Origin of the sequence: Acinetobacter sp. I-MWF (assembly GCF_025433935.1) — a bacterium.
GTDB lineage: Bacteria > Pseudomonadota > Gammaproteobacteria > Pseudomonadales > Moraxellaceae > Acinetobacter > Acinetobacter guillouiae.
On the sequence record NZ_JAMBAR010000001.1, the window covers coordinates 1950215 to 2007885 of the forward strand.

At 37.6% G+C, this 57671-nt stretch carries 56 protein-coding genes and 1 tRNA gene (1 of these 57 cut by a window edge); 34 read left to right on the top strand and 23 right to left on the bottom strand.

What is annotated here, in order from left to right; genetic code table 11:
* Positions 1 to 315 precede the first annotated feature (315 nt).
* From M2R48_RS08980 to M2R48_RS09005, 6 genes are all read left to right on the top strand, one after another.
* Positions 316 to 1002 (top strand): hydrolase, encoded by a 687-nt coding sequence (locus M2R48_RS08980; protein WP_004821006.1) that lies wholly within the window; start codon positions 316 to 318, stop codon positions 1000 to 1002.
* A gap of 39 nt (positions 1003 to 1041) precedes the next feature.
* Positions 1042 to 2916, top strand: coding sequence for an amidohydrolase (locus M2R48_RS08985; RefSeq protein ID WP_262085838.1), 1875 nt, complete (start codon positions 1042 to 1044; stop codon positions 2914 to 2916).
* Positions 2917 to 2972: 56 nt separating this feature from the next.
* On the top strand, positions 2973 to 3137 hold the full coding sequence (locus M2R48_RS08990; RefSeq protein WP_004721074.1) for a DUF1427 family protein: 165 nt from the start codon (positions 2973 to 2975) through the stop codon (positions 3135 to 3137).
* Between the two features lie 38 nt (positions 3138 to 3175).
* Positions 3176 to 3853 carry a YoaK family protein gene (locus M2R48_RS08995; protein ID WP_227515068.1) on the top strand — a complete coding sequence of 226 codons (678 nt, stop codon included), beginning with the start codon at positions 3176 to 3178 and terminating at the stop codon, positions 3851 to 3853.
* A gap of 48 nt (positions 3854 to 3901) precedes the next feature.
* Positions 3902 to 4609, top strand: coding sequence for a YoaK family protein (locus M2R48_RS09000; protein ID WP_262085839.1), 708 nt, complete (start codon positions 3902 to 3904; stop codon positions 4607 to 4609).
* A gap of 267 nt (positions 4610 to 4876) precedes the next feature.
* Positions 4877 to 6139 (top strand): carbohydrate porin, encoded by a 1263-nt coding sequence (locus M2R48_RS09005; RefSeq protein WP_262085840.1) that lies wholly within the window; start codon positions 4877 to 4879, stop codon positions 6137 to 6139.
* 126 nt (positions 6140 to 6265) lie between these two features.
* Here the strand turns inward: M2R48_RS09005 and trmB are convergent, their stop codons facing one another.
* On the bottom strand, positions 6266 to 6982 hold the full coding sequence (gene trmB, locus M2R48_RS09010; RefSeq protein WP_004821023.1) for a tRNA (guanosine(46)-N7)-methyltransferase TrmB: 717 nt from the start codon (positions 6980 to 6982) through the stop codon (positions 6266 to 6268).
* A 139-nt stretch (positions 6983 to 7121) separates the two neighbouring features.
* Positions 7122 to 8045 (bottom strand): LysR family transcriptional regulator, encoded by a 924-nt coding sequence (locus M2R48_RS09015; protein ID WP_262085841.1) that lies wholly within the window; start codon positions 8043 to 8045, stop codon positions 7122 to 7124.
* Between the two features lie 93 nt (positions 8046 to 8138).
* Here M2R48_RS09015 and M2R48_RS09020 point away from each other — a divergent pair, with 93 nt between their 5' ends.
* The 3 genes from M2R48_RS09020 (at position 8139) to M2R48_RS09030 (ending at position 10801) form a co-directional block, all read left to right on the top strand.
* A complete protein-coding gene (locus tag M2R48_RS09020; protein ID WP_004821026.1) occupies positions 8139 to 8561 on the top strand; it encodes a PACE efflux transporter in 423 nt (140 codons plus the stop codon).
* A gap of 200 nt (positions 8562 to 8761) precedes the next feature.
* Positions 8762 to 10021 (top strand): putative DNA modification/repair radical SAM protein, encoded by a 1260-nt coding sequence (locus tag M2R48_RS09025; protein WP_034612872.1) that lies wholly within the window; start codon positions 8762 to 8764, stop codon positions 10019 to 10021.
* Positions 10022 to 10801 (top strand): TIGR03915 family putative DNA repair protein, encoded by a 780-nt coding sequence (locus M2R48_RS09030; protein WP_262085842.1) that lies wholly within the window; start codon positions 10022 to 10024, stop codon positions 10799 to 10801.
* Between the two features lie 296 nt (positions 10802 to 11097).
* On the opposite strand, the gene M2R48_RS09035 is transcribed toward M2R48_RS09030, so the two are convergent.
* From M2R48_RS09035 to M2R48_RS09045, 3 genes are all read right to left on the bottom strand, one after another.
* Positions 11098 to 11907, bottom strand: coding sequence for a siderophore-interacting protein (locus M2R48_RS09035; protein ID WP_262085843.1), 810 nt, complete (start codon positions 11905 to 11907; stop codon positions 11098 to 11100).
* A gap of 152 nt (positions 11908 to 12059) precedes the next feature.
* Positions 12060 to 12575: a GNAT family N-acetyltransferase gene (locus M2R48_RS09040; protein WP_262085844.1), complete on the bottom strand. Its 516-nt coding sequence runs from the start codon at positions 12573 to 12575 to the stop codon at positions 12060 to 12062.
* Between the two features lie 197 nt (positions 12576 to 12772).
* A complete protein-coding gene (locus M2R48_RS09045; protein WP_262085846.1) occupies positions 12773 to 13366 on the bottom strand; it encodes a TetR/AcrR family transcriptional regulator in 594 nt (197 codons plus the stop codon).
* 134 nt (positions 13367 to 13500) lie between these two features.
* Between M2R48_RS09045 and M2R48_RS09050 the strand changes: the two genes are divergently transcribed.
* A complete protein-coding gene (locus tag M2R48_RS09050; protein WP_262085847.1) occupies positions 13501 to 14712 on the top strand; it encodes an MFS transporter in 1212 nt (403 codons plus the stop codon).
* A gap of 261 nt (positions 14713 to 14973) precedes the next feature.
* Here the strand turns inward: M2R48_RS09050 and dctA are convergent, their stop codons facing one another.
* Entirely contained in the window at positions 14974 to 16257 is a 1284-nt protein-coding gene (gene dctA / locus M2R48_RS09055; RefSeq protein ID WP_262085848.1) for a C4-dicarboxylate transporter DctA, read from the bottom strand.
* A 289-nt stretch (positions 16258 to 16546) separates the two neighbouring features.
* Between dctA and M2R48_RS09060 the strand changes: the two genes are divergently transcribed.
* Positions 16547 to 17086 carry a type 1 glutamine amidotransferase domain-containing protein gene (locus tag M2R48_RS09060; RefSeq protein WP_262085849.1) on the top strand — a complete coding sequence of 180 codons (540 nt, stop codon included), beginning with the start codon at positions 16547 to 16549 and terminating at the stop codon, positions 17084 to 17086.
* Positions 17087 to 17132: 46 nt separating this feature from the next.
* Here the strand turns inward: M2R48_RS09060 and M2R48_RS09065 are convergent, their stop codons facing one another.
* The 3 genes from M2R48_RS09065 to M2R48_RS09075 all read right to left on the bottom strand — a co-directional run bounded on the left by M2R48_RS09065 (position 17133) and on the right by M2R48_RS09075 (position 18516).
* Positions 17133 to 17405 (bottom strand): putative quinol monooxygenase, encoded by a 273-nt coding sequence (locus M2R48_RS09065; protein WP_262085850.1) that lies wholly within the window; start codon positions 17403 to 17405, stop codon positions 17133 to 17135.
* A gap of 298 nt (positions 17406 to 17703) precedes the next feature.
* Positions 17704 to 17780 (bottom strand) — tRNA-Ile (locus M2R48_RS09070).
* A 589-nt stretch (positions 17781 to 18369) separates the two neighbouring features.
* Positions 18370 to 18516 carry a hypothetical protein gene (locus tag M2R48_RS09075; RefSeq protein ID WP_262085851.1) on the bottom strand — a complete coding sequence of 49 codons (147 nt, stop codon included), beginning with the start codon at positions 18514 to 18516 and terminating at the stop codon, positions 18370 to 18372.
* Between the two features lie 311 nt (positions 18517 to 18827).
* On the opposite strand from M2R48_RS09075, the gene M2R48_RS09080 reads away from it, so the two are divergent.
* Positions 18828 to 18998 carry a hypothetical protein gene (locus M2R48_RS09080; protein WP_004821078.1) on the top strand — a complete coding sequence of 57 codons (171 nt, stop codon included), beginning with the start codon at positions 18828 to 18830 and terminating at the stop codon, positions 18996 to 18998.
* A 426-nt stretch (positions 18999 to 19424) separates the two neighbouring features.
* Here M2R48_RS09080 and M2R48_RS09085 read toward each other — a convergent pair whose 3' ends face one another.
* The 3 genes from M2R48_RS09085 to M2R48_RS09095 form a co-directional block, all read right to left on the bottom strand.
* Complete coding sequence (locus M2R48_RS09085) at positions 19425 to 19658, bottom strand: DUF2171 domain-containing protein (RefSeq protein WP_004721027.1); 234 nt, start codon at positions 19656 to 19658, stop codon at positions 19425 to 19427.
* 211 nt (positions 19659 to 19869) lie between these two features.
* The gene (locus tag M2R48_RS09090) at positions 19870 to 20976 is read right to left on the bottom strand and encodes an OmpW/AlkL family protein (protein ID WP_262085853.1); all 1107 of its coding nucleotides are present in this window, start codon (positions 20974 to 20976) and stop codon (positions 19870 to 19872) included.
* Between the two features lie 466 nt (positions 20977 to 21442).
* Complete coding sequence (locus M2R48_RS09095; protein WP_262085854.1) at positions 21443 to 21871, bottom strand: MAPEG family protein; 429 nt, start codon at positions 21869 to 21871, stop codon at positions 21443 to 21445.
* 737 nt (positions 21872 to 22608) lie between these two features.
* On the opposite strand from M2R48_RS09095, the gene M2R48_RS09100 reads away from it, so the two are divergent.
* On the top strand, positions 22609 to 23172 hold the full coding sequence (locus M2R48_RS09100; RefSeq protein ID WP_262085856.1) for a 1-acyl-sn-glycerol-3-phosphate acyltransferase: 564 nt from the start codon (positions 22609 to 22611) through the stop codon (positions 23170 to 23172).
* Positions 23173 to 23278: 106 nt separating this feature from the next.
* Positions 23279 to 24028 carry a YebC/PmpR family DNA-binding transcriptional regulator gene (locus M2R48_RS09105; RefSeq protein ID WP_004821088.1) on the top strand — a complete coding sequence of 250 codons (750 nt, stop codon included), beginning with the start codon at positions 23279 to 23281 and terminating at the stop codon, positions 24026 to 24028.
* A gap of 54 nt (positions 24029 to 24082) precedes the next feature.
* On the opposite strand, the gene M2R48_RS09110 is transcribed toward M2R48_RS09105, so the two are convergent.
* Both M2R48_RS09110 and M2R48_RS09115 read right to left on the bottom strand, forming a co-directional pair.
* Positions 24083 to 24556: a GrpB family protein gene (locus M2R48_RS09110; protein WP_262085858.1), complete on the bottom strand. Its 474-nt coding sequence runs from the start codon at positions 24554 to 24556 to the stop codon at positions 24083 to 24085.
* A 37-nt stretch (positions 24557 to 24593) separates the two neighbouring features.
* Positions 24594 to 25067 carry an Lrp/AsnC family transcriptional regulator gene (locus M2R48_RS09115; protein ID WP_004721004.1) on the bottom strand — a complete coding sequence of 158 codons (474 nt, stop codon included), beginning with the start codon at positions 25065 to 25067 and terminating at the stop codon, positions 24594 to 24596.
* Positions 25068 to 25366: 299 nt separating this feature from the next.
* Here M2R48_RS09115 and M2R48_RS09120 point away from each other — a divergent pair, with 299 nt between their 5' ends.
* The 5 genes from M2R48_RS09120 (at position 25367) to M2R48_RS09140 (ending at position 28914) form a co-directional block, all read left to right on the top strand.
* The gene (locus M2R48_RS09120) at positions 25367 to 26149 is read left to right on the top strand and encodes a HesA/MoeB/ThiF family protein (RefSeq protein WP_262085859.1); all 783 of its coding nucleotides are present in this window, start codon (positions 25367 to 25369) and stop codon (positions 26147 to 26149) included.
* Between the two features lie 39 nt (positions 26150 to 26188).
* The gene (locus M2R48_RS09125) at positions 26189 to 27487 is read left to right on the top strand and encodes an ABC1 kinase family protein (protein ID WP_004721001.1); all 1299 of its coding nucleotides are present in this window, start codon (positions 26189 to 26191) and stop codon (positions 27485 to 27487) included.
* A 107-nt stretch (positions 27488 to 27594) separates the two neighbouring features.
* Entirely contained in the window at positions 27595 to 27975 is a 381-nt protein-coding gene (gene folB / locus M2R48_RS09130; protein WP_004720998.1) for a dihydroneopterin aldolase, read from the top strand.
* Positions 27932 to 28363: a 2-amino-4-hydroxy-6-hydroxymethyldihydropteridine diphosphokinase gene (locus tag M2R48_RS09135; RefSeq protein WP_262085860.1), complete on the top strand. Its 432-nt coding sequence runs from the start codon at positions 27932 to 27934 to the stop codon at positions 28361 to 28363. The genes folB and M2R48_RS09135 overlap by 44 nt, the downstream gene beginning before the upstream one ends.
* Before the next feature lie 26 nt (positions 28364 to 28389).
* Positions 28390 to 28914, top strand: a complete 525-nt coding sequence (locus M2R48_RS09140) for a hypothetical protein (protein WP_262085861.1) — start codon at positions 28390 to 28392, stop codon at positions 28912 to 28914.
* Positions 28915 to 29025: 111 nt separating this feature from the next.
* On the opposite strand, the gene coq7 is transcribed toward M2R48_RS09140, so the two are convergent.
* Together coq7 and M2R48_RS09150 are read right to left on the bottom strand one after the other, a co-directional pair.
* Entirely contained in the window at positions 29026 to 29661 is a 636-nt protein-coding gene (gene coq7 / locus M2R48_RS09145; protein WP_004720993.1) for a 2-polyprenyl-3-methyl-6-methoxy-1,4-benzoquinone monooxygenase, read from the bottom strand.
* A 1-nt stretch (position 29662) separates the two neighbouring features.
* Positions 29663 to 30982 (bottom strand): MFS transporter, encoded by a 1320-nt coding sequence (locus tag M2R48_RS09150; protein ID WP_262085863.1) that lies wholly within the window; start codon positions 30980 to 30982, stop codon positions 29663 to 29665.
* A 175-nt stretch (positions 30983 to 31157) separates the two neighbouring features.
* On the opposite strand from M2R48_RS09150, the gene M2R48_RS09155 reads away from it, so the two are divergent.
* Both M2R48_RS09155 and M2R48_RS09160 read left to right on the top strand, forming a co-directional pair.
* Entirely contained in the window at positions 31158 to 33902 is a 2745-nt protein-coding gene (locus M2R48_RS09155; RefSeq protein WP_262085864.1) for an autotransporter assembly complex protein TamA, read from the top strand.
* Between the two features lie 35 nt (positions 33903 to 33937).
* The gene (locus M2R48_RS09160; protein WP_262085865.1) at positions 33938 to 38479 is read left to right on the top strand and encodes a translocation/assembly module TamB domain-containing protein; all 4542 of its coding nucleotides are present in this window, start codon (positions 33938 to 33940) and stop codon (positions 38477 to 38479) included.
* A 366-nt stretch (positions 38480 to 38845) separates the two neighbouring features.
* Here M2R48_RS09160 and M2R48_RS09165 read toward each other — a convergent pair whose 3' ends face one another.
* The gene (locus M2R48_RS09165) at positions 38846 to 40474 is read right to left on the bottom strand and encodes a long-chain-fatty-acid--CoA ligase (RefSeq protein WP_262085866.1); all 1629 of its coding nucleotides are present in this window, start codon (positions 40472 to 40474) and stop codon (positions 38846 to 38848) included.
* 736 nt (positions 40475 to 41210) lie between these two features.
* Between M2R48_RS09165 and M2R48_RS09170 the strand changes: the two genes are divergently transcribed.
* From M2R48_RS09170 to M2R48_RS09195, 6 genes are all read left to right on the top strand, one after another.
* Positions 41211 to 41423, top strand: a complete 213-nt coding sequence (locus M2R48_RS09170; protein ID WP_262085867.1) for a hypothetical protein — start codon at positions 41211 to 41213, stop codon at positions 41421 to 41423.
* 152 nt (positions 41424 to 41575) lie between these two features.
* Positions 41576 to 42283, top strand: coding sequence for a hypothetical protein (locus M2R48_RS09175; RefSeq protein ID WP_262085868.1), 708 nt, complete (start codon positions 41576 to 41578; stop codon positions 42281 to 42283).
* Positions 42284 to 42317: 34 nt separating this feature from the next.
* Entirely contained in the window at positions 42318 to 43283 is a 966-nt protein-coding gene (locus tag M2R48_RS09180) for a 2-hydroxyacid dehydrogenase (RefSeq protein ID WP_262085870.1), read from the top strand.
* A 127-nt stretch (positions 43284 to 43410) separates the two neighbouring features.
* Positions 43411 to 44853, top strand: a complete 1443-nt coding sequence (locus M2R48_RS09185) for a M48 family metalloprotease (protein WP_410004159.1) — start codon at positions 43411 to 43413, stop codon at positions 44851 to 44853.
* A 149-nt stretch (positions 44854 to 45002) separates the two neighbouring features.
* Entirely contained in the window at positions 45003 to 45362 is a 360-nt protein-coding gene (locus M2R48_RS09190; protein ID WP_056510711.1) for a hypothetical protein, read from the top strand.
* 38 nt (positions 45363 to 45400) lie between these two features.
* Positions 45401 to 45961 (top strand): GNAT family N-acetyltransferase, encoded by a 561-nt coding sequence (locus tag M2R48_RS09195; RefSeq protein ID WP_262085872.1) that lies wholly within the window; start codon positions 45401 to 45403, stop codon positions 45959 to 45961.
* Between the two features lie 124 nt (positions 45962 to 46085).
* Here M2R48_RS09195 and M2R48_RS09200 read toward each other — a convergent pair whose 3' ends face one another.
* On the bottom strand, positions 46086 to 46532 hold the full coding sequence (locus tag M2R48_RS09200; protein WP_004720970.1) for a GatB/YqeY domain-containing protein: 447 nt from the start codon (positions 46530 to 46532) through the stop codon (positions 46086 to 46088).
* Positions 46533 to 46570: 38 nt separating this feature from the next.
* Positions 46571 to 46786: a 30S ribosomal protein S21 gene (gene rpsU / locus M2R48_RS09205; protein WP_001136722.1), complete on the bottom strand. Its 216-nt coding sequence runs from the start codon at positions 46784 to 46786 to the stop codon at positions 46571 to 46573.
* 145 nt (positions 46787 to 46931) lie between these two features.
* On the opposite strand from rpsU, the gene tsaD reads away from it, so the two are divergent.
* A complete protein-coding gene (tsaD, locus tag M2R48_RS09210) occupies positions 46932 to 47948 on the top strand; it encodes a tRNA (adenosine(37)-N6)-threonylcarbamoyltransferase complex transferase subunit TsaD (protein ID WP_239045761.1) in 1017 nt (338 codons plus the stop codon).
* Positions 47949 to 48017: 69 nt separating this feature from the next.
* On the opposite strand, the gene M2R48_RS09215 is transcribed toward tsaD, so the two are convergent.
* Entirely contained in the window at positions 48018 to 48557 is a 540-nt protein-coding gene (locus M2R48_RS09215; RefSeq protein ID WP_262085873.1) for a hypothetical protein, read from the bottom strand.
* A gap of 110 nt (positions 48558 to 48667) precedes the next feature.
* Here M2R48_RS09215 and M2R48_RS09220 point away from each other — a divergent pair, with 110 nt between their 5' ends.
* Complete coding sequence (locus M2R48_RS09220) at positions 48668 to 50014, top strand: esterase-like activity of phytase family protein (RefSeq protein WP_262085874.1); 1347 nt, start codon at positions 48668 to 48670, stop codon at positions 50012 to 50014.
* A gap of 126 nt (positions 50015 to 50140) precedes the next feature.
* Here the strand turns inward: M2R48_RS09220 and M2R48_RS09225 are convergent, their stop codons facing one another.
* The gene (locus tag M2R48_RS09225) at positions 50141 to 51199 is read right to left on the bottom strand and encodes a type II asparaginase (RefSeq protein WP_004720964.1); all 1059 of its coding nucleotides are present in this window, start codon (positions 51197 to 51199) and stop codon (positions 50141 to 50143) included.
* Between the two features lie 308 nt (positions 51200 to 51507).
* Complete coding sequence (locus M2R48_RS09230) at positions 51508 to 52743, bottom strand: pyridoxal phosphate-dependent aminotransferase (RefSeq protein ID WP_262085882.1); 1236 nt, start codon at positions 52741 to 52743, stop codon at positions 51508 to 51510.
* Positions 52744 to 52894: 151 nt separating this feature from the next.
* Here M2R48_RS09230 and msrB point away from each other — a divergent pair, with 151 nt between their 5' ends.
* The 5 genes from msrB to M2R48_RS09255 all read left to right on the top strand — a co-directional run bounded on the left by msrB (position 52895) and on the right by M2R48_RS09255 (position 55749).
* Positions 52895 to 53314, top strand: coding sequence for a peptide-methionine (R)-S-oxide reductase MsrB (gene msrB / locus M2R48_RS09235; RefSeq protein ID WP_004720961.1), 420 nt, complete (start codon positions 52895 to 52897; stop codon positions 53312 to 53314).
* Positions 53311 to 53793, top strand: a complete 483-nt coding sequence (locus M2R48_RS09240; protein WP_096733977.1) for a glutathione peroxidase — start codon at positions 53311 to 53313, stop codon at positions 53791 to 53793. The genes msrB and M2R48_RS09240 overlap by 4 nt, the downstream gene beginning before the upstream one ends.
* Before the next feature lie 35 nt (positions 53794 to 53828).
* Entirely contained in the window at positions 53829 to 54674 is an 846-nt protein-coding gene (locus tag M2R48_RS09245) for an AraC family transcriptional regulator (RefSeq protein ID WP_262085883.1), read from the top strand.
* A 72-nt stretch (positions 54675 to 54746) separates the two neighbouring features.
* On the top strand, positions 54747 to 55367 hold the full coding sequence (locus M2R48_RS09250) for a LysE family translocator (protein WP_262085885.1): 621 nt from the start codon (positions 54747 to 54749) through the stop codon (positions 55365 to 55367).
* Positions 55368 to 55614: 247 nt separating this feature from the next.
* Positions 55615 to 55749: a hypothetical protein gene (locus tag M2R48_RS09255; RefSeq protein ID WP_262085887.1), complete on the top strand. Its 135-nt coding sequence runs from the start codon at positions 55615 to 55617 to the stop codon at positions 55747 to 55749.
* 147 nt (positions 55750 to 55896) lie between these two features.
* On the opposite strand, the gene M2R48_RS09260 is transcribed toward M2R48_RS09255, so the two are convergent.
* Positions 55897 to 57671, bottom strand: partial view of an efflux RND transporter permease subunit gene (locus M2R48_RS09260; RefSeq protein ID WP_262085889.1) — the 3' portion only. Its footprint extends 1396 nt past the window's final position; the window shows 1775 of its 3171 coding nt (coding positions 1397-3171); the start codon falls outside the window, past its right edge — the gene reads right to left on this strand; its stop codon occupies positions 55897 to 55899.

A 57671-nucleotide genomic window follows, 5' to 3' on the forward strand; every position in this document is an offset into this window, starting at 1 on the left:
CCCGCTGCGCCTTGCGCTGCAAACAAAGCAGTGCTTTGTTCTTGCTCAGGGTTGTGGCTAAAATTATCTCAGCCTACGTTATGAAACTCGAAAATAGTCTCGCTATTCTCTTCGTTTCATGCCTTGCCTGCTCAATTTTAGCTTACAACGCAAGCCATTTATGAAATCTCAACAGCCCCTAAAGTAACGCATCATTCTATACTGATCAATCATTGTATCTTTTTAGGATACAGTTTGTATTTAAAATAGTGTCTAGTGGTTTACGTGTATTTTTGCTTTTATATAAATTCCTTTATAAATGTGTTGCGAATCAAAATGAATAAAGCATTTTTAGAACAACTTACACCTCAAAACTGTCAAATCATCTTTATTGATCAACAACCACAAATGGCTTTTGGCGTACAGTCAATTGATCGTCAAACGTTAAAAAATAATGTGGTGGGATTGGCTAAAGCCGCTCAGGTTTTTAATATTCCAACCACCATTACAACAGTAGAAACAGAAAGTTTTTCGGGACACACTTTTCCAGAATTATTAAATGTGTTCCCTGAAGCACCTTTACTCGAAAGAACCTCTATGAACTCATGGGATGACCAAAAGGTTCGTGATGCATTGGCAGCCAATCATCGTAAAAAAATTATCGTATCTGGTTTATGGACTGAAGTTTGCAATATTACATTCGCTTTTGGCGCGATGCTGGAAGGTGATTATGAAATTTATATGGTTGCCGATGCTTCAGGTGGAACTTCAAAAGAAGCACATGATTATGCGATGCAACGGATGATTCAAGCAGGCGTGGTTCCTGTAACCTGGCAACAAGTTTTACTTGAGTGGCAACGTGATTGGGCACATCGTGAAACTTATGATGCAGTGATGGACATTGTGCGTGAACATTCGGGTGCATACGGTATGGGCGTAGATTATGCATATACCATGGTACATAAAGCGCCAGAAAGAACCACAACGCAACATGAAGTTATTGCACCTGTATCAGCAAAATAAACCTTATGGATATAAATATTCATCTACATGGAGATGATCATGACAGATGTACAGTTAATTCTTAAGAACGGCAAAATTACTACGCTCGACCCGAAACAACCAGAAGTAGATGCAATTGCGATCGTTGACGGAAAAGTGTTTGCCACGGGTGATGAAAATAGCATCATGAAGTTGGCCAAAGCCTCGACAAAAGTGATTGATTTAAATGGTCGTCGCGTTATTCCCGGTTTAAATGATAGCCATCTCCATATTATCCGTGGCGGGCTTAACTATAATATGGAGTTGCGTTGGGAAGGGGTACCGACTGTTAAAGATGCATTAAACTTACTCAAAGAGCAGGCAGAAAATACGCCAGCACCACAATGGGTCCGTGTTGTCGGTGGGTGGACTGAATTCCAATTTGCAGAAAAGCGTTTACCAACTTTAGCTGAAATCAATAAAGCTGCACCTGATACCCCAGTTTTTATTCTGCACTTATATGCAAGCGCAATGCTGAACAGAGCAGCATTAGATGTCTTAGGATTTAATAAAGATACGCCTGATCCACCTGGGGGCAGAATAGAACGCAATGAAAAAGGCGAGCCAACAGGTTTATTATTGGCAACGCCTTCTGCTGCAATTCTGTATTCAACACTGGGTAAGGCACCCAAATTACCCGTCGAAGATCAAGTGAATTCTACCCGACATTTTATGCGTGAGTTAAATCGACTCGGTGTCACTTCTGCGATTGATGCCGGAGGGGGCGGGCAAAACTATCCAGATGATTATGCAGTGATCAATCAATTGCATGAAAAAGATCAAATGACCGTTCGTATTGCTTATAACCTCTTTGCACAAAAAGCCGGTGAAGAGTTAGAAGATTATCAACGATGGACAGAAATGACGTTTCCCGGTGATGGCGATGCATTATTGATGATGAATGGTGCGGGGGAAAATCTGACTTGGTCAGCTGGTGATTTTGAGGATTTTTATGAACCTCGCCCAGATCTTCCAGAAAAAATGGAAACCGAATTAGAAGCCATTGTTGAACATTTGTCTGAGAAGAAATGGCCGTTTCGAATTCACGCCACCTATGATGAAAGCATTAGTCGATTGCTCAATGTTTTTGAACGTGTCAATGGTAAAAAGCCATTTGAAACCCGTTTTATTATTGACCATGCAGAGACGGTTTCAGAAAAAAACATAGAACGGATCGGTGCACTTGGTGGTGGAATTGCCATTCAACACCGTATGGCATATCAAGGCGAAATCTTTGTTCAGCGTTATGGTGCCGATGCAGCCAAAGACACGCCTCCGGTAAAAAAAATGCTTGAGCTGGGTGTGCCAGTGGGAGCAGGAACAGATGCGACGCGTGTTGCATCATATAATCCATGGGTCTGTTTGGCATGGTTAACCACAGGTAAGACTGTGGGTGGCTTTGCTTTATATGATGAGAAAGACTTACTTGATCGTCAGACAGCGCTAAGACTATGGACCAAAGGATCGGCTTGGTTTTCAGGCGAGCAAAGTAATAAAGGCGCTTTAGTCGCAGGTGAACATGCGGACCTTGTTGTACTTTCAGATGACTATCTCACTGTTGAGGGCGATGAAATTCAATTTATTGAATCAGTCATGACGGTGATGGACGGTAAAGTGGTCTATGCGGGTGCCGAATTTAAGCAACAAGATCCACCGATTCCACCAGCATCGCCTGATTGGTCACCAGTCAAGCGATTTGGCGGGCAGTGGCGCCACTCTGAAAATCGTAATGCGCCTTCCTTACAACCCTTACAAAAAAATTCAGCAGTGTGTGCATGTTCTAGCAGCTGTGGCATGCATGGACATTCGCATGCATGGATGATTGACGTTCCTATCAATGATCAGGATAAAAAATCATTTTGGGGCGCATTAGGCTGTTCTTGTTTTGCTTTTTAAAACCAACCTAAAAAATTCCATCTGAAACTAGGTGGAATTTTATTGGGGAGAAATTTATGAAAATCTATCTGATCTCTTTGGCCGTTGGGTTGTTGGTTGGCGTGTTGTATTACCTATTAAATGTGAAATCTCCAGCACCACCTTTTGTAGCTTTATGTGGTTTATTGGGAATGGTTATTGGTGAACAGCTCATGCCAATGATTAAAAACTTATTATCCTAACGATAGGGTGATGCAATAACTGGAGAAAGGGGCAAACGATGCAATTTAGACTAAGTAAGTTATTGAGCTTCAATGCAGGCTATGTCGATACTGCAAGCTTTCTCGCATTGCATGGCTTATTTTCTGCCCACGTGACAGGTAATTTTGTAACATTAGGCGCGGCTTTAGTCTCTGAGAGTCAAACAGGTGCTTGGGCCAAATTGGCGGCATTACCGATGTTCTGTATTACAGTCTTATCAGTCAAATTGTTGGATCAAAAGTTTATCCGCCACCAAAACAGTTCATATGCGTTTTTTCTCAAACTGATGTTTTTGCTTTTTAGTATTGTCGCTGTATGTTCCTACTTTTATTTGCCCTTTCCTAAATACGATACCATCATGAGTTTCACTGTCGGTATGTTATTGGTGGCGGCTATGGCGATTCAAAATGCGATGCATCGTATCCATTGGACGAAAGAATCACCAACAACTGTGATGACGGGTGCTACAACACAATTGATGTTAAATATTGCTGAGCTTTTTTCCAAACCTTCTCAGGAAAAAAGACTGCAAATTCGACAGAGTATTGTTGCAATTTTTCCAACCATGTTGAGTTTTGCACTGGGGTGCGCAGTTGCTGCAATCGTATATAAATTTGCATTGCTGTGGTTATTTTTGCTTCCCCCAGTTTTGTTACTGATGATTTACATCAATCGGGACAACTATAAAAAAGCTTAGGTTTTGACAGATCCTAATTCTAATTAATTATTGAATGACGAGTAGAACATGGAAAATATACAAACGACGCCACCGAGTGGGTTTTGGAAAACATGTCGAGATCCTTTGTTATTGACAATTGTGGGTGGCGCAATTGATACCATTGGCTTTATCGCACTGTTTGGTTTTTTTACTGCGCATGTCACAGGAAACTTAGTCTTAGCTGGTGCTGCTTGGGTCAAAGGTGGGCCTGGAATTTGGATTAAGCTTGGGGCAATTCCCTTATTTATTCTGACTGTTGCCATCACCAAATATTGGATTGATCGTAGCGTACAAAAACATACCACCTTAAGTTATTTATTTTTGGGGGAAGCAATTTTTTTAATTGGGTTTATGCTTACGGGTTTATATTTTGAACCGTTTAAAGATGCCAATAGTGTCACTGTCGCAATTACAGGTGGTTTAGGGCTGATCGCCTTAGCTATTCGTAACACTTCAAGTAAAACCTTAATTAAACATATTAGTCCGAGCACCATGATGACGGGAAATACAACACAGTTAGGTATAGATATTTCTAATTATTTAAGAGATCGGAGCGATAGCAATATGCAAAAGCTACAGCATAGTTTCAGCATTGTAGTGGGTTTTGTGATTGGCGCATTTTTAGGTGCTTTTTTATATGTGTATCTAGATTTCTGGAGTGTCGCTTTCTTTGTCGCACCTGTGTTGTATCTATCTTATCTCGCAGCCCAGCAAAGATTTGTCCAACCAAGCTAGTGGCTTAATGATGAATAAACCTCAATGAGTAATCATGCTTGATGGCGTTTTTGTCATGATTATTGTGACCACGTAGGCGCTTAAAAATTCCTTCAAATATCTATTGGAACAATCATTTTTTAGTTAAATCAAGCCTTGATTGATTTAACTCGCATTCATCATTCACATTTTTGAAAAATCCAGAAATTAAGCCATGTCTTGTCAAACAGCAAAGCCAGCATCTGTCATTTATTTTAATTATGGACTTTGCAAAATTAAGGTAAACCTATGTCAAATTTAATTAAATGTATGATTCCTTTTGTTTCATTGCTCAGTATACAGTTGCATGCTGCTCAATACAGCTTAGACAAAAATAGTCCTTATTTGTTTGGTGATTGGCAGGGGATGCGGACTGAACTTTTAACGCAAGGGATTAAATTAGATGCAAACTTGATTGTAGACAGCGCTTATTTAGCCGATGGTGGCTACAATTCGGGGAATGATCCTAAATATGCCAGTCAATTTTTAATTGGTTCAACTTTAGATTTAGAAAAGCTGGCAAATTGGGAGGGGATGACATTAAAAGTAACAATCACAGCAAGACAAGGACAAAGTTTATCTTCGGAAGATATTTCTGATCCATCTGCACCACAGCTTGCCAATGTTCAAGCAAATTATGGTCGTGGCAACAGTAAAAGTCGACTGACCGAGTTTTCTTTGGAGAAAAACTTTAAACAACAGGGGCTTAGTATTAAATTAGGGCGTTTGGGAATAGGTACAGATTTCAATGTGATGTCTTGTGAATCTCAAAATAATTCATTTTGTGCTGCGCAAATGGGAAAATGGCAAAGCGGAATTTGGTATAACTCTCCAATTTCTCAATGGGGTGGTCGTTTAAAATATCAATTTCACCCAGATCTGGCCGTACAAATCGGCGTTTATGAATATAACCCTCAAAATGCTTTAGAACGTCATGGCTGGAATCTGAGTACCCATCACGCCGATGGTGTCACCATTCCATTAGAGATGATCTGGCAACCGAAATCATTGATCAATGGATTAGCAGGAACTTATCGTGTAGGAGCTATGTATAACAGCGCAGATGAAGCTAAAAATCAAAAGGATATACGGACGGGGCAGCAACAAAATCATACTTATGGCGCTTGGTTTAATTTTGACCAGCAGCTTACTTCTGTTGGTGTAGGAAATCAGGGCTTACACAGTTTTGCCAATTTTACATTCCATAGCCGTACCACCAACAAGGTGGATCAGTCTCAACAGATCGGTTTAAAGTATTATGGGGTGATAAGCAGCCGAGCTGAGGATAATTTGGGTTTTGCACTGAATCGTATTCATATCAATGATCGTTTTGCAGAAGACAAGAAACAATTTAATGCTGATGCCGAATATAATATTGAATTAAATTATAGTTATTATCCAACAAAATGGCTGATGTTACGTCCAAGCCTGCAATATATCGTTCATCCTGGTGCAACACATGATGTTAACAATGCTTGGGTCTTGGCACTGGGAACAAAGCTTAACTTTTAGCATAAAAAATCTAGCTAAAATATTTTAGGATGAGTCCAATTTAAATAGACAACATTAGACAAAAAAATAGCACTAAATATTTGATATTTAATGCTACAGATAAATTTAGAATGAGGATGATTTGGATTAATTTATTTTCTTAAAAATAAAGTCATTAATCTTATGACCTGCCTCAATACCACGACGTTCAAACTTTGTTTGTGGACGCCATTCAGGACGAGGATAGCTATTGCCTTTGCCTGCTAAATTTTCTAAACGAGGACGATTGTCTAAAACATCGAGCATCCATTCAGCATACGGTTCCCAGTCTGTTGCAGCATGAAATGTACCACCGATTTCCAGTTTTTCTTCAACCAATGGCATACGATCATGAGAAACAAAACGGCGTTTAAAATGACGTTTTTTCTGCCAAGGATCAGGGAAATAAAGTTGAACTGTATTGATACTATTGTCAGGCATTTCACGCAGAACTTGGATTGCATCTGCATCTAAAACACGGAGGTTTTTAACTTCTGCCATACCGGCTTCATAAACACATTGCGCAATACCAGGCACATGCACTTCGATTCCAACAAAATTACGTTCAGGATTGGCTTTTGCCATCAGAACCAAAGAGCGGCCCATACCAAAACCAATTTCTACCGTAAGTGGGCGTTCAGGATGTTCAAAGTGTTGACGTAAATCGCCGACAGGGTATTCCAAAATTAAATCACGATGTTGTTCAAGCGCAGTACGTTGTGAAGTATTGAGCGGTGACGATCTACGCATAAATGTCACAATTTCACGGTGTTCTTGCAAATTGTCTAATTCTACAATTTGTGCTTCAATTTGATCGTTTGACATGATTTAGGTAATACTAGAAATCTAAAAGGCGTATTGTAAGTGCTGAGCTTCGCAAGTCAAATTTTTTATAGAATTTCATTCAATTCTAATAAATTTACAATGAAAATTGGATAAAATAAAATCATTATCGAGCACTGAGTCAAAGACAATTCTTGTTATTCAATACGTCGTTATGTTCATTTAGACTTTGTCTAATTAACTCGATTAATTCACGGGATGCTTTAGGTAGCGCTTTATCTTTTAACCAAATCAGATAAATCGGAACAGAAAGTTGATTGTAGGTATTTTTAAAATCAATTTGGATTAAACGCCTAGCATCAATATGTGATTTGACCAATGAATATGGGAAATTTCCCCATCCTAAGCCGATCTCAACCATATCAATCGCTGTTTGTAGATCATTGGTTCGCCAATAAGATGCAGCAATTACCGATCTCAAATCTGCAATATCAAGCGCACTACTCGCAACAACAATTTGCCGAACATTAACCAAATCCTCGATATAAATAGGATGAACTGCTTGATTCATCAAAGCATGATTTGCAGATATCGTTGCAACAACAACCTCCATGCTGACTAACTGTAAATGTTCTTGCATTTTAATATGTTGCCCTGAACCCGCTAAACAAATTGTGATTTGTTCTGAATACAGTAAATGCAAAATATCATCTTGTGGTGCAGTAATGATTTCGATATTGAGCAGTGGGTATTTTGATGCAAGTTTATCAATAGATTGTAAAAGCTTTTGATTATTTACATCCGATACAACCCCTATTTTTAAGGTGCTCTCCAAACCTAAGGACAGTTCATAAGCATGTTTACTTAATTGTTTTAATTGTTCTGAGATGATTCTTGCTTGTGGGGCTAAGGCAAGTGCTGACGCTGTTGGAATCACTTTGCGGGGTGTTCTTTCAAACAGTTGTAAGCCTAATTCTGCTTCAATATTTGCGATACCCATACTGACGGCTGATGGTACTCGATTTAAGGCACGAGCCGCAGCAGAAAAAGAGCCTGTATCCATTACTTTTACAAATAATTCTATATTTTCGCTGGTGAAATTCATAATTGGTATCAGTCAAACTGAAAGCTATTGTCTTTATCTATTATTATAACTGAAATTAAAATGGCTTTTTTGAAAATCTGTTTGGGTAAGTTTATGCAAGGTCTTAAACGTAGAGTAATTTATGTAAGTACCTATGAAATCATTGGACTGGGTATTTCTTCTTTGGGGCTGGCACTACTTTCGGGTACACAATTAACCCATACAGGGCCTTTGGCTTTCCTGATTACCACGATTGCTGTGAGCTGGAACTTTATTTATAACTTAATTTTTGAAGCATGGGAAAAACGCCAAACTTTACGTCAACGTACAGTAAAACGCCGTGTAGCTCATGCGATCGGATTTCAATTAACCTTAGTAGTTTTTCTTATTCCATTGATTGCATGGTGGATGAATATTAGTTTTCTAGAGGCATTTTTATTAGATGCGGCTTTAATTGTTATCATTCCAATTTATACCTTTATTTTTAATTGGTCTTTTGATCGATTATTTGGTGTTCCACTTTCCGCTCAAGCTTAAAAATGTAAATGTTTCTGCTTAAGTTATTTGCCCATTCAATTGAATGGGCAGTAATTTAGGTTTTTTCTAGCACAATAATTTCTATTTAACGCTTTAAATTTATACGACAGCTGATGTCGCAACAATAAAGAAATCGCCATTGTTGACCGCTCATAATTTATATAATTACTAAAGTTCATTCGGAAAATTAGGTGTGAGTGATGACAGAGCGTATTAGAGAAAAACTGCAAATTTTAGCAGATGCTGCGAAGTATGATGTGTCATGTTCATCCAGTGGCAGTAACCGCAAAAATAAAGACAGTGGGCTAGGCAATACGGGGGCTGGAATTTGCCATAGTTATACCGAAGATGGTCGATGTGTATCGTTGCTTAAAATCTTATTTTCCAATGTGTGTATTTTTGATTGCTCATATTGTGTTTCTCGCCGTTCTAACGATGTCAAACGAGCTGCTTTTACGGTGCAAGAAGTTGTTGATTTAACTATTAATTTTTATAGAAGAAATTATATCGAAGGGCTGTTTCTCAGTTCAGGAATCTTTAAGTCAGCAGACTATACCATGGAGCGCATGCTACAAGTTGTTAAAAAGCTACGATTAGAAGAAAACTTTAATGGCTATATTCATTTGAAAACAATTCCAGGTGCTTCACAGGAGATTATCCATGAGGCAGGGCTTTATGTAGATCGGATGAGTATCAATTTAGAAATGCCTACCGCAGAAGGTTTAAAAAAGTTTGCTCCTGAAAAAACCCATGACGAAGTGCAAAAAGATTTGGGCATTGTTCGAGACCGTTTGATTCAATTTAAAGATGAACGAAAAATTATAAAAACTGTGCCGAAGTTTGTTCCAGCAGGACAAACAACGCAAATGGTGGTGGGTGCACATAATGAAACGGATCAGGATATTATCTTAATGGCTGATCGTCACTACAAAGAATTTAAACTCAAACGGGTATATTTTTCGGGCTATATTCCGATTAATGATGAAGAAAAAGCGTTGCCTTCGGTGGGTTCAGCACCGCCATTACTGCGTGAAAATAGATTGTATCAATCGGATTGGTTAATGCGATTTTATGGCTTTGAAGCGACTGAAATTGTCAATGCAAAGCATCCAAATTTAGATTTAGATATCGACCCCAAACTGAGTTGGGCGCTACGTCATCCCGAACAATTTCCTATCGATATCAATCAAGCTGAATATCGAATGATCTTAAGAGTCCCTGGAATTGGGGTCCGTTCAGCTAAGAAAATTGTTCAAGCACGTCGCTTTGGTAAAATTCATATTGATCAAATCAAAAAACTGGGAATTGCGTATAACAGGGCAATGCATTTTATTCGTTGTGCTGATACCCCTCCATTTTTAAAAGATCAATTACCCAGCCAAATTCGCCAGAAAATATTACAGACAGGACATTCAAAATATACTCAACAACTTTCACCCCAGTTGGATTTGTTATTCTAAATGGCGAAATATATTTTTGATGGGACCATGACAGGGATTTTGTGCTGTGTATTTCGTGCATTTCAATTTAAAGAGTTTGATGTCATTGTCTCAAGTGAAAACAACACTCAAGCCGCTTTATTTGATGAAATGATTTTTGTTGAATCCAATGACGTTCAAGCCAATAGAGTTTGGCAAGGCCTAAAGTTAAAAGTTTCAGCAAATGGGTTACGTAACTTTTACTATACTTTTTTATCTGAACAGGAAGATGCTTTTCAACATCTGTTTAATTTTAGTGTTTATGCATTCTTCGCTCAAAAAGCGATTGATCGAGATTTTGGTCATCCAGATGTTTTGGCACTGTCAAAATGGGCCAAACAAGTGGGGAGAGAAAAGCACCGTATGGAAGCTTTTGTTCGCTTTAAAAAATGTAAAGATGAATTATTTTTAAGCTTGGTTAAGCCAGATTTCAATGTTTTGCCTTTGATCGAAAAGCATTTTAAAGCCAGATATCAAGACCAGCGCTGGCTTATTTATGATGAAAAACGAGATTTTGGTATCTATTATGATTTAAGACAGGTTCATCATGTCAATATGAATGTCTTAGAGATTGATCGAAATATTCATCAAGGCTCTAGTCAGGATTTTAGTGTTGAATTAGATCATCAAGAGGTCTTATATGACCAACTTTGGAAAGATTATTTTAACAGTGTAAATATTTCAGCGCGGAAAAACATTAAACTACATATTCAATATGTACCAAAGCGATATTGGCGCTATATGAACGAGAAAACGATTTAAATATTTTTAAATCAATAATATGGGCTATATCTATAGCTGGATCTTGAATAATATAGTTTTGGTTTTGATGTCTAGCTGGCTTTCTACATTACATTTATGAATGAGTTTGGAAATTTGTCAGTTCTTAGGTATTAAATAAGATTCTCTGATTATTCTATATTTCTAAGACTCTTGTTTTTTCAATTGATTTTTTTCGGAATCAAAAACCTTATAAACCCTAGTTTATAAGGTTTTAACGCATCTACTCAGAATAATATAAATCAGATTTCGGGATTGATCATTTATTCACTTTAGACTTAATCATCTAACACTTTAGACAGTCGTTCATTATCTGCTTTCCCAATCTGCCAGTAAGAACAAGCATAACAATCTTCTTTGCCCCAATCACTTTGCTTTCTTAAGATATTACGACATGCCCGTACGGCTTGTAGTTCGGCGGTAATATGTGCAAAACGGCTTGCTGGTAGATTAATGAATTCAGGATGGCGTAACAATTCGTCAGCCAATAAACTTTGCTGAAGCGGGTTCGGATTGAACAGCCATATCTGCTCTAAATCCGCTTGTGTATGTAGTTCGATTTGATCTTCTACAGTTGCCACTTCTGCAATAACATATACTTTGGCATCAGCTGTTAATTTTTCTAAGATCGCTTGAGTGACTGCAAGTCCAGTTCCATCAGTGATAATGAGATAATGATTCATTTCGGTAGGAATTGAATTTTTAGCGGCAGTAGACATGGTTACGCCAATTTGATCTCCAGGTTGAGCACGATCTGCCCAGTGACAAGCCATCGTATCTGTACCATGCATTGCAAACTCGATGGTTAGGGTTTTGTTGACTAAATCAATATCTCGATGGGTATAAGTCCGAATTTCTGGCATCATCTCAGGATTACTGACAATCCATTTACGCTGATTAAAATCAAAATCAGGAATTTCTATCGCAGTTTGATCATGCCTTGGAATAAAAATTTTATTGTTATCACCAATACTGGTGTATTTGAATTTCTCTACATCTGCACAGTCAAAAATAATACGAACATAGTTTGGACCTAGATATATTTTCTCTTTCACTTGAATAAAAGTGCGATGTGCATTCAGCGCCATGATTTATTTCATATAAATAACAATAATTCTCATTATCGTATCGGCTTTTACATGAAAATGCCACTATTACCGCGAGAGTTGATGATAAAACTGCAAAGATGCTCTATATCCTGCATCAATTAATCATAAACAATTTAATCTATCTATTTGTATTATTCAGTATGAGGAGGAATAACATAAGTCACTGAATCATATTTAGGTTTATTTTTATATTCAGAAATAACTCCACCTAAAGATTCTGCGATATGACGACTGGCATAATTTTCAACAGCTACAGGATAAATAAAATTTTTAAAACTCAAGTTGCCTGAAGCCCAATGAACCATGCTTGTTACCGCATCTTTACCAAATCCTGACTTATGTCGATCTTCTCGAATCCAAATGCCTAATTCAGGTGTTTCCGTTTGTATTTGGTGCAGTCCTGCAAGGCCAAGAAACTCATAATTAGCAATGTTTCTGACGACGAAAATTAACTCATTCCCATGTTTAATATTCTCTAGCCATTTATGCCAGATCTCATCAAACTCTTGACGGTTTTGTGGAGGATCCCAAGCCATATATCGAGTTAAGGTGGGAGTAATATGCTGAAATACCTCATCAGCATCCAAAGATGTAAATGGTTTTAAAACAACTTGAGAAAAATGGATCTCTATATTATTCCAGTTCAAAAAAACCTCGAAAATTCAAAATTACAGTTAATTTATCGTATAGCAGCCAAAAGGTACATGGTTAAAATCAGGATCAGTTTAAGCTAAAAACCAATCCTAAATTGAAGCCAACAATAGGGATGTCGATTCTAATTTTCTAATTCTATTCTGAATATCGAGCTTCAATTTAAATCCTGTATTCATAGCAATCAGAATTTTTATTGATTTACTTTAATCAATAACCCGCGGAGTAAAAGGTTTAGTGCTGTTCTTCCCGAGTTGAGTCTTTGATTATGGTCTTCACCATCAGCTATCCAAAACGCGGCTTCAGCTAAACTGCCATAAATTAAGCAGGCGAGTGCTTGCGGATCAGCTTGCTCAATGATTCCTTGCTGGATAAGTTGCGCTATCTGTCTTTGCATCGAATCAATACAGTGCTGTTGCGAATCTATAGATGCACTACCCAATACCGCTCGTGCATCGCGCAGTACGATGCGCTGATATTCTGATTCTATTGCCATGTCTAGATAATTATGACAACGCTGACTAAATCCTGTCCAAATATCTTTAGCTTGTTCGGAGATCACATCTAAACGTTGATCCATTTCATGATCGATTTGTGCAACGACTGCAGCCAGTAATCCTTTTTTATCACCAAAATGGTGATACAACGCACCACGAGTGAAACCTGCCTGTGCGGTGAGATCATCCATTGAGGTATCGGCATAACCGCGTTCACTAAAGACTTTTCGAGCCATCGTAATGAGTGCAGCACGGGTCTCTTCCATTTCAATACGAGTACGACGAACCATCAACTTCTCCTTACATACGTTTCGTATGATTATTTACATACACTGCGTATGAATGTATGCTTTATTCATACGCAGTGTATGTATTTTTGCTGAATCCTTATATGTTTGCAAGAGATTGTATTCAGGAGTGTCTGATGATTGGTCCATATAGAGAACTATTTTGTGTCGCGGGTACCCAAGGTTTTGCTTTGGCTGGTCTATTGGCTCGGATTGCCTTGCCGATGACCGGCATTGGTATCATTGTAATGTTGTCTCAACTGAGGGGGAACTATGCGCTGGTAGGTGCAGTGTCTGCGGTATTCGTATTGACATACGCATTAGTGTCGCCCCAAGTATCAAAGTTAGTTGATCAATATGGACAAAGCCGCATACTGCCTATCGTAACAACGATCAGCAGTATTGGTTTATTGATATTGGTATTTGCTTCATGGTGGCAGGCTGCTGATTGGACGTTGTTTGTGGGGGCATTATTGGCGGGTTTTATGCCCAGTATATCTGCCATGGTAAGGGCGCGTTGGTCGGCACTATATGCTGGACAAGCTCAATTACAAACCGCTTACTCACTAGAAACAGTCCTAGATGAAGTCACTTTTATTATCGGCCCGCCATTGTCTGTTGGTTTATCGGTAGCAGTGTTACCACAAGCAAGTTTATTGGTTGCAACATTGTTGTTGATTATCGGTGTATTTCTACTGGTGTTACAACGGGGTACAGAACCCCAAATCGACACACAAGATTTAACTCATAAGCGTTCAGGCTCAATCATTATGCTTGTTCAGATACGCTTGCTGACATTGTTAATGGTCGGAATGGGAATCATTGTAGGTACGATTGATATCGTTAGTGTCGCCTTTGCTGAACATCTTGGTCAGCCTGCAGCTGCCAGTTTGGTGCTTTCTGCATATGCGTTAAGTTCATGTTTAGCTGGCTTATTATTTGGTGCAGTTAAATTGAAAATGTCTTTACAGCATCTTTTATTACTCGGAGGCGTGGCAACTGCAGCGAGCACATTACTCTTATTATGGGTGAATAGTATTACGATGCTGGCAAGTAGTGTTTTACTGGCAGGGGTATTTTTTGCACCGACGATGATCGTCGCAATGGCACTGGTTGAGCGCATTGTGCCAAAACATCGCCTGACGGAAGGTATGACATGGTTACTGGCTGGGTTAAATGTTGGCGTGGCACTAGGCGCAGCAATCTCTGGACAAATGGTTGATGGCTTTGGGCTAAGATCGGGTTTTCTCGTTGCATTATGCGCAGGGGGTATAGTGTTGGTGGTTGTGTTATGGGGACATTATCATATGGCTAATGACAGCATAGCCATATCAAATGATCCATCATGATGATCACTACGATTCTTTTTGCTGTGCTTTCTGGAGTGGTCTTCAATTGAGGACTTTAGTTTAAGTAAATGCCATGATTTATAAAAAACCATTTCAGCGACTCAATGCGGAAATGGTTTTTATGAAATATGTGTGCTTAAGATAGCGTTAAAGGATTTTATCTAAAGCGTATTCTGTTGGTTATAGTATAGTTGGTAATAGCGCGTTGGTTTTGCTGTAAGATAAAACTCTAATTTTTCCCCACTATGTGTTAATTGCGTTTTAACTGCCCAATTCATTTTTTGCCCAGTTCGGATCATCTAACATTTGATGTACACGTTTCTTATCAACATCATTTTCCCATACACCAATCACTAAAGTTGCGACACAATTACCAATCAAGTTGCTTACTGCTCTTAAAATACCAATCAGCCAATCCACTGAAAGGATCAATACCAAGCCAATCGCAGGGATAACAGGAAAGCTGGATAAAGTCGCAGCGAGTACAACGATTGCTGATGCAGGAATACCATGTGCTCCTTTTGAGGTAAACAAGGTGATTAAAAGAATCATGATGAGGTCTGAAATTGTTAGATGAACGCCTGTCGCTTGCGCAATAAATACAACAGCAAGGGTGAGATAAATTGAAAAGCCATCTAAGTTAAAAGAGTAACCCGAAGGAATGACGAGGCTTACTGTAGAGTCTTTTATCCCTAATTTTTTTAGTTTATACATCACTTGCGGTAATACCGAATCAGAAGATGATGTTCCACATACAATGGTGATTTCTTCTCTAAAATAGCGAATAAGCTTAAAAATATTGAAGCCTAAGAGTTTTAATACCAGACCAAGTATGACGATCACAAAGAAAATCACAGTTGCATAATAAATTAAGACCAAATAGCCCAGATTAAGTAAGGTTTCTATTCCAAACTTTGCTACGGTAAAAGAAATTGCACCAAAAACGCCGATAGGGGCCAGTTTGATGATGATGGACATGATTTTAAAAATAACTTGAGATATTTTGTCGATAAAAGAGGCAACAGGTTCACTGACATCTTTAGACAGCATAGATAATGCAACGCCAAATAAAATTGAAAAGACAACCACTTGCAGAATATCATTTCCTGTAAATGCACCCACAGCAGTTTGAGGAATCATATTTAAAAAGAAATCAGCTACACCTGTAACTGCATGGATATTTTCATTGTACTTGTTCATTTGGGACGCATCTAAAGTCGAAATATCCACGTGCATACCATGCCCAGGTTTAAATATATAGGCTGCGGCTAAGCCTAAAATTAGAGCGATAGTAGTCATGATTTCAAAATAAATCAGTGTTTTTATTCCTACTTTCCCAGCTTTTTTTAAGTCTCCTGCACCATAGATTCCTAATACAATGACGCAGAATATAAGTGGAGCAATCAACATTTTGACAAGTTTGACAAAGCCATTACCAAACACTTGAAAATTGATCGCAATATGAGGCAAAAAGTAACCGAATAAACAGCCAATCACCAATGCAATCATCACTTGTAAAAATAAAGAGCGTTTAATGAGCTTCATTGAGGAGATTCATAACTAAAAGGTCACTTGAAAAAGCAATAGTTATGCCATTTTTTGAATGAATAATTTTTGGTCTTTTCTGTAGCTTTTGTTGTAGTGTTATTTGATTGTTTGATATATAGGCTACTTAATGCGGTATTCGATTATTTATAGATTAAAAAATAAAAAGGATATATAACAAGCCTTAAAAGAATCTCCTAAAACATTTAACAATAAGAAGCTAAAACTTGTACATCTGCAATCGTATTTTTTGTTAGCTTGAAATATACCGTATTGTTGGAGTAGGAAAATGACTAAAAAAGTACTATTCATCACTTCAAATTCTGGCGTTGAGCATGATGAGCTTAAAAAACCTTTAGACTTTTTGACGAGCAAGGGCATAGAAAGCATTCACGCTGCGATTGAATTAAAAGATGTACGAACCGTTGTTCATGATGATGAAAAATCGGTGTCATATAGTCCGCATGCGATTTTGGAAAAAGTAGATCCAAGTGATTATGACCTGCTGGTTATTCCAGGGGGAACGGTCAATGCCGATCAATTGAGAATTGATGAGAATGCTAAGAAAATCATTCAATCCTTTACCGACCATAAGAAACCGATTGCTGCCATATGTCATGGACCATGGGCTTTAATCAATGCAGAAAGAATTAAAGATAAAAATTTGACTTCATATAAAAGTATTCGCATAGATTTAGAAAATGCAGGTGCAAACTGGATAGATGAAGAAGTTCATCGTTGTAATACGGGTGGATGGGTACTCATTACATCACGTAGTCCAGATGATATTCCTGCCTTTAATGAGGCGATATTAAAAGAATTGGAATAAGTGAATAGAGTAGGCTAGGCAAAGTGTAAATTTTTGAGATAGCCCTTTAATCAAGGGTTACTTCATACAATCTTTGAATATGTTGGGTTTTAATTCCCCACACAGAGCCAGATATTCTACGTTGATGGTTCTCAAAACTTTGTCGATTCTCAAAAACTTCATGAACATCCCAAATTAAGGGATTTTGACTCTGTTTGACCTCAAAAGAAACACAACCTTGTTCTTGTCTGGTCAACTTGATATGTTTTGGAAGATACTTAATTACGATATTTAATTCATGTTCAGAAACACAGATTAACTGACCACATAGCTTAACCATAGCATTCTCATTGATAAAATATAGCTGTTGTTTTATGTAGGCGTAGTACTAGTCTTGCATATATTATTATTTTTTGCGTAAAAATTTAATGCGCATTTTATTCGATCTTTCATAAATCAAAAATGATCATGTTGAGTGATTTATATTGGTATTGATGGTTAGGATCAAGGCGTATGTTGATCTATGGTTTAGAAATGACTTATGAAAGGAGCCTATAGAATTGCTTATAGATAACTTAATAAAGAAGCAGATATTAAAAAACCACTTAGGATTAATGCACCTAAGTGGTTGTCTTATTTGGTGGGCCCGCCCAGACTTGAACTGGGGACCAACGGATTATGAGTCCGCTGCTCTAACCAACTGAGCTACAGGCCCTTCATCAAGTGAATTGATTAATTATCAACTACTTGGAACGTGTGCAATACTATCTAAGATTTTAGAGTTTATCAAGTTTTTTTTACAAGTAGACTGTAGAGAATAGCTTGATATAGTGTTTAGCATTGCGACAGCTAGAGATTCTATATAGGTCAACACCAAGAGTAAAGCTGACAAAGACATTTATTGATCAATTGGAGCTTAGATCTACGATTTATCGAGACAAGGAGTTGATTGGCTTTGTTGTAAGTGTAAATAACAGCGATAAAACTTACTGTCGATGAAAGAAATTTCTTGGTAGATCTGTGTGCACGACTTTGGATATATGGAAATATCAGTCTAGGGAAAGCGTATGACTTAGCACAGGGGAAATTGCTACAAATGGCATAAGGAATAAATCCAACCATAAAAAAGCAAAAAATATTAGAGCAGCAACAACAATTAAATATCGAGAAAAAGAAGTCTACAGCAGCTATAGCAAACTAAGCTTTTATGGATTACCTCAATTTAAAGTCTCTTCAAGCAAGATCAATTATGGATTATATAATCAAAAATAGATCGTTCAAAAATAGCTGCACATTACTCTAACTTAGCTTTGCCAGCTTGCAAGCATATAGATCACAATCGCAATTAAAAATAGACCCACTAAGAGTAAAATATATTTAGGGATTCTACGCTTTTCTTGTGCTTTTTCAGATCTTTCTTGAGCGGTTGAAGGGTTGTTATCATGTTGCATATTAACCTCTAAGATTTATCAAGTGATTAATTTATATGGTGGACTAATCTCATCAATACTGTGTGAATAAATGTTGTTCAAAAGTGATCAATGTAGATTAAATGAAAGATTAAGTATTAAATGAAATGATGCTTTAAAATAAGGGTTAGTAATTTTTAAAATAAAAACATAGTTTTAATTGGTATTCTGTATTGAGTTAAAATAAATAGGCTGAGCTTAAATTCACAAGCACTTACAACACTAAACAGCGGATAAAATAATCCATGCTATAAAAATAATGCTTTTATTTAACATTATATGGAGAAGTGATTATGTCTGTAGGTGATAAATCAGCATATACAGCAAAGCAGAAAAGACAAGCGCAACATATTTATGAAAGTGAGAAAAAACAAGGTCGCTCAGATGAAGATGCAGAACGTATTGCTTGGGCGACTGTAAATAAGCAGGATGGTGGTGGGAAAAGAAAAACGCAGCATTCTTAACTGATTAAATCCACCTCGGTGGATTTTTTATTTGCTAAATAAACTATTAATTTCCAAAACTAAATGAGAGCATCCTAAAGATGATTTTTAAAGTTTACTTATAGGGTTATTTGAAATATTACACCGTTAGTCATTATCCATATTACTACTTATAAATTCTAGAATAGAAAATATATCAACAAGCAAAATGAGTGAATATCAATATGCAATTCAATACTGGGGCAAACGCCTTGATCTTATCAATGAAGGCGAAAGACAACGCCAATCAAGGTTAGATGAAGATACGAAAGTCTTAAAAAATAAGATTTAATCAAATATAAAACGCTCGATGAAATTCATCGAGCGTTTTATATGAAATAAGTGTCAATCTACTTCAGAACGAGACACATATAAAATTGAATATAACTCAGTTGTAATAGGCCAAATCTATACTTCTAGCCAAGTGTCTTTAACCTCTTGAGAATCTTTAGTTAAGATAACTTTTTCGCCTTTTATCTCACCAACCCAAGATGTTGGGATGAGATGGTGATGTCCATCGCCATGTTTAGTCAGCTTAATTTGGTCTGCTCCAACAAGGTGATCTACCTCACCAACTTTGGTTCCACAAGAGGCAATAACATCGGCATGATTCTTAATACTTTCAACATTGATAGAAGTCATTTGATACTTTCCTATTGAAATGTGATTTGAATATTTACCTTATATGAAATAGGTAGGTGAGTCTTGGTCTGAAATGAAAAGGCTACAAGACAGCCAAAATAATTACTTAATGAATTAAATTTTATACATGGTAATTTTTTGAAATTAATGATAAATGAAGCCATTACAGTATTTAAGTTGCTGTAATGGCTTCAGGTTTTAACAGATAGACTTAGAAACGATAACCTACACCAAGGTAAGTGATCAGCGGGTCGATCTCAATTTTAGTTTTAGCCTGAATAAGCTTTGCATTGTTGTTGGTATTGAGGACGGTAATGGTTGCAGTATTGTCTAACTTCGCATACGAAATAGAGGCAGTCGCAAACCAGTTTTGTTTAAAGTCATAGGTAAAACCAGCAGTAACAATCGGTGCAATAGTATCAGTAGCATCTACCTTAACTTTCATGTTGCCGCTTGATGGCTTTCCTTCTAGAGAAGCGCCTGCTTTACCATCATGAATGTTTTGAATCATATGTCCAGCACGTATCAAATCATTTTCAATCCCTGAATTAATTTCGATCTCGTTGAAGTAGGCATACATTAAACCAGCACCTACAAATGGTCTGAACTTATTGACACCAGATTTACCAAAATAGTACTGCGCTTGTATTGCAGGCGTCCAAGCTCTAGCAGATGCAGCAGTGTTATAACTATCCAAATCTGTAATCAAAAGATTGTTTTTTAAATACAAATCGCCTACTAAGCCTTGAAGTGGCTGAGATGTTGCTGAAAAGGGTGCATAGACAGTACCTTTCCCTTTTAGATCAACTTTTGGTGGAATCCCTGCAATCAATTGAACGGCAACATTGTCAGTGACATTATAAGTAAACATCATACCTAGCGTGTCTACATCCTCAACTTCCAAACCAGCATCCGCTGACCAGTTGGCAATCCCATTGATTTCAGCAATTCCTGTTAATTGGTCAATTAAGGTTGGGTCGTCTGCCATGATTACATCTAGCAGGTCATCAAATAAATATCGTCCTTCTTCATTACTTGGTGCATTGAGCAAGCTAATTAGGTCGGGATTCATTGCATCAATACGAGATTGATCGACATTGTTTAAAATGGTTTGGCCTGTAATTACACCCACAGCAGCTTTAGTACCATTACCCACAGAGGTGTTAATCCTAAAAGGTTGTGCTTTCCCCATTGATGACATATGCAACCAACCTGAAGAAACAGAGAAGCGTTTAAAATCTTCAGCTTGGCTTATTCCCGCAATACACAAGAGTGAGGTTGTAACGATGGCTTTTTGAAAGATCTTTTTTATTTTCACTTTGATTCATCCTTTTAAATACAATCACTGTCTTCTTGACAATGAGATTATTAAAATTACATAAAATAACCAATAAGTAGAGTAAAAACTCTAATTTAAAAACAGTATTAAGACTTAAAAGTTAATTAATAATGATTGAAAAGTAATATAAAAAACATAAAATCATAGAGTTGTTTGAAAATAATGTATTTTTAAGTATATTTTTCATATAAATAAAGTATTACAAAATAGTGACATAGTTTTACTTTTTGATAAATTTACTTTACTTTTGATTATATTGAAAAAATTATAAGATAAATTAGTAGATCTAAATTTAATTATTATTCATAGAATATTTTTGATGAATTATCGATATAAGTTGTATTATTTTTCCCGCTATAAAATACAACTTATAAAGAAATGAACGATTATAAAATAGCGAATAAAGCATAAAATGATCAGTTAATGCCTATTGATTTGCATTTGTTTAAAATCCAATACATGTGATTACAATTTGAATCGCCAAAATAATAAGACAGATTATTCCAACAGCATAAGAAATACTGCGCCATGGTTGAATTGCACTGAGATAGGTGACTGTATGTGTGATTCTTGCAATCGTAAAAATACAAAAGATCCAGACAATAAAATCACTGCTAAGATTTAATGCAATACAAAGCCCTCCAAGCACCCAAAACACGGGAATATTTTCTAGATCATTTGCCCAAGCTTGGCTGGCTCTGGTCACTTGTGGTAGTTCTTCGGGTCTGGCTTGAACACTGACAAAATTAGCATCTTCGGTATTTTTAAACGCTTTATTCTTTATACGATAAAATCCTTGATAACAAGAGATTGCAAGCATTTTAAAAAAAAGCAAAACCACACAAAATGCATAGATATGTAGTAGATTATTCATAGATCCCCATTTATTTTATATGCTTTAGAAGTAAGTGTATCTATTTAAAGTGATTTTTAAACTTTGTCGAGCGAAATTTTTAGAAGCAGTTTTAATGCTCTATGACTCTGATTTGATTTTCGGAGGGGAGGTAAAATAAAAATGAATAATTAGAAATTTAACCATAATTGAAAATTAATCGAGTGCTTTTAACGATGATCTAAGTTTTGAGTCAATGAGAGCTGCTGCTGAGTGTGTTGAGTTATACGATGATCTAGTCAGATTTGTGGCTATTGAGTGGGAATAATATGCAGTGTCACTTTTTTCGTTTTTCTAAATAAATTTCAAATACGCTCCATGTACAAATCAAAACAAAGACTAAGGCACTTACGCCAAATAGGGGCATCAACATATTGCAATCCTTTTGCAGATAAAATTTTGGAGCTTATGGCGCAATTAAGACTAAAGTCTAAATGATTTTAACAAGATAAAAAATATTGATTTGAGTTTTATTATTGAGATTATGATTTATATGGATGTTTTTTATGAAAAATTTATATTTTGTCCTAGAGGAAGTTAGATGATATTGGTGCGATTAACGATTTCCTATTTTAAGCATACATTTCGGTGTAGCAAAACAAAGGTTTAAAATGACAAAAATAAATATACAAATGTAAAAAATAAGCACAATAGAGATTGTCTTTTTAAGCTTTTACTCGGACAATTCGCAAATTATGATTTTATGATGTTAGGTATTTATGAAAAAGATGTTGGGAGAACTTACTTTTAAGCTCTCAGGTTGGTCATATGAAGTTGATCAAAGTGTATTAGAAAAAAAACAAGTCATCATCGGTTTTGAACACACATCCATGATGGATGCTGTATTGTCATTGGCAATTTTTCAAATTCATGACATTAAAATCCATACTTTAATTAAAAAAGAATTATTTAAAGGGCCGTTGAAACCGATTTTAGAAAAAATTGGTGGTATTCCTGTAGATCGAAAGTCAAACAAAGACATCGTTTCACAAATGGTTGATCTGTTTCAGAGTAATGAAGAATTTAATTTGGTGATTGCGCCAGAAGCGACTCGCGCAGAACGTGGGCAAGCACGTAAACCGATCCGTACTGGTTTTTGGCATATCGCAAAAGCAGCTGGTGTTCCTATTGTTTTAATGTATGCAAACTCAAAAACAAAACAGGGTGGGATCTTTGGAAAAATTTACCCAACAGATCTAGATCAAGACTTAGCAGAAATTAAACGTCTATATAAACAACATACAGGGCTCGATATTGTGATTCCTGAAGCAAAAAAATCTTAATTTGCATTAAATCTAAAAAATAAGCACTTTCTCATAAAAAAGTGCTTATGGTAGAATTGTCGCAATTTGATATGGCATGAAGCCAATCTACAGGAGCATATTTCGCATGGCGGGTCATTCCAAGTGGGCCAATATTAAGCATCGCAAAGCAAAACAAGATGCAAGTCGTGGTAAAGTTTTTACCAAATATATTCGTGAATTAACCACAGCAGCAAGACTTGGCGGTCCTGATGTGGGAAGTAACCCTCGTCTACGTGCTGTTGTCGAAAAAGCACTTTCAGTGAATATGACACGTGACACGATCAACCGTGCTATCCAACGTGGTGCTGGTGGTGAAGACAACGATGATTTAAAAGAAGTCACTTATGAAGGTTATGGTGTGGGTGGTGTTGCGGTTATCGTAGAAACCATGACAGATAACCTTAATCGTACTGTGCCTGATGTACGTCATTGTTTTTCTAAAACCAATGGTAACTTAGGTACAGCGGGTTCAGTGGCATACTTGTTTACCAAACGTGGTGAGATTACTTTTGAAGATGTTTCTTTGGAAGATAAAATCATGGACGTGGCTTTGGAAGCTGGTGCTGAAGATATCGAAGTGAACGAAGATGAAATCTTAGTAATCACTACACCAGAAAGCTTTGGTGATGTACAAGATGCTTTGACTGCTGCTGGTTTAAAATCTGATAATGCAGAAGTGGTTATGAGCCCATCAACAAAAGCATTGATTGCTGATGTGGATCAAGCAAAACTCATTGTGAAAATGATTGATATGTTTGAAGATCTTGATGATGTTCAAAACGTATATACCAACGTTGAATTCACAGATGAAGTATTGGCTGAATTAGACAGTTAAGTCTGATTTGAGTTGATAAAACGCACCTTTGGGTGCGTTTTTTATTAAGAGAATTTATTGCTGATTTAAAACAGCGGAAATAAATTTATTTTTTTCAATCCGATAATCGATCATATCTAAATTTTCACAACGCTTTTTTAGATCATTGTACGTTTGCACCAGTTCAGGCGATTGCCTGAGTTTATCTCTAAACTGAATAAATGACTCAAATTCAGAACCTTTGACAACCAATTGAAAGGCGACATCATCACCATTGAGAGATTCCAACATACACAGTTGATCCGTTCTCAGTGTTGCTAATTTTTCTTGAAAGTTTAAGTGGCAAAGCTTTTGAATTGCATCATTAAATTCAGATTGATCCACTGCAATATAAATGTCTAAATCTCCTTTAGAGATTGCATTTGGAATCGAAGAGGCGCCAATGTGCTCAATCACTGCATTGGTTAAAAGTGCTTTGATTTGAGTTTGATAATACACAAACCGTGCATTGCATTGTGGTTGATATTCTTCGGCTAAATAAAATCTCATAAAAAAGACCCATTCAAATACAATCTGATATCTTTATTTAAATTCGATTGAGTAGGCCAGTACAATTAAACACGCGTTTATATTCTTTAATCACAAAGCTTGAATGTAGTGCAACCACATGCTCAATTTTACCAATCCGTTTGAGTAAAATTTCACTGTAATTCTCCATATCTTTAGCGATAACTTCGACAAGGAAATCAGCGGTTTGCCCAGTCACTAAAAAGGCGTTAATCACTTCAGGGATGTTTTCGAGTTCTTCTAAAAATTTAGCAAAGGTATCGGTGTCATGTTTGCTTAGGGAAATTTGTAAAATGACATGTAATTTAAAGCCTAATTTTTCAAAATTGATATCACGCTTTAGATTGGTCATGATATCAGTTTCGATCAAGTGTTTGATACGACGATGGACAGAACTTACTGACAGGTTAATACGTTCTGACAATTCATTTAGATTGATGTCTTCATGGGTTAAAATTTCTAAAATTTGTTTGTCGTAACGATCCAGTTCCATATTTTTATCCAGCTTGAAAAAATTTTCTGTATTAATGTAGATTGATTTTTATAGTTTTTCAATATTTGAATCATTTTTGAGAATAAATATCATAAAACGCTAGGTTATGGAAAATAAAGCAGTTTAAATCTGATGGCATACTGTGTTGAACCATATCATGATGATTTTGCAAATGACCTGTTGAAAACATTGAGCGAATCGATAAAACCTAACCCAGAGGATTAAAGATTATTTTTAGTTATTGCTCCTCTATAAAATTTTTACTTTATACTGATTAAAATTGAAAAGTTTATCCACCCATGCTTGAACACGATCTAGAACTTACCGAATCTGAAATGCATCTCTATTCCCGTCAAATTCTGCTGGATGGTTGGGATATTGAGGCGCAAGAAAAATTAAAACTCGCCAATGTACTGATTGTTGGTTGCGGTGGAATAGGGTGTACCACAGCCGAATTGTTGGCACGTGCTGGTGTTGGGAAAATTAGTCTGATTGATGCTGATACGGTTGAAATCAGTAATTTACAAAGACAAATTGCCTACGTTGCTCAAGATGTCGGGTTTTATAAATCGGAGATCTTGGCCAAGAGATTACAAACAATTAATCCTTTTATCCAAGTGGAAAGCTATACCAGTAAATTGGATGAAAATAATGCGCAAGCATTGATTGCTCAGCAAGATTTAGTCTTAGATGGTTGCGATAATTTTACCACCCGTTATCTGGTGAATCACATCTGTACTCAGCTACATATCCCACTGGTTAGCGCGTCTGCGATTGGTTTCCAAGGCCAGCTCTTTATGGTTGACGGTGATTCAGCTTGTTATGAATGCTTATTTCCCAAAGCGCAACAGCATAATGAAAGTCTGCGTTGTGCTGACTCTGGTGTATTGGCCACCACACCCAATGTCATGGCAAGTTTACAGGCACATCATGCACTTCTATATTTAGGTTTGGCAAAAACCCCACTGAAACAAAAATTGATGCTTTGGGATGGGTTAACAATGAAACAACGAATTTTAGCCTTTGAAAAAGATAGAGATTGTACAAACTGTCAGGCAAGCCATACTGCAAATGCTGATTAATTTGCTACACTTATACAAATTCAATTCAATGTTGACATTATGAAAAATAATATCTTTTTAGATGGTCTGCGTTCAGTTGCCCGAGTTGGGGAAACTGCTGTTATCGCTGCCAAAGCTGGCATTAAATACGCCACTGAAAAACCAAGTAATGCCAAACTGATGCGTGAAACCTTTGAATCATTAGGCTCAACTTATATTAAATTGGGTCAATTTATTGCCAGTACACCATCTTTATTTCCTCGTGAATATGTTGAAGAGTTTCAAGGCTGTTTAGATCAAACGCCTTATTTACCTTTTAGCTATGTTCAGGACGTATTGGAACAAGAATTTGCTGGACGTAATTTAAGTGAAATCTTTGCATCTATTGATGAAAAGCCTCTTGCTTCAGCGTCTATTGCTCAGGTTCATGCGGCCAAATTGGTGACTGGTGAAGATGTTGTAATTAAAGTGCAAAAACCAGGTGTTGAAACTATTCTTTATACCGATTTAAATGTTTTGCACTGGGCAACAAAGGTGTTGGAAAAAGCGATTCCAAAAGTAAAATTCGCTTCATTGGCAGATATTGTTGATGAAATTAAAACACGTATGGTACGTGAAGTTGATTTTATTGAAGAAGCACAAAATTTAGATGATTTTGTGAATTATCTTAATGTGTCACAAAATACCGCAGCAACAGCACCAAAGGTCTATCATCAATTTTCAACACGTCGTGTACTTACCATGCAACGCCTGTATGGTGTGCCACTGACTGATTTTGATGTGGTGAGAAAGGTCGCAAAAGATCCATCTCAAGTGCTGATTACCGCCATGAATACTTGGTTTGGTAGTTTGATGTTATGCCAGTCTTTCCATGCTGATTTGCATGCAGGTAATCTGATGTTGCTTGAAGATGGCCGTATTGGTTTTATTGATTTTGGTATCGTTGGACAGTTAAAACCTGAAGTTTGGCAAGCATGTATGGCATTTATGGATGCTTTACAAAAGACTGATTACAAGTTGATGGCTGAAAATATGTTGGGTATGGGTATGACCAGTACTCAAGTCGATACGCAGGTTTTGGCAGAAGATTTAGAGCGTTTATTTAGTGGGGTACTGCTTGCGGATCCACAAAAAATTATGACGTCGAATCCATCGGATTTAAATGACATCATGATGGATATGGTGGGTGTAGGCGAGCGTCATGGTATTCGTTTCCCACGTGACTTCGCTTTATTATTTAAGCAAATGCTCTATTTTGATCGTTTTATGCGTGTTCTTGCGCCATATACCGATATTTATGCTGACCAACGTTTACAGATGGTGCAAAATATTGATCCTGTGTCGCTGTTAAAACATTGATATAGATGTTTTCCCTTTGTGAAAAGCTGGCTGAGTTTGATTGTAAAATCTTACTTGGCCCTTTTTAAAAGAGCATTTTTTATTTACATTGAGAATTTATAAACGTCATGGATGCAATTATCATTGAAGGGTTGAAAGTTGAGACGGTGATTGGCTGCTTCAATTGGGAACGGCAAATTATTCAACCTTTAATGTTGGATCTCCATATTCAAACCAGTTTAGAACAAGCGTCTAACTCAGATGAATTGGTCGATACGTTGAACTATGCTGAAATTTGTGAAATTTCTGCCAAAGTGATTCAGGATGCTGCGCCAAAATTGATCGAACATGCGGCCAAATTGGTGTTGAATACGCTTTTCTCTACCTTTCCGCCTATTGAATCGATTATGATTACGATCCGTAAGCCTGCCATTATCCCGCAAGCAAATTCTGTAGGAATTCGTCTTGAACGACACCGAAATGATATTCGCCCTAGCTCTAGCGAGTAATCGCGATCCACAACAAAATTTTCAAAAAGCATTTGCTCAGATTGCCCATTTGGGAATGGTGTCATTTTCTCCAATCTATTTGATTCCATGCCGTGATGGAATTGGTGCAGATTATTGGAATGCTGCATGTTTGGTTCAAAGTCAGCTGTCGGTAGATGAAATGCTGTCTTTATTAAAAAAGATGGAAGCAGACTCAGGTCGTGTACGCCCATCACATCAAATTTCCTTGGATATTGATCTCATTGCATGGGGATTTCATTTAACTGCAATGCAATTTAATCCAAAGAAACTACCATTGGCGTTGGATGTTAAAGTGCCGATGTCTGATCTTTGGGAAGATGCATTATTCAAACATTCCGCAGATCAATTTCCAGTTATCATTTTATAGTCTTTAAAATAACTAGGTTAAAAACAATGTATTTTAAGCCCTTGGCATTATTCAGTTGTGTGCTTTTATTCAGTGCATGTCGCCATTTACCTGAATCATCCGTTACACCAGCACAAGCTGTAAGTGGAGTGCAAAGCTTACAACAGCGGGATAACGATCTTAAGCAAAAAGTGAATGCTTATACACAAGATCAAGCTTTATTTGATGTGGCATTTGATGATCTCAATCAAGATGGGCAAGATGAAGCCATCGTGCTTTTAAAAGGGCAAGATTGGTGTGGGTCAGGTGGTTGTACAATGCTGATCTTTCAAGGAAAACCTAATCAACAGTTTGACTTTTTAAGTAAAACAACCTTGGTGGATACGCCTGTCTACGCCACAACATATATGCATAATGGTTGGAAGCAATTGCTGGTTTATAGCCGAAAGCATGGGCAAGTGATGTTGAAATTTGATGGAACTCAATATCCGCTCAATCCATCTTTATTGCCTGTCGCAACTGCAAAATTGGCACCGAATACAGCTAAATTACTTTTGGGGGTTGCTGAGTAATTTTTTATTTTAACCCACAGCTCTATATCAAAATGTGGGTTAAGCAGACCCTGGTAAAATGCTAAAAAACAAGCCCAGCAAGTGGGCTTATAAATCAGTTAAATCATACTGTTAGATAAAATAACTGGTCTTGGTCATCAGTTTAGAAATTGCAGTCATGGTGATCTTGACTGGAATAGGCAGCTCTACACCACCAGCAGTTAATGCAGTATCACGATGATGTAGCTCATCTTCATTCATCTGCACCAATATTTTACGTGAGCGTTCGTCTTGAGCTGGAAGCTGACTGATATGGTGTTGTAAATGTAAGCTGACTTGGCGTTCAGTTTCAGCCACAAAACCTAAACTGTATTTATCGCCTGCAATGCCAGCAAGTGCACCCATACCAAAAGAAAGACCATACCATACAGGATTCAGCAAACTGGTATGACTGTCGAGCTCTTTTAAACGATCTTCACACCAAGCCAAGTGGTCTTGTTCTTCAATTGCTGCAAATTCCATTTCACGACGTACATTTGGAAGTTTGGCCGTTAATGCCTGCCCATGATAAAGCGCTTGAGCACAGACTTCACCACTATGGTTAACGCGCATTAAGCCTGCAACATGGCGTGCTTCACTGACAGCCAGTTTGGTTTCGACTGCATTGGACGGATTGCTTCTTTGTGCTGAAGTTGCACCAGGTACTAAACTTCTTAAAGCTTGGTCAAATGAATTGATCAATTTATCGATGCCAGTATATTGACGCATATTAGTCCTCCAAAGAAACCTGAGTTGTCGCTATTAATGGTTTTAAACGAATTAATAACCAAGTACTAAAAATAGCACTCAGCACAGCTGTGATACAGAATAAGATTTTAATATCTATTTTCAAAATACTTAAGATGAGAATAGAAAAAATTGCCGATGAAACCATGAATATTGCATTAAAAATATTGTTTGCCGCAACCACACGCGCACGGTGTGATTTTGGGGCATAGGCTTGCATCATGGCATAAAGTGGAACGATATAAAAACCTCCACTTATGCCCAATAAGGTCACCGCAAGCATGACATGATAATAAATTGCCCCTGAGTTAAACATATCAGGAATTGCAATCAGATCACCTGTTCGTTCTGGAACAAAAGCCAAACTAGCTGCTAAATAGAGTGCAAATACCGTTAAACCAATCGCACCAAGCGGTACCATTTTGATATTCACCTCTGCACCACCAATTTTACGGCACAGTAACGAGCCCACGCCAATACCGACAGAAAAAAATGTAAGCAATAAACTAACAACATTTTCATTGGCATGCAGGTTTTGCTGTGTTAGTTGGGGGATTTGTGTGAGGTATGTTGCACCATAAAACCAATACCAAGAATTGCCTAAAAGTACGATAAAAATTAATGGTAAACTTTTAGCATAACGAATGGTTTGGAAACTGGTACGGAAGAAATTCCAATCGATTTCTAAATCTTCATTTGAAGTAGATTGTTTAAGAACAAAACGACTGGATAAATAACCCACCACTGCAATAGAGACGATGGTTAAGCAAATCCAGATCATATTGCCTTGTGATAGCGAAATGACTGCACCGCCTAAAATCATCCCAATTAGAATTGCAATCGATGTGCCTGACTGAAACAGAGCATTACCTGACATTAGTTCATTGGGTTTTAAGATTTCAGGCAAAATCGCATATTTGATTGGCCCAAAAAAAGTACTGTGCGTACCCATTAAAAATAAGGCGAAGAGTAAAATCCAAAGATTGCCCAATAAAAAACCTACCGAGGCGATCAGCATGATGATGATTTCTAAAATTTTAATACTTCGGACTAAAAATGAGCGTTCGTATTTATCTGCAATTTGACCTGCGGTCGCAGAGAAGATGAAATAGGGTAGAATAAACAGTAACGCAGCGAGATTGTTGAGTGTGCTGATATTGGCAGACTGATGATGAATCCAACCATAGGTAATGACGAGTAATAATGATTGTTTATAAACATTATCATTCAGGGCGCCAAAAAACTGGGTAAGGAACATCGGTAAAAAACGTCGTGTCCCTAAAATATGCTCATTTTTTTCCATTGTAGACGACTTCATTTAGTTATATATAAGAAATGTGTTGAAATGGTAACTATCTCTCAAAATCATGTATCATGTTTTTAACTTAAATCATGTGTAAAACCAATTGGTTTGGGTATTTGAAAGATTTTTAATAATTGATCTTTCTACAAATAAATTTAGGTCATTCGAGCTTGGTATGCCAGCAAAAATTAATTTTAAAAAATCTGTGCTTTCACATAGTGTACATTTACACTTTGACCGTTATCATATCAATAAACTGATATGTTCAAGTGTTTTTTTAAGTGTTTTTGCGATCCCTGTCAGTTATGCCGATCAAATACAAAGCAATCAGAACTTGCCATCAAGCTCTGAAACCATCAGTACAAGTTCTGAAAAAATCAGCAATACTCAAGAACAATTAGAATCTGCGGCCATTCAACAAGGCGTACCTAACGAAAAGATCGACCAGTTAGATCAGAAAATTCAACAAGCTCAACAAACTGATCAAGTCGATAGTGTTAAAATGCTTGAACAACAAGAAAAAAATATGGGGGTGCAAGATGATTTTAAGCCAATCCAATTTGAAGATCTTGAAGAGTTACCTGCTGTTGCTGTGGATCAGTCTTTAGCAAATGAAATTTATAAAGTTGCAGAAGATGCAAAAACAGATGCGCAGAATTTTCGTAATGGGGTGACCAAAGCACCCCAAGTCGAAGTGACTAATGCGACCCAACAAGAATTAAATGAAATTACGCAAGCGCCAGTCAATGTTGATCAGCTTATACAAACCATTCGTGCGGACAATAAAATTTCTGTAGAGGAAAATCAATCGGGTAAAACCTTGGTTGATAATACACAGAGTAATAGCGATGAAGAAAAGGCTAAACCTGGTTTCTTTAAAAGTTTAGTCAATAAAATCCGTGGACCGCAAGACAACGGTGTACCAATTCCAAAAATTGGTGTTTCCGTGACGGGTGCACCTACGGTCCTAGCAACTAACTTAAAAGCAAAATTAGGAACCTTTACCCAAGAAGCATATTCTGATTTTAATGGCTCGGTGCCACAGTTAAGAACACTGGCGGTACAGGCTGCTCAAGCAGTAGGTTATTACAATGCAGAATTCAAGTTTACTAAAATCGATGATACCCATTTAGGGGTTAAAGTCACCCCACATGATCCAGTCAAAGTGGCTGAACAAAATATTGAGTTTACAGGGGCTGGCTCTAAACTGGCACAGTTCCAAGTTATTGGCGTACTTCCTGATTTAGAAGAAGGTGATATTCTCAATCATGGTGCTTATGAATCTACCAAAAGCCGAATAGTAGATGCAGCATCGAATAATGGATTTTTTGATGGTTATTGGCGTTTACATGATGTCAAAGTTGAACAACCGCAAAACAAAGCCAAAATTGATTTAAAGTACGAAACGGGCGATCGTTATAAATTGCAAGATGTTGAGTTTAGAATGAGTGACCCTTCTAAGCCACTTCCGATCGATTTAAAAATCTTAAAAACCTTAGCGCCGTGGGAAGATGGTGCGGATTACACTGCATGGCGTGTCAATGGTTTAGCAAATAACTTAACCAACTCACGTTATTTTAACTATACCTTGGTTGATGCGATTAAACCGGATGCAATTGTAAAACCACTTGAGCTTCCCGCGGATCTGCAAGCTTTGGTAGATCAGCAAAAAATCACTGAAACAACATTGTCTGCGCAAACCAATGCCGATAAAGTGCATTTGTCAGATAAAGAAGTGACCCAAAATGTGGTCAATGAAAATCAGTTTGCTGGAACGCAAGGTGAAGAGGTCAATCCGAACTTAAAGCAGCTTCAAGCACAACAGAAAGAAAAAGAATCCGATGATGATCTATTAAAAGATCAGGCACGTGAGAATAAAAAGATTCCTGTGATTGTTACTTTAAATGCGGATCGCTTAAACAGTTTAGAAACTGGTATTGGTTATGGGACTGATACAGGGGTACGTTTACGTAGCCAATATAGACGTGCGATCGTCAACCATTTAGGGCATTCTTTTGATGCCAATATGGAATTGTCACAAATTCGTCAAGCCATTGATGCTCGCTATAACATTCCTTATAAACATCCATTAAATGATTACTTCAGTTTGGTTGCGGGTTATGAGAGAGAAACCCGTGATGGTATTGGTAATGACATGGATTTGGTTATTGAGTCTGCGGTAGCTGGGGTAGACCGTATTATTAAAGGGTCCAGAAAAGAGTGGCAGCATATTCTTGGTGTGCGTTATCGTTTAGACCGTGTTACTCAAAATGGTCCTGTAGATATTGCCAATATTCCTGATGCTTTTTTAATTCCTGGTTCAAATCAAGAACAGCAATCATTGTTGTTGGGTTATGAAGCAACCAAAACAACCAGTGATAATCGGATCAATCCAACACGCGGATATAAGCAAAGTTATAAAATTCAGCTTGGCAGTAAATCTTTACTTTCAGATACGGATATGGCGATTACCAGTGCAGATTGGAAAGGCTTATATTCTTTTGGTCAAAATGATAATCATCAGGTGGTTGGTGGTTTGAATGTCGGCTATATTTTTGCCAAAGATTTTGAACAAGTTCCTTATAATTTAAGATATTTCGCTGGTGGGGATCAGAGTTTGCGAGGCTTCGATTATAAGAGTCTATCCCCAACGGAATATGGCTATAAAGTCGGTGGTCAAGGTTTGGCTGTCGGTTCATTGGAATATAATTACCAATTTAAAGAGGGGTGGCGTGGCGCAATATTCAGTGACTTTGGTAATGCTTACGATAAATCATTTAGTAACGATACCCAATATAGCTTAGGCTTAGGAATCCGTTGGAAGTCACCAATTGGTCCGATTCGAATTGATGTTGCATCAGGTGTTTCAGATCCTGCTCGCCCAATTCGACTGCACTTCTTTATTGGTTCACAACTTTAATTAACTAAAAATATAAGAGAAATACTGGAAATATTATGGCTGATGAAGAACATCAAGATGTTCAAAATGAACAGCAAAATGATCAACTAAAGCAAGCGCAGACACCGAAGAAGCGTAATATATTGCGTAATATTCTGATGTCATTGCTTTTGGTCATTATTTTATTGATTGCTGCATTGGCTGTGATGTTTAGTACCGATAAAGGCAGTAAGTTTTTATTGGATCGGGTTGCTTCCAGCCAGAAAATTATTGATTACCAATATGAAGGCGGTAACTTGCTTCAAGGGATCATACTTAAAAATGTTTTGGTCACTCTCGCTGCAGTTGATGTCAAAATTGATCGTGCGGATGTTTCCTTGGGTTGGCGCGCAATATTAGATAAAGAAATTCATCTGAGCCATGCTGATGTTAACAATTTAAGAATTATCAGTAAAACACCACCAAGCGATGAACCCTTTAAGTTTAGCGAAATCAAGTTACCCTTTGTTTTACGTTTAGATGAAGCAAATGTAGATCATATGCAGTTTCAAACCGCATCTACAAAAATTGACTTTAACGATATTCATTTAGAAAATGCATTGTGGTCGGGTACAGAGCTGAAGTTTGAAAACTCTAAAATGGACATGGGCTATTTATCTGTAAAAGATGCGACAGGTAATATGAACTTTAAACAAGGCGATTATCCGCTGAATGCTAAGGCAATTTTGCGGATCCCAAGTTTAAAAAGTCTAAATGTTGAAGATATTTATGTACATGCGCGTGGCTCACTCGACACGATTAAAGCGGGTGTTGCGACTAAAACGCCTGATCTCTTAACAGGCTGGGCGGTGATCCATCCGATGCGTCATGATGTTCCAATGAATGGTGCTTTGGTTTTTAAAGATTATCATTGGCCGTTGTTGCAGGAACAAGAATTACTGTCTAAAAATGGCTTGGCGAAATTTCAAGGCGATGTAAAAGGCTTAAGCTTAGATATTAATACAGACATTAGTGGTAAAAATATCCCACAAGGTCAATATACCGCCTTAGCACATACCGATTTAACCAATCAGTTGAATATTAATAATTTAAATGGTCAATTGATGGGTGGTGCTTTAAATCTTGCAGGTTTGGTCAGCTGGCAAGATCATGTGCATTGGGATGTACAAGGCCGTTTAGATCGAATCAATCCAAAAGATAAAATTATCCCACAAGTGATTCAAGACTTTTTACCTGTTTCCCTTGATGCCAAAATTGGTTCAGTGGGCGAATTAAAACAAGGCATGCATTTAACCGCCAATGTTGATTTTGATAAATATGAAGCTTGGAACGTTAAATTAGATCAAGCTGAACAAAAGGGTAAAAAGCCTGAACCGATGTTATTGGGTGTTAACTGGAAAAATATTGACCGAGCAGTGCCTTATGTGGGTTGGTTAAGCAGTGAACAAGGTCAGGTTGAAGTTGCACTGGTTGACGATCAGCAAAATATTCATGTGGCAACCGTTGTACGTCAACATGAAAAAGGCAGTTTACCTGAGGGCAAATACACAGCTCAGTTAGACCTAAAAGGCAATGATCTACACGTACCAGCATTTGAATATGTGGCAACGAAAGGTAGTTTATCTGGAAATGCAATCGTTGAATTACCTACTGAAAAACGCCAGTTAAAATGGAATGCCTTGCTTAATGCAAAAGATTTTAATCCACAAAGTATTGTCGCAACAGCACCAGTAGATTTAATTAATGGGCAGATAAAAGCCAATGGTTTTGCAAAACCAAATCAACAATTGATTAATTTTGATGCGATTAATTTAACCGGCCGACTTGCAAATCAAGCCAACCCTGAAACAATCCAATTGACTGGTAAAAGTACAGCCGCAGTTATTTTTAACGATGCCAATGCAGGTGGTGCTTTCAAAGGCTTTGCAGTGAATTATGATGGCGCATTAAATGCGTCACAGCTGAAACAAGGCAGTGGCTTATTAAAGATTAGAGTTGCGGGTACACCAGAGCTGATTAAAATATCTGAACTACAGCATGATGGTATTGCAGGAAAAATCTTAGCCAATGGCTTGGTGCATATCAGCAATGGCATCGGTTGGGATATCAACGCATCTTTGGTGCGTTTTAAACCGCAATATTTTGTTTCTTCTGTCCGTGGTGAAGTCTCTGGGAATGTGAAGACTCAGGGGAATTGGTCAGATCGTCTGAAGAGAATTAATATTCAACAATTGAATATTGCAGGCATGATCAATAACAAGCCCTTAAGAGGACGCGGTAACCTTGCTGTTGTTTTAAATTCTGATTTAAAAGGCTTGATGCCACAGCAATTTGAAGCCAATAACTTATTTTTGTCTTATGCCAATAACCAAGTTCAGGCGACAGGAAATGCACAGAATCTACGATTAAAAGTTAATGCACCTGCATTATATGAACTTTATCCAGGATTACGTGGTACAGCATATGGTTATTTAAATTTACAAGCACAACCGCGTTTAAGTGCAACTGCAAACCTCACAGTCGATAATTTTAGTTTTAATGATAGTCTAAGCATTAAAAAATTAAGCTTAAAGGGTGAATTGCCAACCTCTGAAACTGTAGCGTCGAAAATGGTGGCGCAAATGGATACTTTACGTAGCGGAAACCGTGAGATTCAGCATGCAGGGATTACGCTTTCAGGAACACGTAAAGCACATTTATTACAGCTTCAGGCATGGAACTATTATTCTAAGTTTTATGTGCAGCTTGCAGGTGGATTTAATGCGCAGAATGATTGGTTAGGTCAGATTCAAAAAGGTGAGTTTGACTCAGTAAGAGCACATTTATTACAACAACAAAATGCACCTGTTATTTTTAACGCCTCAAAATCGGAGTTATATGTTGGACAGCATTGTTGGTCAAGTCAGCAAAGCCAATTGTGTTTTGATCAACCGATCCGCGCAAGTCAGCAAAATGGTAATGTTTCCTTTGTTACTAAAAATTTAGATCTGAATGATTTTGCCGCGTTTATGCCAGAAGGTTTGGCACTGACGGGTAAGTTAAATGGTTATGCAAAAGCCTCATGGGCGAAAGGTGCACAACCTAAGCTAGATGCTAAGCTGGTTACCCGGAATGGGCAAATTGGTATTGCTGCAGAAGATCCAAATGACCCTTCAACTTCGATGAACTATGACGAAGCCAGTGTAATTGCAAAAAGCATAAAAGATGGCTTGTTGTTGCGTGTTGATTTAAAAGCACCGAATGTCGGAACAGGCTATGCCAGTGTTATTGTCAACCCATATGTCGAGTCTAAGCCGATGCGTGGTGAGGTGGCATTTAATGAAGTTCAGTTGAAAATCTTAAAGCCATTTATTGCTGATGTACGTAAGCTTGATGGGACTTTATCACTTGCAGGAAAAATTAACGGTACGCTGACACAACCATTGTTTGATGGTGAAATGCGCTTGAAAAATGGTGAAATTAGTATGATTTCACTGCCTGTGAATTTGAATAATGTTCAGATTTACACTTCAATTCGTCAAGATGTCGCAACAATTAACGGTGCATTTAACAGTGGTCGTGGTGTCGGTAAAATTAATGGCAGTATCGATTGGAAAAATGATCCACATATACAATTACGTCTCAATGGCGATAAATTGCTAATTCGTCAAGCACCGTTGATCACAGCAGTTGTCGATACCGATATTGAATTGGATGCTTTACCTTTAAGTAAGAAACTGACCGTGAAAGGTAAAGTTGATGTACCTAGTGCATTAATTTCAATGCCTGAATCCAGTGCAACCGTAGTCAATGTGTCACCTGATGTCCGTATAGTAAAAGAAGGTCAAAATCAGCTGGCCGTGCTTAAAGCAGCACAGCCGTGGTCTATACGTGCAGATGTTTCAGTAAACTTGGGTGATAAGGTTATTTTCCAAGGCTTTAACAGTCGTATTCCATTGGTGGGTCGTCTTTACCTTTCTCAACGTGGTTTGGAAACTGCAATGCGTGCCAATGGTGCGATTGGTGTCAGTCAAAAAGTAACCGTTGAGGCTTATGGTCAGCGCTTAGACTTAAATCGTGCCATTGCTCGTTTTAATGGCCCATTGTCTAATCCTACATTGGATGTCGATACCAATAAGAGTATTTCTGGAAGTACCGTAGGCCTACGTATTACAGGCACAGCTTCTAGTCCAAACATTCAAGTTTATAATGATGCTGGTTTGTCTGATCAGGAAGCGATGAATGCTTTAATTACAGGACGTATTAATGAAGGGTCCAGTGGTTTAAGTAATGCTGAAGGATTTAAATCGGATGTAAACAATACGATTGCAGCAGCAGGGATCAGTTTGGGGCTAGGTGGAACACGTGCATTTACCAACCAAATTGGACGTACATTTGGTTTAAGTGGTTTGTCATTTGATGCACAAGGTACAGGCGATGATACGCAGGTTAGTTTGACGGGTTATATTACCCCAGACCTGTATATTCGCTATGGTGTGGGGGTATTTACACCGGTGAATAAACTGACTTTACGTTATCAAATGAATAAACGTTTATATCTGGAAGCCAGCCAGTCTTTAGAAAAAGCTATTGACGTGTTCTATCATTGGAGATTCTAGCCATGGATAAAACATTTTAGATGCAATCGGCATTGAAATGTAGTTGATCAATATTGAAAAACTCGGATTACGATCCGAGTTTTTTATGCTTATATCAAATGAGATGAATCATTGAGCTAAACAAAGCGCATGGTAAAATGCTTGGAATGTGAGCAGCGCAACGATCTTGTACATAGCTATTAAAAGCCAATAGGCGAGTATATTAAAGATCTTTATGTTGCACTTGTCTTGCTGATTTATACTGGTTGTTTAAGACTGATCATGGGTTGAATATTTAATTTTTTAGAAGTAGAAAAGCCCAATAAAATATTGGGCTTTTAAAACCGATTTGAAGATGGTGTTACACGCTAAAACGCTTCAATGGTGTTATTCAGTGAATAACACATCACCATATTGTTCACGTAAATCACGCTTTAACATCTTACCGGTACCTGTTAAAGGAATGGATTCAACAAAAATAACTTTGTCCGGGATTTGCCATTTCGCAATCTTATCAGCATAGTAATCCAATAGATCTTGTTCAGTAATGTGACTACCTTGCTGTTTAATCGCAATCACCACTGGGCGTTCATCCCATTTCGGGTGGTTTGCTGCAATCACAGCAGCCATCGCAATTTCAGGATGATTCATGGCAATGTTTTCAAGCTCAACAGAAGAAATCCACTCACCACCTGATTTAATTAAATCTTTGGCACGATCGCTTAACAGTAGATAGCCGTCCTCATTAATCGTGGCGATATCACCGGTATCAAACCAACCATCGGCACTTAATGCTTTTTCAGATTTTCCATAATAAGATTCAATAATCCAATGGCCTTTTACTTGTAGATTCCCCGTACTATGTCCATCACGAGCAACTTCATGTGTACCATTTTCTTCATCGGTAATACGTAAATCTACGCCGAAAGGTGGGCGACCTTGAGACAAGCGAACTTTAAATTGTTCTTCTTCACTTAAATTTAGGTGTTTGGCTTTGAGTTGGTTGCCTGTGCCCAATGGGCTCATTTCAGTCATGCCCCATGCATGAATAGTTTCGCAATGATAGATGTCTCTAAATGCTTTCATCATCGCAGCTGGGCAAGCTGAACCGCCAACGACATTGCGTTTAAGGCTTTCAAGAGCGCTACCAGATTGTTTTGCTGCGGCAAGTAAGCCTTGCCAAATCGTTGGTACACCGAGCGCAATACTGACTTTATATTCATCAATCATTTGTACTAAGCTGGCACCATCTAGACCCGGCCCCGGGAGTATCAATGTACAACCGACCATTGCTGCGGCATAAGGTGTACCCCAAGCATTGACATGGAACATGGGAACCACAGGTAACATAATATCTTTTGCAGATAAATTTAGTGAGTCGGGTAGTGCGATCGCATAGGTGTGTAAAATGGTTGAGCGATGACTATACAAAGCACCTTTTGGATTGCCCGTTGTTCCTGAGGTATAGCAAAGCGAACTTGCGGTATTTTCCTCAAAATTTGGCCACTCGTACTGTACAGAATGTTCTGCAATCAGCACATCATAGAATTTAACATCTGGGAGGGCATCAGCAATATCTTGGTCAAAAGCACCCAGATAGACGAAATGTTCTACATTAGGGGTAAGGGCTTTCACTGCTTTGATTAGCGGTAAAAAGGTTTTATCAAATAACACCACTTTGTCTTGAGCATCATTGATAATAAAGATCAATTGTTCAGGAAAAAGTCTAGGGTTGATAGTGTGACAGACCAAGCCACTTCCGGAAATTGCATACCAAGATTCAAGATGACGATGATTATTCCATGCAATCGTTGCAACTCGGTCACCTAAGCCTAAACCCAGTCCAGCAAGTGCATTGGCAAAGCGTTTCGCGTTTTCACTTACATGTGTCCAATCTGTCTTTGTAATCGTGCCATCGGTATTTTTTGAAATAATCGCAGTATCACCATGATAACGCGTAGCATGCTCAATGAGGCTACTGATTAACAATGGTTGCTGCATCATACGTCCTTGCATATAAAATTCCTTTATAATCTTGTTGATAGGCTTAAATTGTATTTTTCTCAGAAGCTTTCTAAGTGAAAAAAATTGTTAAATAGAAAAAGCTATCATTTCATCCTATATAAAAGTCAGATTAAATCAAGCTTAAAAACAATATATTTTTGCAACATTTTTATTATTTTAACCAATAAAAAACAATAGCTTAGTTGGATTATCACGATTTGAAAATTTGATCAAGAAATGCGGGGTATCAGACTAAAGAACTAGGGGAAAGTATTACTCAGATATATCTATATGTGCTAAACATATTATATGTCTTGTTAAGGCATTGATGTTTTTAGGATGAAACTATATTGATGTGAAATATTAAAAGGAGTTTTAGAATGTTTCAAAAAATCAGAAAATTATTGTGTATCCACAGTTTTGAATATGAAATTGGACATAATATTGTGGTTAAAGAGTGCCGTAAGTGTGGTGCTCATCATTAATTTTCTAGAAGCGATCTCAAAATATCACTATATTATGATCATTTGATAAAATATGGTGATATTTAGAAAGTGTTATATCTCTAAATGAAAATAATAAAAATCTAGTTTTGCAAGCTGATTCATTCAATCTTATGCTGATAGATGTCCTCGTTTGATTGCATATGGCTGTTTTATTTTATTGCTTAAGGCTGTCTTGGTTTTTTCAGTATGGTTAAATTTACGTTAGAATAATGCTATTCTTGTTTTATTGTCTTTGAATCATAATGTCTAAAGATTTTTTAGCTGAAAATTATATTGTCGATGAACGTCTTGCTGATACTTTAAATTGGCTATGCCAACATCAAGATTGTTATGATGCTTTTCAATTTGATGTGTTGACTCAAGAACTCAAAGTTCATCATGCCAATGGTACAGATATCATTCGTCAGGGGATGTATCTTACGGCAAAGTACGGAATTTTAATCACATCCTTATAGTGAATTGGTGCTCAACGATTGTCGCTAAAATCAGCATGTAACATATTCTTGCGCTTAAATTTAATTTATCGTGTTTTTTTACTTTGATTAGTGCGACAAAAAAGTCAAAACACAGCTAAAATATAGCTTGAATAGTGTGTATTGAATCCATAATGAATATGAACGTATCAGAACATCAGCGTAGCATTTTGGCTACGATGGGAATAGAGCTTTGGATCCCCAAGGTTGATGTTCATACACGTCATTATGAAAATGCGCTATACCGTGATATTGCTCAAGTTGAACGGGATATTGCTGTTGTGCCTGAGTTGAACACGCATTCAACTCAATCTGATGCAAAATTAGAAAATCAAAATGTACAGCCGTCACAGATTGAAAAAGCACATCAGCCTGAAGTTTCTTTATTAAAAAGAAATCCAGAAACACAGCAAACTGAAGAAATTTCAGCGCCTGAACAAATTCAGCAACAGACAAACTTTATTGTCGAGCCTGCATTACCAATTGCGCCATTTGAAATCCAAGCCTATTGCATTGAAAGCTGTGTCATCTTTGTCGATTGTACTCAAATCAGCGCTGACCAATTAACACTATGGGGTAATATACAGCAGGCGCTTGTAGGGCAATTTTATGATTTAAAATGGCCTTTTCCAATGTTGCAGCTTCAAGATGGAAGAGGGGCTGCGATGTATATCCAAGGGTTTGTTGATGCTTTAAGGCAAGAGCGCAAAGTCATCAGTCTTGGTCAATTGCCTTATTTAAACAATACTGAAATGTTTGAATTGGCAAGTTTACAAGAGATGATTGAGCAACCCTTATTAAAACGCCGCCTATGGCAATTTATGCAAAATAAAGTGAATTAGTTTTCAAGATCTGTACTGAGAGGTTTTCTGGGATATGAATAAAAAAGTGGTTGTATTTAGTCAAATCGACTCAGAAGTTCAAGCAAAATTAGCAGAAAAATATCAGTTGGTTGTATTGAATCCTAAGCATGGCGATATCAATGCACAAATTCGTCAAGCAGTTGTTGATGCTGATGCAATGATTGGTGCGGGTCGTTTGCTTAATGAAAGCAATATAGCCACTGCAGAAAAATTAAAAATTATCTCCTCTGTCAGTGTGGGCTATGATAATTACGATGTTGATTATTTAAATCAAAAGAAAATCTGGTTGTCGAATACACCACACGTATTAACCGAAACGACTGCGGATTTGGCGTTTACTTTGTTGATGAGTGCTGCACGTAAAGTACCGAGTCTAGATCACTGGACCAAACAAGGTGAGTGGCAACGTACAGTCAATGCGGCACAATTTGGTCAAGAAATTTTTGGTAAAACTTTAGGAATAATTGGTCTAGGTCATATTGGTGCTGCTATTGCACGACGTGGATTTTATGGCTTTAATATGAATATTGTGTATCATAATCGCCGTGAAAAAATCGAAGTTGCACAACAGTTTAATGCGCAATATAAAAGTCTTGAAGCACTGTTAAAACAAGCTGATTTTGTTGTGGTTGCGGTAGATTTAAATAGCCAATCTAAAGCCTTAATCGGTGCTCAAGAATTTGCTTTGATGCAAAAGCATGCTGTTTTTGTCAATATTGCACGTGGTTCGGTGGTGGATGAAGAGGCATTAACAGAGGCTTTACAGAACCGCCAAATTTTTGCTGCGGGTCTAGATGTATACCAAAAAGAACCGTTGCAACAATCGCCATTGTTTGAGTTGGATAATGTCGTGACTTTACCGCATATCGGTTCAGCAACCGTAGAGACGCGCAAGAAAATGGCGGAACTGGCTTTTCAAAATTTAGTCGATGCTTTGGAACAACGCACACCAAGATATTTAGTCAATGAAAACTTCTAGTTGATGTTGAATGTTTGCTGACAATGCAAATTACATATGAAATGTTTACAGCCCCCTAACACTTCATTGCGAATTTGTACTAAATTCAATGTTATATTTAGAATATTAAAATAATTGGGACGATCAATTGAACAAGACCTTCCTCAGCCTTTGTCTCTGCTTAAGCACTTCAATTAGCTCAGCTGATGATTTTCTGCAAAATCAGAATAGTACTCAATTTGAAGTACCTGAGATTGGCAGTGGGGTGGGGTTTATTGATCAACAAAAAGAAAAAACCATTGGTGAAAAAGTTTATCGTCAAGTGCAACAGCAAATGCCAGTTCTGCAAGATCCTTGGCTTGAAGACCAGTTTATGCTGGTTTTTTCAAAAATTCTCAGTCAGACCCAGCTTTCACAGCCAGTAGGCTTGGTGGTGATCAAAGATGCTCAGATCAATGCATTTGCAGTACCTGGGGGCATGTTTGCCCTAAATAGTGGGATGATTACAGCTTCAAGTAACATGGATGAAGTTGCCAGTGTAATGGGACATGAAATTGCCCATGTCACACAACGTCATTACAGCCGTTCACAGGAAGCATTTAAAGGTCAAGGTTTGTTGGCGCTTGCTGGAATCATTGTTGGCGCTGCATTGGCGTCCAAAGCGGATGGTGATATTGGTGGTGCGGTGATGATGGGTACACAAGCTGCATTGATGGACAAGCAGCTCAGTTATAGCCGAAATCAAGAACGTGAAGCTGATCGGATCGGCATGCAGTTTATGTATGGGGCTGGATATGACCCAGAAAGTATGGCTGATTTCTTTGAAACCATGCATCGTTCTACCAGTCGGTTAAGTTTTTTACCTGATTTTTGGTTAACCCATCCCTTAACAACAGAGCGTATGAGTGAAGCAAGATTAAGAGCAAATCAATTTCCAAAAGTTCCTTTTCGTGCCCAACAATCTGATTTTGATATTATTAAATGGTATACCGCAGTGATTTCGGGGCAAGCCACTGACCGTCAATTGCTGGCTTTAGCACAATCGAATAATTTAGCGGGTTTATTGGCTTTAAGTGAGTTTTATTTGCTGCAAGGTGATTATGACAATGCGCAAACACAGCTGAATTTAGCCAAGAAGGTCAACGCTGAGCATCCTTTGGTCACTTTGATTCAAACTGATATTTATTTAGGGCGAAATAAATTAGATGATGCCTATCAAACCATCATTAGTAAGCAAATCATAACCCCAGAAAATCGCGCATTAAGTTATAAATTAGCCGAAGTTTATATTCGACAGCAGAAGCCCAAAGAAGCCGAGCAATTGGTTAATCGTTTTGTAAATAAAAATAATAAAGATATTATTGGCTGGCAACTGTTACAACAAGCGGCAAATTTAGATAAAAAGAATCCAATGCGTACAGTCAATGTGCTGAGAAATCGGGCAGAAGTTCAATATTGGTCTGGTGATGAAGAAAATGCAATTAAATCACTTTTACATGCCAAGCGTTTGGCTAAAGAAAATAATGCGATGAGTGCTCGTATCGATACACGCTTAAAAGTGATGCAAGATGAGCGAAAGTTAAAAATTTAAAAGCTTGATTTAAAGAACTTAAAATTTGAGTTAAAAAACTAAAATAATGGGTGATTTAAAATGATCCATTAAAGAAAATTTACTTTCTATTCTTGCGTGAACAGGTTAAGCTAAAATCACTTAAATTTATAATAAAGTATTTGATTCACATGAAGAAAATTTTAATCGCATGCAGCATTTTTTTCTATGCTCACTCAACATTTGCAGCAGTACCAGAAAGCTATGTTCGAGAAGTGGAGCGTATTTCGGCGCAATACAGTGCCGATATGAAATTTTTTTTACGTAGTCTAGATCCGAAATTGAGCCAGTTTAACCCGCAACAAGAGTCACAATTCTGTGGCATTGTTAAAAAATATGTCGATGATATGTATAAAACGACAGATGAAAATCGCCAATACCTCCCACCATCAGCACAATCTATGACCAAACAAAATGTAATTGATAAAGTGATGTTGTCACCTGAAATGCAGCTGCTTAAAAAATATAATATTCAGTGTGATTTGAAATAGGTTTATCTTTAACATCTTACATCTGAGCCACATCACTTATGGATTTTAACCAATTTCAAATTGAGAATGATCAGATTGTTCTCAACATCATTCAAGTATCTGATGCTGAAGATTTATATACTGCAATAAAAAATACTTTAACCGAGCTTAGAAAGTTTCCAGCAAGTTTAGTATGGGCATTGGAAGAACCTAATTTGCCAGCTTCAATGGCATTCTGCCAATCTCGTTTGGTGGCGTTATTAAATAAAGAGAACTTTGTATTTATTATCCGTTTAAAAGAAACTGATGATTTTTTAGGGGTTGTTGATATCCATGAAATTGATTGGTTGCAAAATACTGCATCTATTGGGTTTTGGGGAAACTCAAAATTTAAACAAAAAGGCTATATGGCACAAGCGCTAACACTATTTGTAAGTAGTTTATTTTCGAAATGGAATTTTTGTGGTTTAAATGCTTATGTCGATGTGGAAAATATATTGGCACGAAAATTATGTGAAAAAGCTGGGTTTTTATTTAAAAATATTCAATACCAATCTGTACAGAATCCAGTCGATGGTGGCTTTAGAGATATTTGCCATTATCAGATAGAAAATAAATGAAGTGATATTGTAGATTGACGATTTTGGGCTATTTAACAAGAAACTATTCTATTGCAAAATAATTTTTATTTAAGTTGTTAAATAGACCAAATCAAACAGAAATTCAGATTTAAGAATGTTGGGTTTAGCCAAGTTTTGCTTTAATTTTTGCAGAAACTTGTGCTGGATCGGCACGTCCGGCTATGATCGGACGTAGAGAATTCATCACCTTACCCATATCTTTCATGCTAGTTGCACCTTGCGCAGTAATAGTTTGCGCAATGAGAGAATCAAGCTCGTCCTCTGACATAGCTTCAGGTAGAAACTGAGATAACACCTCAATTTCGGCTTGTTCTTTACTAGCTAAATCTTCACGGCCTGCACCTTCAAAGGCTTTGACCGATTCTTTACGTTGTTTGATTTGCTTTTCAATGACCGCAAGAACCTGAGTATCGTCAAGCTCTATGCGCTCATCGACTTCGATTTGCTTGATTGCTGCCTGTAGACCACGAATTACCGTTAACTTACCCATTTCTTTAGCACGCATTGTTGCTTTTAAAACATCAGTTATTTGGTTTTTTAAAGTAGTCATTTATCTGTCCAGGTGAGTCAATCAATCACAAATTAATCTTAGTAAAGGCGAGTAGTACGTACTGATTCACGCGCCAATTTCTTTTGGTAGCGTTTAACAGCAGCAGCTTTTTTACGTTTACGTTCTTGAGTAGGTTTCTCGTAGAATTCACGTTTACGAACATCAGCTAAAACACCAGCTTTTTCGCATGAACGTTTGAAACGACGGATAGCTACGTCTACTGGTTCGCCTTCTTTCAATTTAACTTGTGGCATGAAGAATCCTCATTAAGTTATGGATAAGATCAGGGTCGAATTACCCTAGATCACAAGTGAAGGTCAGTATTTTACTCATTTACATCTCATACCACAAGTCTATAATAGCTTTAGCAATATTTTGAAATGGGTAAAAGGCAATTTAATGATCGTTCTGGGCTTAGAAACTTCATGTGATGAAACAGGATTAGCGCTCTATGACAATGAAGTCGGCTTAAGAGGACAGGTGTTATATAGTCAAATTAAATTGCATGCAGAGTATGGTGGTGTGGTCCCTGAATTGGCCTCTCGTGATCATGTTCGGAAGTTAATTCCTCTGATTAATCAGTTGCTTGAGCAAAGCGGTGTAAGAAAATCAGAGATCGATGCAGTGGCGTATACACGCGGCCCTGGTTTAATGGGCGCACTGATGACAGGGGCATTATTTGGTCGCACCTTGGCTTTTGCGCTGAATAAACCCGCAATTGGCGTGCATCATATGGAAGGTCATATGCTTGCTCCATTATTATCCGAAAATCCACCTGAATTTCCGTTTGTCGCATTATTAGTGTCAGGTGGACACACTCAATTGATGGCAGCACACGCAATTGGTGAGTATGAAATTCTAGGTGAGTCGATTGATGATGCTGCTGGTGAAGCTTTTGATAAAGTCGCAAAAATGTTGAAATTACCTTATCCCGGTGGTCCAAATATTTCAAAATTGGCGGAACAAGGTGACAAAAACGCGTTTGAATTTCCACGTCCAATGTTGCATCAAGGGCTAGATTTTTCATTTAGTGGTCTAAAAACTGCTGTTTCAGTGCAGTTAAAAAAATTAGGTGAAGAACAACGTGATGCAGACATTGCAGCTTCATTCCAAGAAGCTTTAGTGGATACTTTGGTTAAAAAGTCGATTAAAGCCTTAAAACAGTCGGGTTTAAGACGGTTGGTGATTGCGGGCGGTGTCAGTGCCAATAAACGTTTAAGAGAGCGCTTAGAAGCAGACTTAGCTAAAATTAAAGCAACAGTTTATTATGCAGAACCTGCTTTATGTACAGATAATGGCGCAATGATTGCGTTTGCAGGTTATCAGCGTTTAAAAGCTGGACAAAAAGATGGTTTATCGGTGACGACAACACCACGTTGGCCAATGACTGAATTGACGAAACCTGAATTAGTTTAAGTCCGATATTGAACGGATCATTAAATTTAGCAAAGAGGTGAAAGCCTCTTTTTTTTATGGATTTAAAATTTAACGCGAATAAGGCTTCCATGTTTTGCTTTTGTTATCATAGTTATATTGAACCTGATCATCGTAATTTGATTCAAAGTTTGTATGGCCATATTGATGACTGATGCTAAAACAATTTTTAATATTGCTATAGGTTTCATGTGTGCCAGGGTGATCACCATCGAATTGTGAACCCATTAAGCATAATTTGGCGTCATTCAATGCAAATGTATAAGTGGGCTTCTTTTTGACATTGCCTTCATTATCTTCCCAACCCGTGAACTGATAATTGAGTGGATAAGCAATCCCTGTTTGGGTATCTAAAGCAACCATTTCTAAAGAATCTGAAGTTCCCGTATTGAGTAAAATATATTTTTTATCAAAATTGGGCTGCATTGTTTTAAGCGCATTTTTGTATTTGGCAAGGTTGGCTTTAGAACAATAATCGCCATTAAAATAATCACTCTGACACTCAGAAACTTTTTTAAACGCCGTCCCAGCATATGCCAATTGTAGCGATGCAGAACAAACAATCAGTGATAGGGCGAAAAATCTTTTCATTTATATTGACTTTGAAGGAGTTTCTACACAGTTTATCGCATTTCTTTTACTGTGGTTTATCTGATTTCATGATAAAAAATAATCAGAATATTAAAAAATGAGATTGGAACATGGACTTATTGTCTTCTGAACAGCATATCGACCCAAACAATATTGATACAGATCCTCAGCTTTATAAAAAATTTAGCCAAGGCGTGCGTTTACCTTATGAAGTTTTAAACATTCACAATATTCCTGATGGTGCAAAACCTGGCCATTTTATCGAGGTTCGTTGTGGTGGGTTTGGTTCAGAAATTTCAGCACACCCTACAGAAAAGCATCAATTCTATGCACTTACAGATCGTGGGCCGAATACTACGTATAACGTCAATCAGGATCATGGCAAAATCTTTTTAGATCCTGACTATACTCCTAAAATTGGATTATTTGAGTTAAAAAACGATGGAACTATTCAGAAAATAAAAGAAATTTTATTAAAAGATCCAACAGGCAGAAATATTACAGGTTTGCCTAATCAGCATTTTGGTGCAAGTAAAGAAACCGCCTATGATCAAGATGGCAAGAAATTAGCTATAGGGACAGATGAATTTGGATTGGATGCTGAAGGTTTGGTTGCACTCAAAGATGGTACTTTTTGGGTCAGCGATGAATATGGTCCTCATATTGTGCATTTTAATGCAGATGGGCTAGAAATTGATCGTATCAATGCCTATGTTTTAGATGAGCGAAGAACATCGGGTTATTTATTGCCTCAAGAATATGCCAATAGACGCCAGAATCGGGGAATGGAAGGTTTAACCATTACACCCGATCAAAAAAAACTGGTGGGCATCATGCAATCCACCATGAGCAATCCTGATGCATCGGTAAGCAAATCAGATCTTGTGCGTATTGTGATGATTGATTTAGAAAGCAAAGTCGTTTCTCAGTATTTGTATCAACAAGAAGGAGGTCCGAAGGCTTATTCCAATACGGCAATAACCGCATTGAGTGCCTCACAATTTTTAGTCGCAGAACGTGATGATGATTTCTATAAAGATAATCCTCAAGCATTTAAAAGGATTTATAAAATCAATCTGCAACATGCCACTGATTTGGAAAAGCTAAAGCCAACTTCAACGATTCGGCAAGATGAACAATTCGGTCTGTTGATAGCGGAACAAACCTTAGAACAATATGTGTTAACAGCAGGCTGGAGTGGTCTGGCTCAACAGGGTATCTACCCGGTAGAAAAGACTTTAGTGGTGGATTTGGTTGCACGTTTACAGTATCCGCACGATAAAATTGAAGGTCTATGGGTGATTGATGAACAGCATTTAGCAGTGCTCAATGATGATGATTATGCTTTTTCTGAAACGGATGGAGTATTGGAACAAAAGTATTTGGATCACGATAAAAATATCATTGATGGCAATACACTTTATATCCTTGATCAATTGGATTTAACAGCGGATTAAATCATTATCCAATCAAGATAAAATTAAACCGCCAAATTAATTTGACGGTTTAATCAATAGTTCACGCTTAACTTTGTGCTGGTTTTAAAGTTGATTCAAGTATTAAGCTTGATTCAAAGATTAAATTTAGTATTCCCAGAACATCCGTTGAATTTCTTTTGCATCTTTGGTTTTGGTCAGCGCCAAAGCAGCTAAAAGTTTTGCTTTTTGCGGATTCAAATCGTGAGCAACCACCCAACCATATTTATCATCAGGCTGTTCAGCATTACGTAACACAAAACCTTGTGGAACACGTGAAGAACGAATGATTTGTACACCTTGTTGCTGGAGTTGGTTCAATGTCGGAACAATATAATTCGCAACGGAACCATTACCTGTACCCGCATGAATAATGGCTTTAGCACCCGCTTTCGCATAGGCCACATAGGCATCTGGAAGCATATTGCCTGAACCATAAACGATTTGAACGATTGGTAACGCATCACCTTGAATGTTCTCAATATTAAACTCAGAGCTATTGTTAAAACGTTTTGCAACATTTCTAAACCAATAAGGTTTACCTTCAACCAGTGTACCTAAAGCACCCCATTGGCTGACAAAAGCATCGGTATGAATATTGATGGTCTTTGACACATCACGTGCTGCAAAAATATCATCATTCATTAATACAAAAACGCCTTTGCCTTTGGCACTGTCTGCGGCAGCAAGCGCAACAGCACTATACAGGTTCAAAGGGCCGTCAGCTGAAAGTGCTGAAGGTGGACGCATAGAACCAACAACGACAATTGGTTTATCTGTATGAACTGTAAGACTTAGAAAATAAGCAGTTTCTTCTAAAGTATCTGTACCATGGGTAATTACCACGCCATTCACATCAGGCTTTTTAACCAATTCATTTACTTTACGTGCAATGGTTAAAAGCTCTTTGTCAGTGATGCTTTCTGAAGCAACCTGTAAAGCCTGTACGCCTGTAACATTAGCAAGATTTTGAATTTGAGGAACTGCATTCAACAAATCATCTACAGGAACTTTCGCAGCAGTATATGTTGCGCTATTTGTAGAACTTGCTCCAGCACCCGCGATCGTACCGCCAGTTGCGACGACAACGACATTATTTTTTGCATAACTCGTAAAGGGTAAAAGCATGCCAATTGCAAGTGTAAGTGCAGTAACCGTCTTTTTCATAAACTATCCTTTTCAATCATTGTTCTGGTCATAAGCATTTTTTGTACCAGTTTTTAAATCTATATAAATACTGAGCTGTTGCCCATACTTATTTAAAAATGTAATTTTTCAAATAATCACTCAAATTTATAGTTACATACTATTAAAACTGGATAAAGTGCTTGCCAGTGCGTTTTTTCAGCATTCAATGAAGATGTTGTGCAATATAACGTCAATGACTAAGTTTTTAGTTGTACAGATGAATTGAGCAATTAAAAAAGGCATTCAATTTTGAATGCCTTTTTGAGCTTATCTTTACTTTATAAAGATTAACGCATTTTTGCCAAGAAACGACTTAAGCGGTTCATTGCTTCACGTAATTCATTTTCTGCAGGAAGGAATACCACACGGAAATGATCAGGTGTAGGCCAGTTAAAACCTGTTCCTTGAACCAGTAAAACTTTTTCAGCTTTGAGGAAATCTAACATGAATTTTTCATCATCTTCAATTGGATAGATTTCAGGATCCAGCCTAGGGAAACAATACATTGCACCTTCTGGTTTTACGCACGACACGCCAGGAATATCGTTAAGCATTTCCCAAGCAATATTGCGTTGTTCATATAAACGACCACCTGGGCGGATCAAATCATTAATTGATTGATAGCCACCTAAAGCGGTTTGAATCGCATATTGGGCTTGGTGGTTGGCACATAAACGCATAGAGGCAAGCATGTCCAAGCCTTCAATGTAATCCATTGCACGAGACTTATCGCCCGTAATCGCCATCCAACCAGAACGGTAACCTGCAATACGATAGGCTTTAGATAAACCATTAAAAGAAACACATAAATGGTTTCCTGCTAATGCTGCAACAGAGACATGTTCGATACCGTCATAAACAATTTTGTCGTAAATTTCATCTGCAAATAAAATTAGATCATGTTTTTTTGCTAATGCGACGATCTGTTCTAAAATATGGCGCGGATAGACTGAACCCGTTGGATTGTTTGGGTTAATCACCACAATACCACGAGTATTTGGGGTAATTTTACTTTCCATATCCGCCATATCAGGATACCAATAGTTTTGGTCATCACATTTATAGTGAATCGCTGTACCACCTGATAGATTTACGGCTGCCGTCCATAATGGGTAATCCGGCATTGGAACCAGCATTTCATCGCCATCATCCAATAAACCTTGCATCGCCATAACGATCAGTTCAGATACACCATTCCCGATATACACATCTTTAACATGTAAATCCAAGATACCTTTTTGCTGATAATACTGACAGATGGCTTTACGCGCAGGGAAGATCCCTTTTGAATCTGTATAACCGACAGCATTAGGCAAATTTAAAGCCACATCATTGATAATTTCTTGAGGGGCTTCAAAGCCGAACGGGGCGGGGTTACCGATATTTAACTTAATAATTTTATGACCGGCTTCTTCCATCTCATTGGCCGCTCGTAACACTGGTCCACGAATGTCGTAGCAAACATGCTCTAGCTTTGACGATTTCTTGATTTCACGTGGGGTTGTGTTACCTAAAACGGACATAATTTTATCCAATTATTTTGAGTTAAAAAAATAGATTACTGAAATATCACAATCTATGTTGAAATTTAGCTAGAAATTTTCCAAGCTCTAGCGTAAATATGGAAGTACTGAAGCATGACATTGAATGTCAAAGATTTAAAGGAGTTTAATGATGGGAAAACTCAATAAAACAGACCGAGAATGGCAAAGAGAGTTATCACCAGAGGAATTTAAAATTACTCGACAAAAGGGCACTGAACCTGCCTTTACTGGAAAGTATTGGAATTCCAAGCAGCATGGAACCTATGTATGTCGATGTTGTGGGGAAGAATTATTCTCTTCAGAAACCAAATATGACAGTGGTTGTGGTTGGCCGAGCTTTTTTAAACCGATCAATAATACTGTTATAGAAGAACAAGATGATCATTCGCATGGTATGGAACGTGTAGAAATTATATGCCATCATTGCGACGCTCATTTGGGGCATGTATTTGAAGATGGACCACAACCAACGGGCTTACGCTACTGCGTAAATTCCGCTTCTTTAGAATTAAAATCACAAGAAAAAGGCGACGAGGAAACGTATCCATGACCAACATTTATCAGTTTGAGGCTGAGCTGTTAGAGGGTGAAAATAAATCTTTTTCTGATTATGAAGGAAAAGTTTTATTGATTGTAAATACTGCAAGTAAATGTGGCTTTACTCCACAATTTGCAGGATTAGAAAAGGTTTACGAGAAATATAAAGACCAAGGTCTTGAAGTTTTAGGATTTCCTTGTAACCAGTTCGGTGGACAAGACCCAGGTACAAATGAGCAAATCGGCGCTTATTGCCAACGCAATTATGGTGTTTCTTTTCCAATGTTCGCTAAAGTGAATGTAAAAGGACCTGAAGCGCATGTGATATTCCGTTATTTAACCAATAACAGTAAGGGCATACTCGGCAGTGGCATTAAGTGGAATTTCACCAAATTCTTAATAAATAAGAAAGGTGAAGTGATTAACCGCTATGCACCAACCACGAAGCCTGAGGATATAGAACAGGATATTGAAAAAGCTTTAGCAGAATAACCTGTTGTACAGACCAAAATAAGACTGAGGATATAATGCAATTAGACACTACAGTTGAATTTTGGACTGATCCGCAAATGCCCTATGTCGAAACACGTAGGGCATGTCAAAGCCGTATTTGCTATAAATCACATAGCCATCCGACCTTTTCGATTGGTGCTGTGGATTGTGGAATAAGTCGCTTTAGTAGCTATTTTGCCAGCGAAGAGCAAATTCAAACAGGAAGCGTAGTAATCATTCCTGCTGAGGTGGAACACGCATGTAATCCACTGGAAAATCAAGCATGGAGTTATCAAATGATGCATTTAGATGCACATTGGGTTGCTCAACTTTTTTCAGAATTAGTCAAAGATATTGAGCAGCTTTATCCCCATCATATTCCATTGCTAAAACCACAAATTTTAACAAACTCACATATATACCAAGCATTTACGCAGTTAAATCAGCTGTTATTTGATCCAACCATATCGATTTTATTCAAACAACAACAATTAATTGAAGTGCTGAGTGAAATATTATTGCCCAATTTTGAATTTACGTTATTAAAGCAGTCTGATTATTTTCAAAAGCATTTGGGTGCAATGATTGATGATATGAATCACAGTAAACAGATGCTTTCTTTAGAAGATCTCAGTCAAAGTCTCGGGATTAGTCGTTATGCCATTATTCGCTTGTTTAAAAATAATTTTGGCTTAACACCACATGCGTATCAATTAAATCAAAAAATAAATATAGCCAGAAAGCGTTTGAAGTCTGGAGAAGCAATTATTCAAGTTGCACATGATTTGGGGTTTACAGACCAAAGTCATTTTCATCATGTGTTTAAATCCCATACTGGAATCACACCGAAGCAGTTTCAAGCTCAGTTTGTCACGCTCTAACTGCGCAATTATCTACAAGATAATAGGTTCTAAAAATATTTAAGCTTATCTAAATATTTTTTGGATCGAGTAATGCAACTGTTCATTATTGTGATTGTCGCCCATTTTATTGCTTTGCTTTCACCGGGCCCTGATTTTTTTCTTATTTTAACTTCGTTGTTTCGAAATGGACCACATGCGGCGAGAGCTGTTTGCTTAGGGATCGTCTTGGGAAATGTTGCCGTGATTGGTCTTATTTTGAGCTCATTGTTTTTTCTTGGCAAACTCGATGATGAAATTTTAAAGCTGGTAAAATGGGGTTGTATTGCTTATTTAAGTTATTTGTCTTATCGGTGTTTCATATTTGCACAACAAGCTAAGCTAATAGGGGATTATCATCTAGAACACCAAAATAAACCAACCTTTGCATGGATGAAATATGTCTTACTGGGGGTACAGTCGAGTTTATTAAATCCTAAAAATATTCTGTTTTATAGCAGTATTATTATGGCAATTTATCAACACTATAATGTTGTTCAACTGACTTTAACCTGTCTGTGGATGGTGAGTGTAGTTTTGATCTGGAACTTGTTTCTGGTGCGATTGATGACTTACAATCAAGCTATGCATTGGTTTAAATCCAAAATCAAATTTATTTATTATCTCTCATCCTTATGCTTTGGCTTATTTGCCGCAGCTCTGTTGCTGAATTAATCAAATAAAATTAGCTCAAATAAAAAAAATGCCTATCTAATAAAGATCTTTGATAAATCAAAAAATGATCATGTGGAGTGAATCATATTGGTATTGAAAGTTCCTTCTCCCTTTGGGCATAGGTATCTACACAATTAAATCTATTTAAGTTAAATTGGAGAGCATGCTCTCCAATTTAACATTCCACACTTAGATAACCGATTAGTTAAACGCTACGGACGTCTTGTAAAACTTAATATGAATCCACTTGCTTCGTGCTCCTGCAATTTTGGCTGGTCTGTCAATATTACTGAATACACTACAATTATTATCTGAACATTCGGTTGATGACCTTAAGCTGATTGCTGAAATTGCATTAGAGTCTCTACAAAAAGATGTGTAGATACCTATGCCCTTTGGGAGAAGGCTAGGATGAGGGTGCTTTTATGTTGATTTATGGTTTTAAAAAGGACTTATGAAAGAAGCCTAATAAAGATCTAGATAGGCATCTTCTTTTACATTATGTTGTCATCTGATTCAATTTTAAAAATCAAGAATGAGATATGTTTGCTTCGTTAGATTTATTGGCTTTATTGCGTTTGAATAACATGTTATGAATATCATCAATAAAGGTATACACAACAGGAATAACCAACAATGATAAGAAGGTACTGGTAATCAGTCCACCAATTACAGAGATTGCCATCGGTGCTCTAAAACTTGGATCTGTACCTATTCCTAAGGCAATTGGAAACATACCTGCACCCATCGCTAAAGTGGTCATAATAATCGGTCGTGCACGCTTATGGCAGGCATCTAAGAGCGCATTCATCCGTGAATACTGCCGTTCATTACGGGCGATAATTGCATAATCGACCAAAAGAATCGAGTTTTTACTGGCAATTCCCATCAACATGATTAAGCCAATCAAACTTGGCATCGAAAAACTGCTTTTTGCTAAAAGCAGTAGCACAAACGCACCACCCAGTGCCAAAGGTAATGCCACTAAAATGGTGATCGGTTGTAAGAAGTCTTTAAACAGGAGCACCAAGACCACATAGATACATAGTACACCTGTTAGCATAGCTAAACCAAAGCTTGCAAAGAGCTGTTCCATCACATCGGCATCACCCAGATTGGTACGTTTTACTGTCGGAGGTAAGTTTTTGATGGTTGGAAGTTTATCTACAGCAGCCGCAACATCGCCTAAAGGCTGATCATTGAGCTCAATATTAAAGTTGATGTTACGTAAACGGTTAAAACGGTCAATTTGTGAAGGACCACTTTCAATATTGACTTGTGCAATGGTGCCTAACATCACTGGACCTTTACTACCAGTAATCATCAAGCGTTTAATCAGATCTTGGTCTTGACGTGCAGACAGGGGTAGTTTGATGACGATCGGAATTTGTCGTTGCGAAAGGTTTAATTTTGCCAAGTTCTGATCAAAATCTCCCGCCGTGGCAATACGCACAGTTTCAGCGATATTTTGTGTGGTAATGCCTAAATCCGCAGCTTTTGCAAAGTCAGGGCGAATCACCAATTCAGGGCGAATCAATGCTGCGCTTGAGGTAATACTACCAATATTTGGAATAGTACGGATTTCTCGTTCTACTTGACGTGCTGTACTGATTAATACATCTGGGTCATCACCTGACAGCGCAATTTGATATTGGCTGTTATTGCCTGCAATACCGACTTGAATCCGTGCACCAGGCAGTGGAGCTAAACGTTGGCGTAAGTCGTTTTCAATTTTTTGCAAACTTGCAGCGCGGTCTGAACGTGCTGTGACTTGAATGGTTAAGGTTGCTTTTCTTGGTTCACTTGATGCACCACCCGCAAAAGGATCTGTACCTGCTGAACCACCACCAATCGTGGTATAGACACTTTTAATTTCAGGATGATCCTTAATTAAACTACGGGCGTATTCTGCTGCTTTTAAGGTATCTGGAAATTGTGAACCTGGTGGAAGCTCAACACGCACTTGGGTCTGCCCAGTGTCAGGTGGTGGAACAAAGCCTGTAGGGAGTAATGGGATGAGCATCAGTGAAGCAATAAAAAATATGATGGCACTGCTTAAGGTGATCCAACGATGATTTAAACACCAAGTCACCATCCGCATATATGCGCGCATCACCCGACCATCTTTGGCACGATCATGTTGAAGTTCAAGATCACCATGATCTTTGATTGCTTGGCTTTGATCATCTAATACTTGGTTGTCATGATGACTTTCAACTTTACCAACCCAAGGTTTAAGAATATAGGCTGACATCATAGGCGTCAGTAAGCGTGCCACCAAGAGTGAGGCAAAAATAGCCAAAG

Coding starts and splice junctions, on each gene's coding strand:
- M2R48_RS08980 (WP_004821006.1), top strand. CDS start 316: ATGAATAAAGCATTTTTAGAACAACTTACACCTCAAAACTGTCAAATC.
- M2R48_RS08985 (WP_262085838.1), top strand. CDS start 1,042: ATGACAGATGTACAGTTAATTCTTAAGAACGGCAAAATTACTACGCTC.
- M2R48_RS08990 (WP_004721074.1), top strand. CDS start 2,973: ATGAAAATCTATCTGATCTCTTTGGCCGTTGGGTTGTTGGTTGGCGTG.
- M2R48_RS08995 (WP_227515068.1), top strand. CDS start 3,176: ATGCAATTTAGACTAAGTAAGTTATTGAGCTTCAATGCAGGCTATGTC.
- M2R48_RS09000 (WP_262085839.1), top strand. CDS start 3,902: ATGGAAAATATACAAACGACGCCACCGAGTGGGTTTTGGAAAACATGT.
- M2R48_RS09005 (WP_262085840.1), top strand. CDS start 4,877: ATGTCAAATTTAATTAAATGTATGATTCCTTTTGTTTCATTGCTCAGT.
- trmB (WP_004821023.1), bottom strand. CDS start 6,982: ATGTCAAACGATCAAATTGAAGCACAAATTGTAGAATTAGACAATTTG.
- M2R48_RS09015 (WP_262085841.1), bottom strand. CDS start 8,045: ATGAATTTCACCAGCGAAAATATAGAATTATTTGTAAAAGTAATGGAT.
- M2R48_RS09020 (WP_004821026.1), top strand. CDS start 8,139: ATGCAAGGTCTTAAACGTAGAGTAATTTATGTAAGTACCTATGAAATC.
- M2R48_RS09025 (WP_034612872.1), top strand. CDS start 8,762: ATGACAGAGCGTATTAGAGAAAAACTGCAAATTTTAGCAGATGCTGCG.
- M2R48_RS09030 (WP_262085842.1), top strand. CDS start 10,022: ATGGCGAAATATATTTTTGATGGGACCATGACAGGGATTTTGTGCTGT.
- M2R48_RS09035 (WP_262085843.1), bottom strand. CDS start 11,907: ATGGCGCTGAATGCACATCGCACTTTTATTCAAGTGAAAGAGAAAATA.
- M2R48_RS09045 (WP_262085846.1), bottom strand. CDS start 13,366: ATGGTTCGTCGTACTCGTATTGAAATGGAAGAGACCCGTGCTGCACTC.
- M2R48_RS09050 (WP_262085847.1), top strand. CDS start 13,501: ATGATTGGTCCATATAGAGAACTATTTTGTGTCGCGGGTACCCAAGGT.
- dctA (WP_262085848.1), bottom strand. CDS start 16,257: ATGAAGCTCATTAAACGCTCTTTATTTTTACAAGTGATGATTGCATTG.
- M2R48_RS09060 (WP_262085849.1), top strand. CDS start 16,547: ATGACTAAAAAAGTACTATTCATCACTTCAAATTCTGGCGTTGAGCAT.
- M2R48_RS09065 (WP_262085850.1), bottom strand. CDS start 17,405: ATGGTTAAGCTATGTGGTCAGTTAATCTGTGTTTCTGAACATGAATTA.
- M2R48_RS09075 (WP_262085851.1), bottom strand. CDS start 18,516: ATGCAACATGATAACAACCCTTCAACCGCTCAAGAAAGATCTGAAAAA.
- M2R48_RS09080 (WP_004821078.1), top strand. CDS start 18,828: ATGTCTGTAGGTGATAAATCAGCATATACAGCAAAGCAGAAAAGACAA.
- M2R48_RS09085 (WP_004721027.1), bottom strand. CDS start 19,658: ATGACTTCTATCAATGTTGAAAGTATTAAGAATCATGCCGATGTTATT.
- M2R48_RS09095 (WP_262085854.1), bottom strand. CDS start 21,871: ATGAATAATCTACTACATATCTATGCATTTTGTGTGGTTTTGCTTTTT.
- M2R48_RS09100 (WP_262085856.1), top strand. CDS start 22,609: ATGAAAAAGATGTTGGGAGAACTTACTTTTAAGCTCTCAGGTTGGTCA.
- M2R48_RS09105 (WP_004821088.1), top strand. CDS start 23,279: ATGGCGGGTCATTCCAAGTGGGCCAATATTAAGCATCGCAAAGCAAAA.
- M2R48_RS09110 (WP_262085858.1), bottom strand. CDS start 24,556: ATGAGATTTTATTTAGCCGAAGAATATCAACCACAATGCAATGCACGG.
- M2R48_RS09115 (WP_004721004.1), bottom strand. CDS start 25,067: ATGGAACTGGATCGTTACGACAAACAAATTTTAGAAATTTTAACCCAT.
- M2R48_RS09120 (WP_262085859.1), top strand. CDS start 25,367: ATGCTTGAACACGATCTAGAACTTACCGAATCTGAAATGCATCTCTAT.
- M2R48_RS09125 (WP_004721001.1), top strand. CDS start 26,189: ATGAAAAATAATATCTTTTTAGATGGTCTGCGTTCAGTTGCCCGAGTT.
- folB (WP_004720998.1), top strand. CDS start 27,595: ATGGATGCAATTATCATTGAAGGGTTGAAAGTTGAGACGGTGATTGGC.
- M2R48_RS09140 (WP_262085861.1), top strand. CDS start 28,390: ATGTATTTTAAGCCCTTGGCATTATTCAGTTGTGTGCTTTTATTCAGT.
- coq7 (WP_004720993.1), bottom strand. CDS start 29,661: ATGCGTCAATATACTGGCATCGATAAATTGATCAATTCATTTGACCAA.
- M2R48_RS09150 (WP_262085863.1), bottom strand. CDS start 30,982: ATGGAAAAAAATGAGCATATTTTAGGGACACGACGTTTTTTACCGATG.
- M2R48_RS09155 (WP_262085864.1), top strand. CDS start 31,158: ATGCCAGCAAAAATTAATTTTAAAAAATCTGTGCTTTCACATAGTGTA.
- M2R48_RS09160 (WP_262085865.1), top strand. CDS start 33,938: ATGGCTGATGAAGAACATCAAGATGTTCAAAATGAACAGCAAAATGAT.
- M2R48_RS09165 (WP_262085866.1), bottom strand. CDS start 40,474: ATGCAAGGACGTATGATGCAGCAACCATTGTTAATCAGTAGCCTCATT.
- M2R48_RS09170 (WP_262085867.1), top strand. CDS start 41,211: ATGTCTAAAGATTTTTTAGCTGAAAATTATATTGTCGATGAACGTCTT.
- M2R48_RS09175 (WP_262085868.1), top strand. CDS start 41,576: ATGAATATGAACGTATCAGAACATCAGCGTAGCATTTTGGCTACGATG.
- M2R48_RS09180 (WP_262085870.1), top strand. CDS start 42,318: ATGAATAAAAAAGTGGTTGTATTTAGTCAAATCGACTCAGAAGTTCAA.
- M2R48_RS09190 (WP_056510711.1), top strand. CDS start 45,003: ATGAAGAAAATTTTAATCGCATGCAGCATTTTTTTCTATGCTCACTCA.
- M2R48_RS09195 (WP_262085872.1), top strand. CDS start 45,401: ATGGATTTTAACCAATTTCAAATTGAGAATGATCAGATTGTTCTCAAC.
- M2R48_RS09200 (WP_004720970.1), bottom strand. CDS start 46,532: ATGACTACTTTAAAAAACCAAATAACTGATGTTTTAAAAGCAACAATG.
- rpsU (WP_001136722.1), bottom strand. CDS start 46,786: ATGCCACAAGTTAAATTGAAAGAAGGCGAACCAGTAGACGTAGCTATC.
- tsaD (WP_239045761.1), top strand. CDS start 46,932: ATGATCGTTCTGGGCTTAGAAACTTCATGTGATGAAACAGGATTAGCG.
- M2R48_RS09215 (WP_262085873.1), bottom strand. CDS start 48,557: ATGAAAAGATTTTTCGCCCTATCACTGATTGTTTGTTCTGCATCGCTA.
- M2R48_RS09220 (WP_262085874.1), top strand. CDS start 48,668: ATGGACTTATTGTCTTCTGAACAGCATATCGACCCAAACAATATTGAT.
- M2R48_RS09225 (WP_004720964.1), bottom strand. CDS start 51,199: ATGAAAAAGACGGTTACTGCACTTACACTTGCAATTGGCATGCTTTTA.
- M2R48_RS09230 (WP_262085882.1), bottom strand. CDS start 52,743: ATGTCCGTTTTAGGTAACACAACCCCACGTGAAATCAAGAAATCGTCA.
- msrB (WP_004720961.1), top strand. CDS start 52,895: ATGGGAAAACTCAATAAAACAGACCGAGAATGGCAAAGAGAGTTATCA.
- M2R48_RS09240 (WP_096733977.1), top strand. CDS start 53,311: ATGACCAACATTTATCAGTTTGAGGCTGAGCTGTTAGAGGGTGAAAAT.
- M2R48_RS09245 (WP_262085883.1), top strand. CDS start 53,829: ATGCAATTAGACACTACAGTTGAATTTTGGACTGATCCGCAAATGCCC.
- M2R48_RS09250 (WP_262085885.1), top strand. CDS start 54,747: ATGCAACTGTTCATTATTGTGATTGTCGCCCATTTTATTGCTTTGCTT.